Annotated in this window: 35 protein-coding genes and 2 pseudogenes; 19 read left to right on the top strand and 18 right to left on the bottom strand. The window is 62.4% G+C overall.

All coding sequences use genetic code 11. From position 1 onward, the window contains the following. Both AC1DLV_RS27405 and AC1DLV_RS27400 read left to right on the top strand, forming a co-directional pair. Nucleotides 1–137, top strand: a pseudogene (locus AC1DLV_RS27405) (lytic murein transglycosylase); the annotation flags it as partial. 484 nt (nucleotides 138–621) lie between these two features. Then, nucleotides 622–924, top strand: a complete 303-nt coding sequence (locus AC1DLV_RS27400; RefSeq protein WP_476803192.1) for a hypothetical protein — start codon at nucleotides 622–624, stop codon at nucleotides 922–924. 56 nt (nucleotides 925–980) lie between these two features. Here AC1DLV_RS27400 and AC1DLV_RS27395 read toward each other — a convergent pair whose 3' ends face one another. Both AC1DLV_RS27395 and AC1DLV_RS27390 read right to left on the bottom strand, forming a co-directional pair. After that, on the bottom strand, nucleotides 981–1,127 hold the full coding sequence (locus AC1DLV_RS27395) for a hypothetical protein (RefSeq protein ID WP_476803191.1): 147 nt from the start codon (nucleotides 1,125–1,127) through the stop codon (nucleotides 981–983). Nucleotides 1,128–1,795: 668 nt separating this feature from the next. Further along, nucleotides 1,796–3,127 (bottom strand): sensor histidine kinase, encoded by a 1,332-nt coding sequence (locus tag AC1DLV_RS27390; protein WP_476836301.1) that lies wholly within the window; start codon nucleotides 3,125–3,127, stop codon nucleotides 1,796–1,798. 337 nt (nucleotides 3,128–3,464) lie between these two features. On the opposite strand from AC1DLV_RS27390, the gene AC1DLV_RS27385 reads away from it, so the two are divergent. Both AC1DLV_RS27385 and AC1DLV_RS27380 read left to right on the top strand, forming a co-directional pair. Continuing rightward, nucleotides 3,465–4,418: a ring-cleaving dioxygenase gene (locus tag AC1DLV_RS27385; protein ID WP_476803189.1), complete on the top strand. Its 954-nt coding sequence runs from the start codon at nucleotides 3,465–3,467 to the stop codon at nucleotides 4,416–4,418. Between the two features lie 55 nt (nucleotides 4,419–4,473). Continuing rightward, entirely contained in the window at nucleotides 4,474–5,052 is a 579-nt protein-coding gene (locus AC1DLV_RS27380; RefSeq protein WP_476803188.1) for an NADPH-dependent FMN reductase, read from the top strand. A 12-nt stretch (nucleotides 5,053–5,064) separates the two neighbouring features. On the opposite strand, the gene AC1DLV_RS27375 is transcribed toward AC1DLV_RS27380, so the two are convergent. From AC1DLV_RS27375 to AC1DLV_RS27365, 3 genes are all read right to left on the bottom strand, one after another. After that, on the bottom strand, nucleotides 5,065–8,277 hold the full coding sequence (locus tag AC1DLV_RS27375) for an Ig-like domain-containing protein (protein WP_476803194.1): 3,213 nt from the start codon (nucleotides 8,275–8,277) through the stop codon (nucleotides 5,065–5,067). Between the two features lie 330 nt (nucleotides 8,278–8,607). Next, complete coding sequence (locus tag AC1DLV_RS27370; RefSeq protein ID WP_476803187.1) at nucleotides 8,608–8,922, bottom strand: MoaD/ThiS family protein; 315 nt, start codon at nucleotides 8,920–8,922, stop codon at nucleotides 8,608–8,610. A gap of 11 nt (nucleotides 8,923–8,933) precedes the next feature. Beyond that, nucleotides 8,934–10,016: an exo-alpha-sialidase gene (locus AC1DLV_RS27365; protein ID WP_476803186.1), complete on the bottom strand. Its 1,083-nt coding sequence runs from the start codon at nucleotides 10,014–10,016 to the stop codon at nucleotides 8,934–8,936. A 401-nt stretch (nucleotides 10,017–10,417) separates the two neighbouring features. Between AC1DLV_RS27365 and AC1DLV_RS27360 the strand changes: the two genes are divergently transcribed. Continuing rightward, nucleotides 10,418–11,737 carry an NAD(P)H-dependent oxidoreductase gene (locus tag AC1DLV_RS27360; RefSeq protein WP_476803185.1) on the top strand — a complete coding sequence of 440 codons (1,320 nt, stop codon included), beginning with the start codon at nucleotides 10,418–10,420 and terminating at the stop codon, nucleotides 11,735–11,737. A gap of 221 nt (nucleotides 11,738–11,958) precedes the next feature. Here the strand turns inward: AC1DLV_RS27360 and AC1DLV_RS27355 are convergent, their stop codons facing one another. Beyond that, on the bottom strand, nucleotides 11,959–13,098 hold the full coding sequence (locus AC1DLV_RS27355) for an HlyD family secretion protein (protein WP_476803184.1): 1,140 nt from the start codon (nucleotides 13,096–13,098) through the stop codon (nucleotides 11,959–11,961). Continuing rightward, nucleotides 13,098–13,490, bottom strand: coding sequence for a DUF3302 domain-containing protein (locus tag AC1DLV_RS27350; protein ID WP_476803183.1), 393 nt, complete (start codon nucleotides 13,488–13,490; stop codon nucleotides 13,098–13,100). Before AC1DLV_RS27350 ends, AC1DLV_RS27355 begins: the two co-directional genes overlap by 1 nt. A gap of 598 nt (nucleotides 13,491–14,088) precedes the next feature. Here AC1DLV_RS27350 and AC1DLV_RS27345 point away from each other — a divergent pair. Next, complete coding sequence (locus AC1DLV_RS27345; RefSeq protein WP_476803182.1) at nucleotides 14,089–15,486, top strand: MATE family efflux transporter; 1,398 nt, start codon at nucleotides 14,089–14,091, stop codon at nucleotides 15,484–15,486. Nucleotides 15,487–16,078: 592 nt separating this feature from the next. Then, nucleotides 16,079–18,583, top strand: coding sequence for an arylsulfatase (locus AC1DLV_RS27340; RefSeq protein WP_476803181.1), 2,505 nt, complete (start codon nucleotides 16,079–16,081; stop codon nucleotides 18,581–18,583). A gap of 80 nt (nucleotides 18,584–18,663) precedes the next feature. On the opposite strand, the gene AC1DLV_RS27335 is transcribed toward AC1DLV_RS27340, so the two are convergent. Both AC1DLV_RS27335 and AC1DLV_RS27330 read right to left on the bottom strand, forming a co-directional pair. Continuing rightward, entirely contained in the window at nucleotides 18,664–19,722 is a 1,059-nt protein-coding gene (locus AC1DLV_RS27335; protein WP_476836300.1) for a M14 family metallopeptidase, read from the bottom strand. Nucleotides 19,723–19,935: 213 nt separating this feature from the next. Further along, the gene (locus AC1DLV_RS27330; RefSeq protein WP_476803179.1) at nucleotides 19,936–21,036 is read right to left on the bottom strand and encodes an NADH:flavin oxidoreductase/NADH oxidase; all 1,101 of its coding nucleotides are present in this window, start codon (nucleotides 21,034–21,036) and stop codon (nucleotides 19,936–19,938) included. 127 nt (nucleotides 21,037–21,163) lie between these two features. Here AC1DLV_RS27330 and AC1DLV_RS27325 point away from each other — a divergent pair, with 127 nt between their 5' ends. From AC1DLV_RS27325 to AC1DLV_RS27305, 5 genes and pseudogenes are all read left to right on the top strand, one after another. Continuing rightward, complete coding sequence (locus AC1DLV_RS27325) at nucleotides 21,164–22,456, top strand: amidase (RefSeq protein WP_476803178.1); 1,293 nt, start codon at nucleotides 21,164–21,166, stop codon at nucleotides 22,454–22,456. A gap of 4 nt (nucleotides 22,457–22,460) precedes the next feature. Continuing rightward, a complete protein-coding gene (locus tag AC1DLV_RS27320; protein WP_476803177.1) occupies nucleotides 22,461–22,718 on the top strand; it encodes a DUF2087 domain-containing protein in 258 nt (85 codons plus the stop codon). A gap of 90 nt (nucleotides 22,719–22,808) precedes the next feature. Then, nucleotides 22,809–23,863, top strand: a pseudogene (locus AC1DLV_RS27315) (sugar phosphate isomerase/epimerase family protein). 30 nt (nucleotides 23,864–23,893) lie between these two features. Further along, on the top strand, nucleotides 23,894–25,066 hold the full coding sequence (locus AC1DLV_RS27310) for a Gfo/Idh/MocA family protein (RefSeq protein WP_476803176.1): 1,173 nt from the start codon (nucleotides 23,894–23,896) through the stop codon (nucleotides 25,064–25,066). 93 nt (nucleotides 25,067–25,159) lie between these two features. Continuing rightward, nucleotides 25,160–25,606, top strand: coding sequence for a universal stress protein (locus AC1DLV_RS27305; protein WP_476803175.1), 447 nt, complete (start codon nucleotides 25,160–25,162; stop codon nucleotides 25,604–25,606). A gap of 51 nt (nucleotides 25,607–25,657) precedes the next feature. Here the strand turns inward: AC1DLV_RS27305 and AC1DLV_RS27300 are convergent, their stop codons facing one another. From AC1DLV_RS27300 to AC1DLV_RS27270, 7 genes are all read right to left on the bottom strand, one after another. Beyond that, nucleotides 25,658–26,710: a sulfate/molybdate ABC transporter ATP-binding protein gene (locus AC1DLV_RS27300; protein ID WP_476836299.1), complete on the bottom strand. Its 1,053-nt coding sequence runs from the start codon at nucleotides 26,708–26,710 to the stop codon at nucleotides 25,658–25,660. Nucleotides 26,711–26,722: 12 nt separating this feature from the next. Further along, a complete protein-coding gene (cysW, locus tag AC1DLV_RS27295; protein ID WP_476803173.1) occupies nucleotides 26,723–27,607 on the bottom strand; it encodes a sulfate ABC transporter permease subunit CysW in 885 nt (294 codons plus the stop codon). Next, entirely contained in the window at nucleotides 27,600–28,451 is an 852-nt protein-coding gene (cysT, locus tag AC1DLV_RS27290; RefSeq protein WP_476803172.1) for a sulfate ABC transporter permease subunit CysT, read from the bottom strand. The genes cysW and cysT overlap by 8 nt, the downstream gene beginning before the upstream one ends. Nucleotides 28,452–28,469: 18 nt before the next feature. Further along, nucleotides 28,470–29,498 carry a sulfate ABC transporter substrate-binding protein gene (locus tag AC1DLV_RS27285; RefSeq protein WP_476803171.1) on the bottom strand — a complete coding sequence of 343 codons (1,029 nt, stop codon included), beginning with the start codon at nucleotides 29,496–29,498 and terminating at the stop codon, nucleotides 28,470–28,472. A 219-nt stretch (nucleotides 29,499–29,717) separates the two neighbouring features. Continuing rightward, entirely contained in the window at nucleotides 29,718–30,110 is a 393-nt protein-coding gene (locus AC1DLV_RS27280) for a DUF7674 family protein (RefSeq protein ID WP_476803170.1), read from the bottom strand. A gap of 5 nt (nucleotides 30,111–30,115) precedes the next feature. Then, complete coding sequence (gene pbpC / locus AC1DLV_RS27275) at nucleotides 30,116–32,209, bottom strand: penicillin-binding protein 1C (RefSeq protein WP_476803169.1); 2,094 nt, start codon at nucleotides 32,207–32,209, stop codon at nucleotides 30,116–30,118. Between the two features lie 165 nt (nucleotides 32,210–32,374). Then, on the bottom strand, nucleotides 32,375–37,846 hold the full coding sequence (locus AC1DLV_RS27270) for an alpha-2-macroglobulin family protein (RefSeq protein ID WP_476803168.1): 5,472 nt from the start codon (nucleotides 37,844–37,846) through the stop codon (nucleotides 32,375–32,377). 296 nt (nucleotides 37,847–38,142) lie between these two features. Between AC1DLV_RS27270 and AC1DLV_RS27265 the strand changes: the two genes are divergently transcribed. From AC1DLV_RS27265 to AC1DLV_RS27240, 6 genes are all read left to right on the top strand, one after another. After that, entirely contained in the window at nucleotides 38,143–40,062 is a 1,920-nt protein-coding gene (locus AC1DLV_RS27265) for an autotransporter assembly complex protein TamA (RefSeq protein WP_476836298.1), read from the top strand. An 11-nt stretch (nucleotides 40,063–40,073) separates the two neighbouring features. Next, nucleotides 40,074–44,240, top strand: coding sequence for a translocation/assembly module TamB domain-containing protein (locus tag AC1DLV_RS27260; RefSeq protein ID WP_476803166.1), 4,167 nt, complete (start codon nucleotides 40,074–40,076; stop codon nucleotides 44,238–44,240). Between the two features lie 267 nt (nucleotides 44,241–44,507). Then, entirely contained in the window at nucleotides 44,508–46,160 is a 1,653-nt protein-coding gene (locus AC1DLV_RS27255) for an ABC transporter substrate-binding protein (protein WP_476803165.1), read from the top strand. A 101-nt stretch (nucleotides 46,161–46,261) separates the two neighbouring features. Further along, nucleotides 46,262–47,296 (top strand): ABC transporter permease, encoded by a 1,035-nt coding sequence (locus AC1DLV_RS27250; protein ID WP_476803164.1) that lies wholly within the window; start codon nucleotides 46,262–46,264, stop codon nucleotides 47,294–47,296. A 12-nt stretch (nucleotides 47,297–47,308) separates the two neighbouring features. Continuing rightward, on the top strand, nucleotides 47,309–48,466 hold the full coding sequence (locus AC1DLV_RS27245; protein WP_476803163.1) for an ABC transporter permease: 1,158 nt from the start codon (nucleotides 47,309–47,311) through the stop codon (nucleotides 48,464–48,466). A gap of 11 nt (nucleotides 48,467–48,477) precedes the next feature. Next, the gene (locus tag AC1DLV_RS27240) at nucleotides 48,478–50,607 is read left to right on the top strand and encodes a dipeptide ABC transporter ATP-binding protein (RefSeq protein WP_476836297.1); all 2,130 of its coding nucleotides are present in this window, start codon (nucleotides 48,478–48,480) and stop codon (nucleotides 50,605–50,607) included. A 31-nt stretch (nucleotides 50,608–50,638) separates the two neighbouring features. Here the strand turns inward: AC1DLV_RS27240 and AC1DLV_RS27235 are convergent, their stop codons facing one another. Beyond that, nucleotides 50,639–51,463, bottom strand: coding sequence for an arginase family protein (locus AC1DLV_RS27235; RefSeq protein ID WP_476803193.1), 825 nt, complete (start codon nucleotides 51,461–51,463; stop codon nucleotides 50,639–50,641). A 232-nt stretch (nucleotides 51,464–51,695) separates the two neighbouring features. Continuing rightward, the gene (locus AC1DLV_RS27230; protein ID WP_476803161.1) at nucleotides 51,696–52,661 is read right to left on the bottom strand and encodes an aldo/keto reductase; all 966 of its coding nucleotides are present in this window, start codon (nucleotides 52,659–52,661) and stop codon (nucleotides 51,696–51,698) included. A 137-nt stretch (nucleotides 52,662–52,798) separates the two neighbouring features. On the opposite strand from AC1DLV_RS27230, the gene AC1DLV_RS27225 reads away from it, so the two are divergent. Then, nucleotides 52,799–53,683 (top strand): AraC family transcriptional regulator, encoded by an 885-nt coding sequence (locus tag AC1DLV_RS27225; protein ID WP_476803160.1) that lies wholly within the window; start codon nucleotides 52,799–52,801, stop codon nucleotides 53,681–53,683. Nucleotides 53,684–54,442 lie beyond the last annotated feature (759 nt).

Below are 54,442 nucleotides of genomic sequence, written 5' to 3'. Positions count from 1 at the left end.
CCAACTTCCTTAGGGCGCACGGTTGGCGGGCCGGCGGGGGTTATCAAGGAAACATGGGCGCCATCGCTGGCTGGAACTCCGCGAGTGTCTATCAGCAGGCAATCGCCCGCATCGGCGCCGCGATCGACGGCAGTTAGATAGTTAGGCCTCCTTCCAGCAAAAAAGCAGCCATTCGACGGCTCAATTTGCTGGTTCCAGTACAATCTATGGCCGCACGTCGCGAGCAGCGTATGCTGCTTTCGGGCACTCACTGGACGCCAATGATGGCTGCCTCCGGGCAGCCTTCGCGCTCTTCAAGACATTCAGCATCACCTGTCGCGCGACCTTGTATTTCGTCGGCGCTTTCAGCGCGTGACCAATCCCAGTGCTCGGCGGCAAGAGCTCTGATGTCCGCTTTTCGTGTTGGGCATCCTGGCAGCGGACGGTCGGCCATCAAGCACGTGGTCGCCGCTTTGGTCGTTGCCCCTGACGGCGCTCCAGAATGGGTTTTTGACCGCCAAAAGCTGTGGAACAGGGCCGAATTCGCGGAAGCAGGCTTAGAGCGCCGCGCTTCCCACCTATCCAACATCGCACGCGGCCTAGACCGTGAACCCGAACCCACCATGGGCGAACAGCGCCCTCATGCAGCGCGCAGCCGTCGCAGTGGTGATCGGCGCACAAAGCCTGTCAGCGTTACGCGCTGTTCGTTGCGGCAGATCGAATGGACGCCAAAAAGGTGCTCTGCAAAGCCGACATTCCGATGGAACGGGGCAGTTGAACCTCACCGCGCTCGAACAGTACGACGATGCTCTATCTGGCTCTTACAAGAATGATCCGCTTGTTTGGGTGGTCCCATTGAGCAGCTCTTCCATCAGTTTCTTCATAAACGAAGGGCAGTGCGGCAAGTTTGACATGATGCAAGAGTATCATGCCTACGGTGACTGAGGCCTACTCGCTGCGACGGAATATGGAGGGGGGTATCTACCCCTCCCTATTTGATATCAGCAGATTTTCGAAACCGCTTCCTCCGCAGGTCTCATAGCGTTTTCGGCTGCGGCAATCGCACTCGCCAAGGTTTCTTCGATACCGTATCCAAGAAGCGATGTTTCATGGCCGTCAGTCATATGGTCGTCGAGTACATCGATCATCCACAGCCACCGCGAAAAATGAGGGTCTCGGCACTTCTCCACCCTAGCCGCCATTGTTTCACCGTCTGCACTTGCGGTGTCTGCTTCAACACTCCAGTCTAACTAGATAACCTGCATGTCCATCTCCTGTTTGCTGTCGATCATCGCCGATCGATGCTCGCGAACCTGGAGGGCTCAAAGCTAAAAAGCAAGCTGGAAGAGTCGACAGCATCTCCGGCCAAACACATGATTTCACAAATTTATTCCGATTTTTTCGGGTAATTTTTAGCTCGAATCCTTGCCAAATAATCCGATTAGAAAATCGCATACTTGCCCGACAAGGAAGTCGGTCGAAAAGTAACGGGAAAAAGACTTTTAAGTGATTTGCAGACTATCGGAAAAAGATACCTCGCCCCAAATTGTTGACGCTTATGGGGCAGGGCAGTACACCCATTCGTGCACCAACTAGGGTGCACAATCGGGCCAACGCGATATCTCGCGTTCGCTAGTAGCTTAGCGAAATCAGTGTCTTAGGCGATAGATAGCAGAGGCTCCCTCCGGGCCCACCATAAGTATTTGATGCGCTTTGTGTGTGTAGGGTTTAAACTTGCCCCAGGCTCGCACGTTCCCCAAAAAAAAGGGCGACTCGCGCGCCTCATCTCAACAAGGCTGCAAGACTGGAGTCGGCGCTACAGCTCAGCGTTCCTGATCAATTCGATCGGCGCGTCGAGCGTCCAGGTGATACCGTTCGGCTCAAAGCTGAGACGGCCGACACCGTTGAGCGCCAAAGGCGTGACACGTTCGAGCACGATCTTGCCGAACCCGCTTCTGGATGCCTTGTCGACCGTTGGCCCGTCGCATTCCTTCCAGGTCAGGCGGAAGCGGTCGGATGCCGTCCAGCCGACCGAGACGGTTCCGGTGTCGGACGACAGCGCCCCGTGCTTGGCCGAATTGGTGGCAAGCTCGTGGAAGGCCATTCCGAGATTTTGGACAGCGATCGTCGACAGCATGATCGGCTCGCCTGAAATCTCGACGCGATGCTCGGCTGCGAAGGGCTTGATCTGGTTGTCGACAAGATCGCCAAGGTTGGCGCCGCGCCAGTCGCCGTCGACGAGCAAGTCCTGCGAGCGCGACAGCGCCATGATACGGTTGCGGATCTGGCGCTCGAACTCGCTGACGGTTGCGGTGTTTTTGCCGGTCTCGCGGATCATCGACAAGATCACGGCGAACTGGTTCTTCACCCGGTGATTGACCTCGCGCATCAGCATGCGGATACGGTTGTCGCTCTCCTTGCGCTGGGTGATGTCCCTGGCGATCTTCGATGCGCCGATGACCTTGCCGCTGGCGTTTCGCACGGGAGAGACAGTGAGCGAAATCGCCACGTGGCGGCCGTCCTTGCGCCTTCTGACGGTGTCGAAATGTTCGACGCGTTCGCCGTTTCGCACCTTGGAGATGATGAGGTCTTCCTCGTCTTGCCTGTCGGCCGGGATCAGCAGCTTGACGTGCTTGCCCAGAACCTCGTCCGCCGAATAGCCAAACAGCCTGGTTGCCCCCGCGTTCCAGCTCTGGATGATGCTGCCGAGGTCCTTGCTGATGATGGCATCGTCGGAGGATTCGACGATCGATGCCAGAAGGTGGGTTTTCTCTTCTGCCTGCTTTTGCGCCGACGTGTCGATCAGCAGGTTGATGGCGCCGGTGATCTTGCCGGAATCGTCACGCAAAGGTGCGGGATATGCCAGGAACGGGACGAGCGTGCCGTCGGGCCTTTCGGCAATCGCCGCCGCACCTCGGATCGCGCGACCTTCCTTGAGCGCTATCGCCATCGGGCAATCGCCATGTGCGAGGGGATCGCCTTCTGCGGTCCTGAGCCGCCACGAGCCGCACCACTCGTCTTTGCCGATTTCGGGGCGGTGTCCCCAAAGCTCAGCCGCCGCCTCGTTGAAATAGGTGATCCGTCCGTCGACATCGGTCGTGTAGACCGCAGCTTGCAGAGCGCCGAGCAAATTCTCGCGTTCGGTCATCAGCGCAGCCGCTCCATTGGCATCGATAGGCTTTAAACGCGAATGCGTCATAAGTCGTTCCTTCGACGTATTCCCGTCGCAGGCGTACTCAAACGATCGTGCCTTGCCCTCGCGTGGTATAGAGCATCACGCGGATTGCAGGTCCAGCAACAACTAACCTGCCTTGCCCTTAGTGCGCATATTCCCGCGCCGACCCGATGCGCGCCGCCCGGAAGTGGTCAGAAGTCTTGCCAATGTCCAACATCGAGAACACTGCGTCTCGAAAAACGCTCCTATTGGGCGCGACAATAACAACGATATGACTGCTGCAATCACATCAAACATGCAGGAGGCAAAAATGACACTGCAATTGACAGGCATCCACCATCTGACGGCCATCACCGCGGACGCTCCGGCAAATCTGCGGTTTTATACCAACACGCTCGGTCTCAGACTGGTCAAGAAGACGGTCAACCAGGACGACACCAGTGCCTATCATCTGTTTTATGCCGATGGCGAAGCGACGCCCGGCACGGACCTGACCTTCTTCGACTGGCCGGTCGGGCGCGAACGGCGCGGCACCCACAGCATAGCGCGCACCGGCTTGCGCGTTTCAGGCGAAAAGAGCCTGGCATGGTGGCGCGAGCATCTCCAGTCCTCGGGTGTGGCACATGGGGAGATCACTGAGATAGCCGGCCATCGCGCGCTTGAATTCGAAGACGCCGAAGGCCAGCGCTTCCGGCTGATCGACGATGGCGGCAAGGGCGATGCCCATCCGTGGAGCAAGAGCCCGGTTCCGGTCGAGCACCAGATCAGGGGGCTTGGGCCGATCACGCTCAGCGTTCCCGATCTTGCGCCGACCGAACTGGTGCTGACCAAGGTGATGAACATGCGCCAGGTGCGCGACCACGCGTCCGCCGACGGCAACGGGCATGTCCATGTCTTTGCCATGGGCGAGGGTGGTCCTGCGGCCGAACTGCATGTCGCCGTGCAGCCAAAGCTACCTGCGGCCCAGCAAGGTGCTGGTGCCGTGCATCACGTCGCCTTCCGCACGCCAGATATCGAGTCGATGCATGAATGGACCGAGCGGCTCAAAAGCGTGCGCCTGCCGTCGAGCGGCGAGGTCGAGCGCTATTATTTCCGCTCGCTCTATTTCCGCGAGCCCAACGGCATCCTGTTTGAGATCGCCACCGACGGCCCTGGCTTCACCGCCGACGAGCCGCTGGAAACACTTGGCGAGCGGCTGGCGCTGCCACCCTTCCTCGAGCCCAGGCGGGCCTCGATCGAAGCAGGCTTGAAGCCGCTCGTTTGATCGGTATCTGCCGGGAGGCTTGATCCTCCCGGCAGCCTAATTCGGAGTGATGCACATGACCAAACTTGTCGGCATATCGGGTAGCTTGAGACACGGTTCCTACAATGCCGCCTTGCTGCGGGCGGCGGTAGCGATGATGCCTGAAGGGGGCGAATTGCATGCCGCCTCGATCCGCGGAATTCCGCTGTATGACGCCGATGTCGAGGCGGCGGACGGCATTCCCGACGTGGTCGCCGAGCTCAAGGAGCTGGTTGCCGGCGCTGACGGCCTGATGCTGTTCACGCCCGAATACAACAACTCGATCCCCGGCGTATTCAAGAACGCCATCGACTGGATGAGCCGCCCCGCGGGCGACATCAAGCGGGTGTTCGGTGGCAAGCCTGTCGCGGTGGCGGGTGCTTCGGGCGGAGGTTTTGGCACGACGCTCAGCCAGAATGCATGGCTGCCGGTGCTGCGTACCCTGGGAACCAATCCGTGGTTTGGCGGACGCATGCTTGTTGCCCGTGCGCACACCGTCTTCGACGCCACAGGTGCGATCACCGACGATGGGGTGCGCCAGCAATTGCAGCAGTTCGTGCACGGCTTTGCCGAGTTCGCCGAACGGGCAAAGCAAGCACGCCAGGCAGGCGAATAGCGGCCGTCTTCCTCAAAAATTTTTTCCGACCTTGAGGCCAAGGGCGTGGCTCTGGCCGACACCGCCGACAGCCGTGCGGTAGTCGAACCTGGCCGTCCAGTCATTGTTCAGCGAAGCATCAAGCGATGCCCCCAGCGTGACATAGTCGCTGCCGCTGCTGTCGGTACTGTAGCCGTAGTGCAGGACATCGAGGTCGGCATAGCCGAGGCTGGCCTGGCTCGAACCTTCGAAATCATGGACATATTCGACACGCGCGCCGGGTTTCAGAACACCCCAGCCGGTTGCAATGGCGTATTCGAGCCGAAGCCCGGCAATGCCCGACAGCGTGTCGACGGTCTGGCTGCCATATTTCAGGAGGTAGGCGTCGCTGCCGCTTTCGGTGAAGCTTCCAAGCCACGACCTTGAGAAATCCAGCCTGCCATAGGGCGAAACGAGCCAGTCTTCGTTGCGCTTTTCGTAGCTGGCCGTGACCGAGCCGAAGATCTGGCGGCCATCGCGTTCACCTTGCGCGAAATTGCCGGTCGGCGTCTCGAAACGCGCGCTGGAGAAATCAAGCCAGCTGCCGCCAATGAGCGCGTCGATGAAGGTCGCCTTGAGCGGCGAATAGCTTGCATAGACAGCACCGCTATAGGCGTGCGCGCGGCTTTCGGTTCCATTCGAGCCGATGTCGGTCGCATCGCGGCCATAGCCGAAGCCGAAACCCGCCACCAGCGACTTCGACAAGCGGTAGTCAAAGCCGCCGCTGACACCCACAGTGGTGTAGTCCAGGCTCAGCTTGCCGTCGTCGCGCTTGCCGAAATTGACGTACCCGCCCGTCCATATGGCGAGCTTGCCGAGGTCGACGTCGATCGCCGGCTGCGCGGGTTGGTCGCCCTTCTTGTCCTCGGATGCGTAATTGTGCATCGCAAATCCGCTGCTGGCCTCGGTCGCTGGATTTTTGCCCAGTAGGTCCTCAAGCCGCTGCTCGGCCTCGTCCTTTCGATCGTTGCCGGAATAGCCCAGCCTGACCGCCATGGAGTTGCGGCGGCGGTCGCCCTCATCGTGCAACTGCTCGAGCCGCGAATTGAAGTTCTGCGTCTGGGTATCGGCAAAGCGCCTGGCGCTGTCGGCTTGCGCGGTCAGCAGGCCGGTGACTTCAGAGTCCTTGGACGGATCGGGACGGCCCTTGACATCGAAATAGATCGAGGTCTGGGCGGAAGTGGCAAAGGCATTGCTCAACGTGAAGACGACCGTCGCCGTGCCTTCGAATGTGATGTCGGGGGCGAAAGTGAGCTGGGTGCCGGAGATCGAGGCCGGGCCTGCGGTCGCAGGCGAAGCCGAGACAAGTGCTGCCGCTGTGAACGGACCGCCGGTCGCACCTTCGGTCAGGTCGACGACGACCTGCTTGCCAGCATCGACGCTGATGCGCCGCGAAATCGCGACGGGGGTCAGCGCGGCCACGGTCAAGCCATATGTCTTCATTACGGTCCTGGGGCTCCCAGCCGTGCTGTCGGTGGCCGAAACGACGATGGTGAAACTGCCGGCGGCGCTTGGCGTGCCGCTCACCGTCATGGAGTCTGGCGTTGTGGCAGTGATCGACAAGCCCGAAGGCAATCCGGTTGCCGCATAGCCGCTGTAGGGTGCGGTGCCGCCAGCGAATGTGAAGGTCTGGCTGTAGGCCGAGCCGACCGTGCCGCCGGCAATGGCAGCAGGATCAACGACAACAGCCGGTGTCGTCACGGTTACGGAGTAGGCTTGCGACGCGGTGAATTGCTGCCCGTCTTTCACCGTTACGGTGAAACTGAAGGAGCCGGACGCGCTCGGCGTGCCCGACAGGGTGCCGGTCGGGGCCAAGGTCAGCCCGGTGGGCAGGGAACCAGCGGTAACGCTGAACGTGTAGGGAGCTGTGCCACCCGTTGCGGTCAGCGTCTGCGAATAGGCCTTTCCAGCTGCGCCATCGGCAAGAGAGGCTGGCAGGGTTATGGGTGGGGCGCCGACCTCATAATTGTTCGAAATGATGGTCCCGGTGCCTGCGTTGCCGGCTAGGTCGGACAAGCCGGTCATATCCAAAGTGATCACGTTGTTTGCCTGCGATACACCGGATGCCGGGGTCAGGGTAGCAGTCCATGTTATGCCGCCGTCCGAAGTCGATATTCCTGACAAGGTGGTGTTCATGATCGTCAGGTCGGCGCCGGTAAATCCGGTCACCGCCTCCGAGAAGGTAATCGTCACCCGCGATGTGTCACCGGCGCTGAGCGACGTTTTCTCAACGACGACCGTTGCCGTCGGCCGCATGGTATCGATCGCAAAGTTGTTCGAATGGGTTGTTCCGCTACCGGTATTGCCGGCCGCGTTTGTTACGCCGGCATTGTCCAGCATGATCACATTGGTCAGGTCGGTAATATTGGCAGAAGGGGTGAATGTGGCTTTCCAAGTGATGCGGCCATCCGCGGTAGATACTCCCGACAGCGTGCCATTTGTGATGGTCAGGTCTGCATTGTCGAAGCCGTCCACCGCCTCCGAAAAGGTAATCGTCACCTCCGCTGTGTCGTCGATCATGAATGCGCTGCGGGCAATGATCACGGTTGCGGTCGGCCGCACCGTATCGATCGTGAAATTGGCCGAGCTCGTAGATCCTATTCCAGCATTGCCAGCGAGATCCGCTAAACCGGCCATATTCAGGCTGACCACATTGGTCGCATCCGAAACGCCGGACGTGGGCGTGAACGTTGCCGTCCAGGTGATGCCGCCGTCGGAACTGGATAACGCCGTAAAGGTGCCTTTCTCGACGGTCAGGTCGGCGGTGGTGAAGCCGGTCACAGCCTCCGAAAAGGTGAACGTCACCAGCGGTGCGTCGCCAGCTTTGAGGTTGGAGACGGGCATGACGATCACCGCGGTCGGCCGCTGGGAGTCCACAGCGAAGTAGTTGGAGGTGACGCTTCCAGCCCCCGCGCTGCCGGAAGAGGTGCCCGTTATGCCGGTCAGCATCAGGGCCACCACGTTGGCCGAGTGATCTAGGCCTGGAAGGGGCGTCACCATGGCCGTGAAGGTTGTGTTGTCCACAGTGGTCAGATTCGACACAGTGGCACCTGTGACGTTCAAGTTGCCCAGGTTCATGCCGGTTACGGCCTCTGAGAACGTGATCGTCACATCAGATGTCTGACCAATGCCAATCGCGGATTTTTCGACTACGACTCTTGCAGTCAGAGGATCGCTGAACGCCGCAGATGGCCAGAGCGCGCCCATGCAAAGCAGCAATAGAAGGCCGAACCACGTCCGGAAGCGCGCCATCGCCGTAGTCGCGACCGCGCGTTGCGTCGTCTGATGCTGCATTTTTGGCCCCCGCCAACCGCGTTCCAATGCCGGTACTCGGCAGGTTGCGGTTTCATCCCCAATCGCGATGAATCACCAGCAGAATTGGCGATTCGACCATGGGACTGAAATATTGCCTGCTGGGTCGGGTCAACAGAAGAATAAAGCCTGAATATACCAAATGTATGATCCAGATAGTGAGATGCATCTTGCTGTCGAATTGCTTGTTTCTAAAATACACCAATGGTTGCATTGGGCGTGGTTTCAACCGCCGCTGATCGCTGTCAGCACGAAGACCTCGACGCCGGGCCTGAGGGGCGTCTTCAGCGTGGCGCGCTCGCCTTCAACGAAAACGTTCATGTGCTTGCGGATGGCGGGGCGGGAATCGCAGATGCGGTCGCGCATTCCGGGCCAACGTTTGTCGAGTTCGTCGACCATCTGCCTGACCGTCGAGACCTTCATCTCCACTCGCCTGACAGCACCGGGGAACAGATCGACCAAAACGCCGGGCAACCGCACCACCACGGGGGCAGTTTCGGCCTCGTGCTGATTGGTCCGCGAAGGGGCATCGTCGAGCATTGGCCTCAACCTCAATCGTCGACAACCAGCGTTTCCACCGACAGGATCGCCGGCAGATGCTGGGTGACGTTGATCCAGCTCTCGCCTTCGTCGCGGCTTGCGAAAAGCGCGCCCGAACTTGTGCCGAAATAGACGCCGGCAGGCTCCAGCCGATCGGTCGCCATGGCTTGCCTGAGCACGCCGATATAGGCGTTTTCCTGCGGCAGGCCGTTGCGCATCGCCTGCCATTCGCGGCCGGCGTCGCGGGTGCGCCACACCGCTGCCTTGGCGTCGGGCACGTAACGGCCGGCGGAATCGCCATTCAGCGGCACCAGATACAGCGTCGCCGGATCGCGCGGATGGGTGGCGGCCGGGAAGCCGAAGGTCGAGGGCAGGCCCTTTTCGATGCTGACCCAGCGCTTGCCGCCATCGTCGGAACGGTACATGCCGCAATGGTTCTGCTGGTAGAGCCGGTCGGGCATGCCGGGCGCCATGACCAGATTGTGCACGCACTGGCCGAATTCGGGATAGTTCTCGCCCTCGGGCAGGAAGTCGGCGCGGGTGCCGAGATTGCGCGGCTCCCAGCTCTTGCCGCCATCGCTTGTGTAAAACACACCGGCCGCCGAAATGCCGATCCAGATGCGGTCATGGTCGTTGGGGTCGATCACCAGCGAATGCAGGATGAGGCCCGCGCCGCCGGGGTTCCAGTGCGGCCGGGACGGGTGCTTCTGCAACCCCTCGACATGCTGCCAGGACTGGCCGGCATCGTCGCTGCGGAACAGGCCCGCCGGCTGCACACCCGCATAGAGGCTGCCATTGGCCTTGGCCAGGCTCCACACCGCCTTGATCGGCTCTTCGCCCTCGGCATAAGCGAGACCCTCGCTCGAATGTGTCCAGCTTTGCCCAAGGTCGGTCGATTTCCACACGGCCGGGCCGAACCATTCGTTGCCGCCGGCGCCATAGATCGTGCCGGTCGCTTGATCGGCGACGATGTGGTTCATCGGCCAGGTTTCGCAAAACGGGCCGCGCAGCTTCCAAGACCGCCGCGCCGCGTCGCTTTCGGCGATGAAGGCGCCTTTCTTGGTGCCAAGCAAGACAAGGACTTTTTCTGCCATTGCTCTCCTCCACAGCGCTGATCTTCAGAAACTGAATCCGGAACAGCGTCTACCGCATTTCAAATGCTGCGTTTTCTAGGCTTGGCCAATCTGGGTGGCCGGTTCCACACGAAAACCTGCTGGTAAGGCGCAGCAACAATACTGCCAAAGCCGCGACGGGAACAACTTGGCGTTTGCGATCTCCTGACAAAGCGCCGGCCTGGCCGCTCGGGCCGACATTCGAGTTGACAGGCGGCCATAATTCAATACCCGTCGCGTTAGAACGCCGCGCATCTCTTTGGGACGCGCAAAGGACGCTCTAACGAATTTGGTCGACGCATCGTGCTTTTTCCGAAATCCATTCGGATTTTCGGGCCGATGCGTTAGTTATAAGTGCTTCGCTTCTTCGGGAGATCAATCAGATGACCATCAACGTCGCTCCGGTGGGCTTGACGCGCGATCTCGTCGAGCGCCAAAAGTCGGGCAAGCCGATCCGCATCGGCCTGATCGGTTGCGGCGAGATGGGCACCGACATCGTCACCCGCGTGGCGCATATGCCGGGCATCGAGGTCGGCGCCATATCCGAGCTCCACCCCGAAGCGGCGATGAAGGCGGCCCAGATCGCCTATCAGGAGCCGGGGCATTCCCGCGAGGTGTCGAACGCAGCGGCGCTGAACGACGCCATAGAAGCCGGCAAGATTGCAGTCACCAGCGATGCCGACCTGATCCTCAACAGCGGCCTGATCGACGTCGTCATCGACGCGACCGGCGTTCCGGCTGTCGGTGCGGAGATCGGGCTGCGCGCCATGGAGCACGGCAAGCATCTCGTCATGATGAATGTCGAGGCGGACGTCACCATCGGCGCCTATCTCAAATCCGAGGCCGACCGGCTCGGCGTCACCTATTCGCTCGGCGCCGGCGACGAACCGTCGTCGTGCATGGAACTGATCGAGTTCGTCTCGGCGATGGGCCACACCGTCGTTGCCGCCGGCAAGGGCAAGAACAACCCGCTCAACATCGACGCCATTCCCGACAACTATGTCGAGGAGGCAACGCGGCGGAACATGAATGTGCGCATGCTCGTCGAGTTTGTCGACGGCTCCAAGACCATGGTCGAGATGGCGGCGATCGCCAACGCTACGGGGCTCGTGCCCGACAAGGCCGGCATGCACGGCCCCTCGGCGACGCTCGACCAGCTGTCCAAAGTCCTCGTTCCTGAAAAGGACGGCGGCGTTTTGTCGAGGGTCGGCGTCGTCGACTATTCGATCGGCAAGGGTGTTGCGCCAGGCGTGTTCGTCATCGCCGACATGTCGCATCCCAGGATTTCCGAGCGCATGGAAGATTTGAAGATGGGCCATGGCCCGTACTTCACCTTCCACAGGCCCTATCACCTGACCTCGCTCGAGGTACCTTTGACCTGCGCGCGCGTGGTGCTGCACGGCAAGGCCGACATGGTGCCGCTGGCCAAGCCCGTCGCCGATGTCTGCGCGGTTGCCAAGAAGGACATGCAGCCGGGCGAAAAGCTCGATGCCATCGGCGAATATTGCTACCGCGCCTGGATCATGACCGCGCCCGAAGCGCGTGCCGCCAAGGCGATCCCGTGCGGCCTGCTGCAGCGCGGCACGGTGACCAAGCCGATCAAAAAAGGCGAACTGATCACCTACGCCAACGCCGCCGTCGAACCAGGCTCGAAGATCGCCGAACTCAGGGCGAGGCAGGACAGGCTGGTTTACGGGGAGTAGGCGAGCCGCGCGGTTGTCCTGACGACGGCGCAAGACTCAAACGCCGATCCCCAACGGTCATGTGCGACCCGGCAGGTTTCGGGCGGCTGGGTAAAGCTGCCCTTCGCCCAATCAGCGACCTTTGGAAGCTTCGGCAGGAAAAAGCGCCGCATGTCTGTCAGCAAGGCGACCCTGCCTCCGCCTTCGAGCGAATTCAACGTCGGATTTCGGTTCCGGCTCCCTCAGTGACCCTCAAGGAAGACATAGTTCTCCCAACTGCGAATGCGCAGGAGGATGCGCCGAAGCAGCCCGACGTGGTGCCAGTAGTGAGTGAGGATTGCTATTTCCGCGGTCGATCCGAGTGGGATCTGGTAGTCCTTGGTGCTGTCTAGGATCAAGATCTGCGCGAGTGCCCGGGCGTCTGCCGTCTGCACATTGAAATCTTGCAGCGAGCCGGTTGCCTGCAGTTGACCTGCGGCGATGGCATCCAGGACGCGCACGACCTTGCCCTTGAAAATCCTTCCCGGCACGGCGGTGAAGGCGATCTCGGCGTCGTCGCCGGCCTGGACGCGCTGCAGTGAATTCTGTTGGAAGGCTCCAACCAACGTCTCGTCGCCGACGCCTCTGTTGATGAACACCATGACCGGGCGCAGCGGAGCCGGAACGACATACATGCCCGGACGAAGCGCATTTTGGGTCACGAAACCGACGGTCGGAGCCCGCACTGTCGTCTGGTCGAGGTCGAACTCGGCGTCGTTCAACTGCGCTTGAAGTTGCGCGACCGACGTATTGACGCCTCCAATCTGGGACGAGTAAGCGAGCCGGGCACGCTCTTCCGCTGCCTTGGCGCCTGCGAGAGACTGCGTCGCCGCCTCGACATTGCGCTGAAAAGTATCGAGCGCCGCTTTTGCGATGACCTTCTCCTTGAACAGCGTGGCCTGCCGGTCGTAATCTTCCTGCGACAGCTGGACCTGCGCCTCCACCTTGTGCACCTCGGCGGCGGCCTGGTCGAGCGAAGCCTTCAGTTGTTCGACGTTCTGCTTTGCCTCAGCGAGCATCGCTTTCTTCTGATCCACCACATACTCGTAGGGCTTGGCATCGATGCGAAAGAGCACGTCCCCTTCTTTCAGGGGCGCGTTGGTCTCGACCGGAACCTCGGTAACACGTCCTCTCACGCCGGCAAGGATGGGCGTTGTCGTGTAGTAGATCCGTGCCTGCGCTGTGAAGGGATGATTGTAGTTCATGATCAGAAGAAGCAGGAAAATGCCCGCGACGCCGCCGAGAGCGGCTGTTGACAGTGTCCATTGATTGGTCGGGATGCGGAAGATCTTGAAGATCGCATAGCAAAACGCGACGTAGATCAGAACGAGCAACAGTTCCATCAGCGCTCTCCCGCCTTTGTCAATTCGGAAGCGTCTGGCTTGGCATCGCCCACGGCTGGAGGCTTTGGCTTCAATTGCTCTTCGAGTTGCGCCAAGCGCGCCCTAAGTTCGGTGATTTCTTCATGTAGCTCTTCGCCCGCCGATCCCTTGGTGAAGCCCCAGCCTCGATCCGGGCGATAAGCCATCGCCCAGATCCACAAGAATGGCCACAACACGTGAAGCGTAAACAGGCTGACCCACCCGGCGGCATGAATTGCGTCCTGATGCGGATGGTTGCGGGATTTGGCGATAAGGTGCGGGATGTCGTGAATGGCGATGATCCCGTAGAACAGAACGATGATCATGAAAATCAATATTCCCAGCGCAAAGTAGTTCAGGAATGGATCATCCATCTTCGCACTCTTTTCATCAAAGCCGTTTTGTCAGTTGCCGTCCTTTCGGTTATCGACGTTTGATAGCATAAACGCCGCCTCATGCTGCCAGCTACGAACTTGGGTCAGGGTCAGGCATTCATGATGTCGAACTGGCAGTCCGAGGCCATTGGCCCTGTTTTGCTGAGAATTATCACTCTTTCCCATCGGGGACGAGCCAAATGACTTGTTCTTCGCGGTCAGACTGTCAACCTGCGTCCGTGGGATATCGTGGTCAGCAAATGCAGCAACTTTGCGTCCGAAGAGTTGAACCTCTCGGCGATGCCGCGAACTGCACGTTGCACCGCGCATTGGACGGTGATTGCAGGGGATCCGCCGAACCTTAACCAGTGTCCGCCAAATATGCATAAGCTCAACTTATGCTCCTTGACAGTAGAACGCCCCGAAAATAGACACGCATCCAGGTCCACAGGGTGACCTGCCGCTCGCATGGCGTTATCGCCAGTGGTTAAGCCCCTGCATTAGACAAGCTGATCGCCATTTCCCCCTGGGGCAGTTGGAGCGATGGCAATGCGAGCCCCATCAAAATCATCCGACTTGCCCATGACGGGAGTTTTTGATGGGCGACCAATCGTCGTTGGCGGCTGAGCCGAAAAATTCATTCTTGCGGGGATCGATCCGATCCGTATTCATTCGAACCTGCCTGCCGATCATCGTCGTGACGACGATAAGTGGCCTGCTGACCGTGGCCGATGCCATGTTGCTAGGCGCATTCGTGGGGGCTGATGCCCTGAGCGCGGTGACGTTGGTGTTTCCAATCTCGATGTTGTTGGTGGCTGTCTCGACCATGGTCGGCATCGGCATGGCCAGCATTTTGGGTCGCCGACTAGGTGCCCAAGACACGGGTGGGGCAATCAATACCCTTGCTTCGGCACAGGGGCTTGCCGTTGCTGTCGCTGCCTTGGCAATGCTGACCTTTTTTGGACTGGGTGCCGATATTGTCAGTTTGGTGGCGGGCGGTAACGTCCACTTGGGTGAGATGGGGTGGACCTTCCTGGCCATTTCATTTGCTACCGCACCGGCAGGGTTTCTACTCTCTGTGCACGCCGACGCGCTGCGCATGGAGGGTCGGGTTGGCTTCATGGCGATGGCAGGCGTGTTGGTGACCCTGGCCAATATCGGGTTCAACGCATTGCTGATCGGTGTGTTTGATTTTGGAGTGGCTGGGTCAGCCTGGGGTACGGCCCTGGCGCAGGTGTTGGGGCTGGGTGTCGTGGTTGTCTATCGCATGGGCGGCAGGGCAGTTCTGCCGATGGTCGGTTTGAGATGCGGCCGTGAATGGCGAGAAATGCTGGCTCTTGGGGCACCGCGCAGCCTCAACTTCATCGGTATTTCGCTCAGCTCGGCGGCGGTGCTGTACGCCCTGCAACGGCTGGAGCTGCCGCAGTCCGACATGACTATCGCAGCGTATGGGGTGGTGATGCGCTTGATGACATTTGCCTTCCTGCCGCTGATGGGTATGAGCCTGGCCCTGCAGGCAATTGTCGGCAATACGGTAGGTGCTAGGCAGGATGAACGGGCAAAGCAGACGCTTTACTTTTCACTTGGCGTCAGCGTCGTTTATGGCCTGCTGGTGCAACTTCTGCTGATCGGCGGACGCGACTGGCTGGGCGGGCTTTTTGTGCCCGATCCCCTTGTCGGGCTGGAGGTGGCACGCATTGTTCCGCTGTATCTTGCAGCGTATTTCGCTTTCGGCCCGGTAATGATGGCCGCCAGCTATGCGCAAGCTATTGGCAGGGCGCGGCAAGCCGCCATCCTCTCGCTGGGGCGGGCGTATCTGTTCGCCATTCCACTGACCTTTGCCTTGCCCCACATTTGGGGTGAGACCGGTGTATGGGTCGCCGCTCCAATGGCCGATATCTTGATGCTGACGCTCAGCGTGCTGGTCTGGAGGCGTGCCGGCACTTATGCTTCGCGAAAGGCAGGTCACTTAGGATCAAACTCGCTCACTCCATAATGAGGTTTATGCGCCGGACGTCGCCAGACGTTCGCCAAGGAACTTCAAGCCGAGCATCTGGCAAGGCCCGTCATGCGGCTGCGCATGACGGGCCGACACGCGCGCCAACCACCTTCAAGCTGATGCTCTCGATTCATTCTCCGGTCGCGCGCTGGTACCCTTTTGTCAGACCCGCCCTATCTAACACTGCCGTTGCGGGACGAACCACCAGAGCGGCTCAGGGACATGAAACGGTAAGCCGCAGAAGGGAGCTCGAGCAAGTAAAGCCATCGCGCATTTCGATCGAAATAGGGGTGCCCAGGAGAGGGAGCATTTCTGCCAATTCGAATTGGTGATCTCAATCGAAGGAGCGTGCCATGACAGGCAAAACAGGAGGCGGCCGCAATAGCGAGGCAATTGACGTCGTCGGAAGAACGTCATGTGGCCTGAGCGGTTCCGCAGGATTTTCTCGTTCAATCCTACGCCCGAACATTGAAATCTTCACCGAGACGATCGCGCTGCGGTCGCTCGGCATAAATGCGGCTGGCCTTCTCATGGTCGGGTTGCCAGGGCGCTCAGGCCCCGCGCAGGCCGATAGTCGAAGGAGGCGAGCATGAGTACGGCACGGATCGTTTGGCTCGGGCTACTGGCGTCGGCTGCCGTCACGGCCATGTCGGTTCTGCCCGCGGCTGCACAACAGATCAGCGGAACGCCTGGCTCACCCAGCGCGACGATGACCATCGATGGAAGGTATCTCCCGCCGCCTCCGCCGAAGTTCGGCGGCGAGATCAACCTCCAGGCCAGCCAGTCGAAGCCGTATTGGCCGGCCCGCGTGGTGCCGCCGCAGGGCGCGCCCAACGTGCTCCTGATCATGACTGACGACCAGGGCTACGGAGTTTCCGGAACATTTGGCGGCGTCATCCCGACACCTGCGATGGATCGAATCGCGGAGATGGGGCTGCGCTACACCCAGTTCCACTCCACGGCACTTTGCTCGCCAACCCGGGCGGCGCTGATCACCGGGCGCAACCACCACTCGGTGGGCTTCGGCATCATCTCAGAGCAAGCGACCGGATATCCGGGTTACGACAGCATTCTCGGACCGGAGAACGCCACCATTGGCACGATCCTGAAACAGAGCGGCTATACCACGTCCTGGTTTGGCAAGAACCACAACACGCCGAGCTATCAGTACGGGACGGCGGGACCGTTCGATCAGTGGCCCATCGGCATGGGCTTCGACTATTTCTACGGTTTCATGGGCGGCGAGACCGACCAGTGGACGCCGTACCTGTTCCGGAACACGACGCAGATCTTTCCCTGGATCGGCAAGCCCGGCTACAATTTGACCACCGACCTGGCTGACGACGCGATCGCCCATATGCGACAGCTCAATGCGGCCGCGCCCGACCAGCCGTTCTTTGTCTACTACGTGCCCGGCGGCACTCATTCACCGCATCAGCCGACCAAGGAATGGATCGACAAGTTCAAGGGCAAGTTCGACATGGGCTGGAACGCCCTGCGCGAGCAGATTTTCGCCAATCAAAAGCGGCTTGGCGTCATTCCCGCGAACACGCAGCTCACGCCTTGGCCGGACGATCTGCAAAAGTGGGAGACTTTGACGGCCGACCAGAAGAGGCTGTTCGCACGGCAAGCGGAGGTGTACGCCGCTTATGTGGCCTACACCGACAACGAGATCGGCCGCGTGATCCAGGAAGTCCAGGACGAGGGCAAGCTCGACAACACGCTGGTCATCTATATCAGCGGTGACAATGGCACGAGTGCCGAAGGCACCACGGTCGGCACGCCGAACCAATACACGGCCTACAACGGCATATTGGAACTCCCGATTGCCGAGCAGTTGAAGGCCTATGACGCCTGGGGCTCGGCCGCCACATACCCGCACATGGCGGTGGCCTGGTCATGGGCCTTCGACACGCCGTTCAAGTGGACGAAGCAGGTCGCGTCGCACTTCGGCGGCACCCGGCAGGGCATGGCAATCGCTTGGCCGAAGCGCATCAAGGATCCCGGCGGCATCCGCACCCAGTTCCACCACATGATCGACATCGTGCCGACCATCCTTGAGGCAACTGGCATTCCCGCGCCGGTGACGGTCAACGGCATCGCGCAGAAGCCGATCGAAGGGGTGAGCATGGCGTACACCTTCGACAAGGCGAACGCCAACGCACCGTCCGCGCGAACGACGCAGTATTTCGAGATGTTTGCCAACCGCGCGATCTATCACGACGGTTGGATCGCGGCGACCACGCCGCCTGCGCCGCCGTGGCTCCTGGGCACGGCCAAACTGCCCGAGGATGTGGTCAATGGCTACAAGTGGGAACTCTACAACATCGCCGATGATTACTCGGAGAACAGCGACCTCGCGGCGAAAATGCCGGACAAGCTGCGCGAGATGCAGGAGTTGTTCATGGTGGAGGCGGCGAAGTACAACGTGTTTCCGCTCGATAACTCGGTCCTTTCGCGCATCATCACACCAAGGCCAAGCGCGAATGCAGGTAGAAACACCTTCACCTACTCGGGCGAGTTATCAGGCCTGCCCGAGAGCGATGCGCCCAGCATCCTGAACAGGTCCTATACGTTCACCGCGGAAATCGACATTCCGGGCGCGGGCGCTACCGTTGGTCGGACGGGTTCGCAGGATGCTAACGAAGGCATGATTGTCACTGAAGGGGGACGCTTCGGTGGCTATGGCCTGTATCTGCTCAAGGGAAAGCCAGTGTTCCTCTACAATTTCGTCGGCCTAGAACGGTACCGCTGGGAAGGCCAGGACGCGCTCACACCGGGCAAGCACAGCGTCGTGTTCGACTTCAAATATGATGGACCTGGCTTCGGCAAGGGCGGCACGGGCATCCTGAAGGTGGACGACAAGGAGGTCGCCAGAAGAGACATCCCGCACACCATTCCCTTCATCATTGCCATCGAAGAAACCTTCGACGTGGGTGTCGATACCCGCACCGGTGTTGAAGACAAGGACTATCAGGTGCCCTTCCGCTTCGGCGGCAAGCTTGACAAGCTCACGGTCAAGATCGGGCCGGAACAGCTCACCAGCGACGAGCATCAGGTCATTCAGCACGCCCGCGCTGGCGCGGATAACTGATACCACAGCAATCCGGCGGGCATCCGTTCCCGGAAGCTCGCCGGAGTTCGCGGCGCATGACGGCCTTTTCGTTCGCTGGCCTACGCCTCCAGCGCACCCGACCGCGCATCATCGCTGGCGCGTGTGCCGACAAGCTTGACCAGATCGTCGCCGGCACGCGTGGCGCGGTGCGAGCGGCGGGTCAGGATATAGCCGTCCTGCGGTGCAAAGACGTCCACCCGACCGCCGTCCTCGCCGGGCGCGCGCACGATGGTGGCGAGGTGCGCGCCCGCCTTGACCGTTTCACCCGGCTTGACGTGGTAGAGGATCGCGCCGGCGCAAGGGGCTGATACCATTTCGATATGGTCGATGGGGGCGACCACGCCCGCGAACGTCGTTTTGGTTTCGATCGAGGTGTCGGCGATCACGCCGCGCGCCACCAGAAGCCGGTAGAGCCCTTCGGCATCGGCCTCGGCAATGTCTGAATAGACGTCGGAAACGCCGCGATATTCGACCGTGGTGACGGCGCGGCTTTCGAGCCTGGCCTCCTTGTGCGGCATCTTGAGATAGGGGTGCAGCGAGGCTTCGTCGAAGGACGAGCCCGACTGCCCACCCCACAGGATGACCGCATCGACGCCCATATTGGCCGCGCAATCGGCCATCGCCGGCCACAGCTCCTCGGGGACGTAGAGATAGGCCACCCCCTCGTCGTCGCAGTGCAGGTCGAGCACGATGTCATGGCCGAGCGAAAGCTTGAGCAGGCGCGCCTTGAGCCGCTTGTCGGCCGTCATCGCAACATCGTCGCCGGGCAAAAGCGATGCGTCGGGGCGTTCGAGCAGCGGAAAATCGCGGTTGTAGTTGACGCGCGTGCCAAGGTCGAAGCGGCCTTGCGATGCACCAAACAAAAGCTGATTGGCACCGATCGGGTTGGCGCGCGGAACGATCGTCAGCTTGCCGCGCACGCGACCCTCGCTTTGAGCCTTGCGCAGCTTGGGCATCAGCGCATCGATGGCAACGACGCCCGGCAGCTCGTCGCCATGCAGCGCCGCTTGGATATAGGCGGATGGCGCTGCGGCCGACGACCCGTCGATGCGGTAGACCGGGAGTTCGTAGGCGATGCCTTCGCTGTCGCCACGGATCGTCTCAACGGTCTTTTTCATCACTTGTCCCTCGGTGTTTCCCCGGCAGCCCTAGCCGCTTGGCTTGGGATAAACCAGAGGGGCGGTGCCATTGTCGTGATTCAGCACGGTCAAGCTGCGGCACCAGTGCCACCTAGATTCCAGCCATAGCGCTGCCCCTCACCCTTACCCTCTCCCCGTTCTTACGGGGAGAAGGTCCGGCAGGGGATGAGGGGCAGAGCCGGCTCGAAATCTTCAGGCCGCCGAGCCCCACTGCTTCATCAGCGCCGCCGAGCGGGCAAGCTGGGGTGCCGTGTGGAATTCATGGCCCAGCTTGGCCGCGGCACGCCAGGGCCAGCGCGGATCGGCAAGCAATGCGCGCCCCAGCGCCACCATGTCGGCGCGGCCTTCCCGGATGATGCGGTCGGCTTGTTCCGGCTGGTCGATCATGCCGACAGCACGGACCGCAATGCCGGTCGCCTGTTTCACCGCTTCGGCCAGATGCACCTGGTAGCCGGGGCCGGTGCGCAGGCTCTGATGTGGCGAGTTGCCGCCGCTCGAACAGCAGATATAGGCGACGCCTGCATCGCGATAGGCCTTGGCGACCTCGATCGCCTCTTCGAGCGTGAAGCCGCCATCGACCCAGTCGGTCAGCGACATGCGCGCCCCGAGCATCAGGCTCGGCACGGCTTCGGCAACCCGGCGCGCGATCTCGAGGGGAAAACGCATGCGGTTTTCCAGCGTCCCGCCCCATTTGTCGGTGCGCTTGTTGGACAGCGGCGACAGGAACTGGTGCAGCAGGTAGCCATGCGCCGAATGCAGCTCGATGAAGTCGAAGCCGGCGCGCTCGGCGCGCTTCGCTGCTTGAACAAAGTGCCCGATGGTTTCTTCGATGCCTTGTTCGCTCAGCGCCTGTGGCACCTGCCAGCCATCGGCATAGGCGATGGCGGAAGCAGACACGACGGGCCAAGCGTCCTCGTCCGGGCCGAGGGGTCCCGAGCCTTCCCAGGGCCGGCGGTTGGAGGCCTTGCGGCCGGCATGCGCCAGCTGCGTGCCGAATTTCGCGCCGGGCGTTGCCACCCCCTTGGCGGCATCGAGCGCCCATTTGGCCGCCGCTTCGTTGGCGTCGGAATAAAGCCCGAGGCAGCCATGGCTGATGCGGCCGCGCCGCTCGACATCGGTCATCTCGACGGTGACCATGCCTGCACCCGACATCGCCAGGTTCATCCAATGCTGGAGATGCCATACCGAGGCCGAGCCGTCATTGGCCGAATACTGGCACATGGGGGCAACGGCTATGCGGTTGTGAAAGTCGAGTTGGCCAAGGGTGACAGGTGAAAACAAATGGGCGGTCATGGCTGCTCCTGGGGGCTGGATAAGGCGAATGTAAAGCGTTTGAAGCCGCCGGCAACCGTGTTGCATGAGGCCACGCCGTGCTAACAGTCGGCGCGATGAGTGCTGTTGCTGCGGCGAGGGGAAGTTCATGAAGTCAAGAGACAAGCTCGAAGCGATCCTGGCGCGGCTTGGCGCGCGCGCCAAGGACGAGCGGGTCTTTGCCAAGCTCTACGGCGAGGCCGCGCGGGCCGCGGCTGACGCTGCCGATGCCAGGGCAAGGGCAGGGCTGTCGCTTGGGCCGCTCGACGGGGTGATCGTTTCGATCAAGGACCTGTTCGATGTCGCCGGCGAACCGACCCTTGCCGGTTCGGTGCTGCGGCGCGTTGCAGTGCCTGCGGCGCAGGACGCCATGATCGTACGCCGCCTGCGCCGGGCAGGGGCGGTGATCATCGGCAAGACCCACATGACCGAATTCGCCTTCACCGCGCTCGGCCTCAATCCGCATTATGGCACACCGGGCAATGCCGCCGATCCGACGCTCATCCCCGGCGGCTCGTCGTCGGGCGCCGGCGTTTCGGCCGCCGAAGGCACCTCAGACATATCAATCGGCTCCGACACCGGCGGCTCGGTACGCATCCCAGCTGCCCTCAACGGCGTTGTCGGCTTCAAGCCAACGGCGCGGCGCGTGCCGCTTGACGGCGCATTCCCGCTGTCGCCATCGCTCGATTCCATCGGCCCGCTCGCCAAGACCGTCGCGCAGTGCATCGCCGCCGATGCCGTCATGGTGGGCCAAGAGTTTGGCGAACTGTCGCCGCTGTCGCTGTCTGGTCTGCGCATCGCTGTCCCACGCGGCCGCCTGCTCGACGGGGTTGAAGCGAGCGTCGCTTCGGCTTTCGAGCATGCGGTGAAACAGCTCGCCAAGGCAGGGGCGACGGTGACCGATTGCGTCATCGACGACCTGCTGGCCGAATACCGCGCGGCGACGCGCTCGGGATCGATAGCGGCCATCGAAGGGGCTGCGATCCACGCCGACTGGCTCATCAATGGCGCGTCGGTTCCCATTGATCCCAATGTCAGCGGTGCGCTCGGTCGGGCAATGAAGGTTCCGGCTGTCAGCTATATCCACACGATGAACCGGCGCAGGGAGCTTGCCGCCGAAATGGACGCGCGGCTGTCGGCCTATGACTTCATCGCCATGCCGACGACGCCGCTCACGGCCCAACCCATTGCCGAACTGCTAGCCGATGGCGACCATGCCGACCGGACCGAAGGGCTGTTGTTGCGCAACACCCAAGTCGCCAACCAGTTCGACCTGACCGCATTATCGCTGCCGATGCCCGACATGGCGCGACCCGCAGGGCTGGCACTGGTCACGCGTCATGGCCACGATCGCCGCCTGCTTTCGGCCGGGCTCGCGGTCGAGGCGATGTTGCTGGGGTAGAGGCATGGGTGCACTCATCACCGAAGACGGCGTTGTCACGCGCTGGCCGTCCAAGGCGGCCGACAAGGCACTCGTGCTCGATTTCCTGGCCACCAAGTTCGAGGCGGGGCGCGATTACGCCGAACTGGAGGTCAATGACATCCTCAAGCGGCACCACACTTTCGGCGACTGGGCGCTTTTGCGGCGTGAACTGATCGAAAGCGGACGACTGCAACGAGACGCCCGCGTGGGGCGGTATTGGCTGCCCGAGCCAAGCTCCTAGGCCGTTTGGGGGCACTTGCGGAGCCGGGTCAAATAGTGGTCACTTAGGAACGACCCGTGGCGGGCCGGAATCGTACGAGGAGAAAATCTGATGCCATCGACAATGAAGGGCCCTGCGATCTTCCTCGCTCAGTTCGCCGGCGACGCAGCACCATTCAATTCTTTGAAATCGATTACATCGTGGGCAGCAAGCCTCGGCTACAAGGGCGTGCAGATCCCGACGCCAGATGCGCGCCTGTTCGATCTGGAAAAGGCGGCGACGTCGAAAACCTATTGCGATGAGATCAAGGGCATCTGCGCCGATGCCGGCGTCGAGATCACCGAACTGTCGACGCATCTTCAGGGCCAGCTAGTTGCGGTGCACCCCGCATATGACGCCCAGTTCGACGCATTCGCACCGGCAGCCGTCCACGGCAATCCGGCAGCACGGCAAAAATGGGCGGTCGAGCAAATGAAGCTGGCTGCCCGCGCCTCGCAAAATCTCGGCCTTAAGGCTTGCGTATCATTCACCGGCGCCCTTGCTTTCCCTTATCTCTATCCCTGGCCGCAGCGGCCGGCGGGGCTGATCGAGGAGGCTTTCACCGAGCTTGGCAAGCGCTGGACGCCGATCCTCGATGCCTATGACGAGGCTGGTGTCGACCTCTGCTTCGAGCTTCATCCGGGTGAAGACGCCTTCGACGGCGCCACCTTCGAGATGTTCCTCGACGCCGTGGGCAGCCACAAGCGCTGCAACATCAACTACGATCCATCGCATTTCCTGTTGCAGCAGCTCGACTATCTCGCTTTCATCGACATCTACCACGAGCGCATCAGGCATTTCACGTCAAGGATGCCGAATTCAACCCGAGCGGTCGCCAGGGCGTTTATTCCGGCTATCAGGGCTGGCTTGGCCGTGCTGGCCGTTTCCGTTCGCTCGGCGATGGCCAAGTCGATTTCTCCGGCATCTTCTCGAAGCTCGCGCAATATGGCTACGACAGCTGGGCGGTATTGGAGTGGGAATGCTGTCTCAAGCACCCCGAAGACGGCGCCGCCGAAGGCGCGCCCTTCATCGAAAGCCACATCATCCGAGTGACCGACAAGGCCTTCGACGATTTCGCCGGCGGGACGAGCGATCGTGCGATGCTGAGGAAGATGATGGGGATTTGATCTAGGCTCGATCAACAGGGAGGGACAACAATGGTCGGTGCATCGAAATTGGAAAGCGGCAGCGGGCCGATCCGCTACGGCATGGTCGGGGGCGGGCAGGGCGCCTTCATCGGCGGCGTGCACCGGATTGCCGCGCGCATGGACGGCGATTTCCAGCTGGTGGCGGGCGCGCTGTCGTCCAATCCGGAACGGGCGAAAGCTTCCGCTGCCGAGATCGGGCTCGATCCGGCGCGCAGCTACACCTCGTTTTCCGAGATGGCCAAGGCCGAGGCCAAGCGCCCCGACGGCATCGAGGCGGTCGCCATCGTCACGCCCAACAACATCCATTTCCCCGCCGCCAAGGCGTTCCTCGAAGCCGGCATCCACGTCATCTGCGACAAGCCACTCACTGCGACCCTTGCCGAGGCCAAGAAACTCGCCGCCCTTGTCGAAAAGACCGGCAAGGTGTTTGTCCTCACCCACAACTACACCGCCTATCCGATGATCCGGCAGGCGCGCGAGATGGTCGCTAAGGGCCTGTTGGGCGACATCCGCGTCGTGCAGGCCGAGTATCCCCAGGACTGGCTGACCGAGGATCTCGCCGCCACGGGCCAGAAGCAGGCGTCGTGGCGCGCCGACCCGAAACAGTCGGGTGCAGGCGGAGCCACCGGCGACATCGGCACCCATGCCTACAATCTCGCCCGCTTCGTCACAGGGCTCGAACTCGACAGCCTTTCGGCCGACCTCGACGCCTTCGTGGCTGGCCGCGTGCTCGACGACAATCTCAACGTCATGCTGCGCTTCAAGGGCGGGGCCAAGGGCATGATCTGGGCGAGCCAGGTCGCGCCCGGCCATGAGAACGGGCTCAAGCTGCGCGTCTATGGCTCCAAGGGCGGCATTGAATGGGTGCAGGCCGATCCGAATTATCTCTGGTACACGCCTTTCGGCCAGCCCAAGCAGCTGATCACCCGTGGCGGCGTCGGTGCCGGGCCGGCCGCCGCGCGCGTCACCCGCGTGCCGTCGGGCCATCCGGAAGGCTATCTCGAAGGTTTCGCCAACATCTACCAGGAGGCGGCACGCGCCATCCGTGCTGCGCGCAAGAAGGGCGGCAAGCCAGCCAAGGACGTCATCTACCCGACCGTGCAGGACGGCGTCGAAGGCGTCGCTTTCGTCGAGGCCTGTGTGCGCTCGTCGAAGAAGAACGCCGCCTGGACCAAGCTTTAGTCATGTGGCCCGCACCATTGTTTGACCTAGGTCAAAACTTCTAGTGCGGTGCGTGCTACACTTTCCCCGACGTCATCGAGAAAGGGGAATTGGATGTACAGCCACGTTCTTATTGCGACAGATGGATCGATCATTGCCCAAAAGGGTGTCGAGCATGGCCTCAAGCTGGCCAAGAGTGTCGGCGGCAAGGCCACCATTGTCATCGTGACAAAGCCATATCCGTTGCAGGGCACAACTGTGACCGGCTGGGTGGCGGGCGACAACGATATCCGTCGTTACGACGCCAGCCAGAAGGAATTTGCCGACACGGTTCTGGGATCTGCCAAACAAGTCGCTGACAAGATTGGCATAGCCCCTGAGCTCCTTCAGGTCACGGCTGATTCAGCGGCGGAAGCCATTGTCGAACAGGCACAGGAGCTTGGATGCGACCTGGTCGTCATGGCCTCCCATGGTCGCCGTGGGGTTGGCCGGCTACTCCTGGGCAGCCAGACAGCCAAGGTTGTCCAATACGCCAAGACGCCGGTCCTCGTCGTGCGCTGATCGGCTCGGCATTTTGACCCTCCCCGCAAGGGGAGGGCTTCGATGCATCGCCTATTTCTGCTCAAGCGACTTCGGAAACACCTTCCAGCGCTTTGGCCTGAACGCGACCCGGCTTTTCTGGGCGGCGGGGTGGCCGACCGGCAGTTCAATCTCGACCCTTTCCCTTCCGCCGCCGATTTCGAGTTCGACGCGGCGGGTTCCGGCGACGCGGCGGCTGGCGGCGACGGTGCCGGCGATGCAGCCATTGCAGTCGTCGAGCAGTTCGATGTCGTGCGGGCGGAAGTAGAGTACAGCCTCGCCATCGGGCAGGTCGTGGGTGGCAAGCCCGATCGGCCGGTCTGATATCCAGACATGGCCGTCCTCGATCTTGACCGGTAGCGAGCTCGATTCGCCGATGAAGCCATAGACGAAGGGCGAGTTGGGGGTGTCGTAGACCTCGTCGGCGGTGCCGATCTGCTCGATGCGGCCCTGGCTCATCACCACCACGCGGTCGGCGAGTTCGAGCGCTTCTTCCTGGTCATGGGTGACAAAGATGGTGGTGTGGCCGGTGGCATCGTGGATCTCGCGCAGCCAGCGGCGGAGTTCGCGCCTGACCTGGGCGTCGAGCGCACCGAACGGTTCGTCGAGCAACAGCACCTTGGGTTCGATCGCCATGGCGCGCGCAAGCGCGACGCGCTGGCGCTGGCCGCCCGACAGCTGCGCCGGGTAGCGTTTTTCCAGCCCTGACAATTGCACCAGGTCAAGCAGTTCGGAGGCGCGGTTGCGGATCTCGGCCCGGGTCGGGCGCTTGGCTGCGGGCCTGACCTTGAGGCCAAAGCCGATATTGTCGGCGACCGTCATATGGCGAAACAGCGCGTAATGCTGGAAGACAAAGCCGACATTGCGCTCCTGGATGGTGCGGTTGGAGGCATCCTCGTCGCCAAAAAAGATGGTGCCGCGGGTCGGCCGCTCAAGCCCGGCAATGAGGCGCAACAGCGTGGTCTTGCCCGAGCCCGAGGGCCCAAGCAGGGCGATCAGCTCGCCCGACCTGATGTCGAGCGAAACATCGCGCAGTGCCGGAAACTTGGCGAATTCCTTGCGCACATTGGCAACGCGAACTTCCATGGTCGACCTCTGTCAGTGTCCGCGCGTGGCGGCGATCTCGGCACCGTAGCGGAGCTCGAGAAGGGTTTTGAGCACAAGCGTCACAAGCGCGAGGCCGGCGAGCACGGACGCCACGGCAAAGGCGCCGACGGCATTGTATTCGTTGTAGAGGATCTCGACATGCAGCGGCATGGTGTTGGTCAGCCCCCTGATATGGCCCGACACCACCGACACCGCGCCGAACTCGCCCATGGCGCGCGCGTTGCACAGCAAAACGCCGTAAAGCAGGCCCCATTTGATGTTGGGCAAGGTCACGTGCCAAAACGTCTGCCAGCCATTGGCGCCGAGCGACAAGGCCGCCTCCTCATCGCCGGTGCCTTGTTCCTGCATCAGCGGGATCAGCTCACGGGCAACGAAGGGGAAGGTGACAAAGACGGTGGCCAGCACGATGCCGGGCACGGCAAACAAAATGACGATGCCGTGCAGCTTGAGCCAGGGCCCAAGCAGGCTCGAGGCGCCAAATAAAAGCACATAGACCAGGCCTGAGATCACCGGCGACACCGAAAAGGGCAGGTCGATCAAGGTGGTGAGGAAGGCCTTGCCCTTGAACTCGAACTTGGCGATGGCCCAGGCGGCAGCAACGCCGAAGACCAGGTTGAGCGGCACCGAGATGACCGCGACGAGCAGCGTCAGCTTGATCGCCGAGATGGTGTCGGGATCGTTGATGGCAGCCAGGAACGGGGCGATGCCGCGTGAAAACGCCTGCTCGAACACCACCACCAGCGGCAAAAGCAAGAAGATGGCCAAGAAGGCGAAGGCGATCAACATCAGCGCCGCACGCGCCAAGGGCCGCTCGGTCACGGCGAGCGAGGCATGGGCGTGATAGGCGTCGGCGGGGTAAAGCTCGGGATCAGCCATAACGTTTGCGGGTCCGCGCCTGGATGAGGTTGATGATCAAAAGCATCAGGAACGACAGCGCCAGCATGATCGTGGCAATAGCGGTGGCCGCGGCATAATCGTATTCCTCAAGCCGGATGACGATCAAAAGGGGGGCGATCTCGGAGACATAAGGCAAATTGCCGGCAATGAAGATGACCGAGCCGTATTCGCCGACACCACGCGCGAAAGCGAGTGCAAAGCCGGTGATGACAGCCGGGGCGAGGCCAGGAAACAGCACCTTGGAAATGGTCTGGAAGCGGTTGGCGCCAAGGGTGGCTGCGGCTTCTTCGACCTCCTTGTCGATCTCTTCGATGATCGGCTGCACGGTGCGCACGACGAACGGCAGGCCGATGAAGACGAGTGCGATGACGATGCCAAGCGGCGTATAGGCGACCTTGATGCCGAGCGGCGCGAGCAGGCTGCCCATCCAGCCCTTCGGCGAATAAAGCGTGGTCAGCGCGATGCCCGCCACCGCCGTCGGCAGCGCGAAGGGCAGGTCGACCATGGCGTCGATGATGCGGCGGCCGGGAAAACGATAACGCACCAGCACCCAGGCAACGATGGTGCCGAACACGACGTTGATCGCGGCTGCGACAAAGGCGGTGCCGAAGCTGATCTCGAGCGCCTTGACGGTGCGCCGGTCAGTGGCGATGGCGAAGAAATCGGTCCAGCCCAGCGAGGCCGAACGCCAGACCAGCCCCGACAAGGGGATCAGGATGATGAGCGTGAGGTAGGCAAGCGAGAAGCCGAGCGTCAATCCGAAACCCGGAATGACACTCGGCTGTCTGAACCGCCACCCCGCTAAAGCGGGTGATGTGGTCATATCGTCCTGGTCTTTGCCTTACTGGGCCGGCTTGTAGATCTGGTCGAATATACCACCATCTCCGAAGTGATAGGGCTGCGCCTTTGCCCAGCCGCCGAAAATCGGATCGTCGATAGACACCAGCTTCAGCTTGTGCTGCTGCTGCAGGTCGGCGGCTGGCACCAGTTCGGGCTTGGACGGCCGGTAATGATGCTTGGCGGCGATCGTCTGGCCTTCCGCCGAGTAGAGATAGCTGAGGTAGGCTTCGGCGACCTTGCGGCTGCCCTTGGCGTCGACATTGGCGTCGACAACCGCCACCGGCGGCTCGGCCAGGATCGACTGCGGCGGGAAGACGATGTCGAATTTTTCGGCGCCGAATTCGTCGAGCGCCAGATAGGCCTCGTTTTCCCAGGCCAGCAGCACGTCGCCCTGTTCACGCTCGGCAAACGTCACCGTCGAGCCACGGGCGCCGGTGTCGAGGATCGGCACATGGGCGAAGAGATTGGCGATGTATTCCTTGATCTTGGCCTCGTCGCCACCGAACTGGCCGTTGGCCCAGGCCCAGGCGGCGAGATAGTTCCAGCGCGCACCGCCCGATGTCTTCGGGTTCGGCGTGATCACCTGGACGCCGTCCTTGATCAGGTCGCCCCAGTCATTGATGCCCTTGGGATTGCCCTTGCGCACCAGGAAGATGATTGTCGAAGTGTAGGGCGAGGCGTTGTTGGGCAGACGCGAGCGCCAGTCCGGATTGATCTTCTTCGACTTCTCGACGATCGCGGTGATGTCGCTTTCGAGCGCCAGTGTCACCACGTCTGCGTCGAGCCCGTCGATCACCGCGCGGGCCTGCTTGCCCGAACCGCCATGCGACTGCTGGATCGTCACCGTCTCGCCGCTCTCGGCCTTCCAGTGCTTGGCGAAGGCTTCGTTGTAGTCCTTGTAAAGTTCGCGGGTCGGGTCGTAGGACACGTTGAGGAGCGTGGTATCGGCGAAGGCAAAGCCCAGGCCACCGAGTTGGACCGCGCCGGCCAGAAGGGCCGAAAGCAGTATAGATCTGCGTGAAGTGGTCATTTCCGCCTCCGTTCGAATATGGTTCTACTCTATCGAACTGGTAGAAATTAGATGCACTGAATGTTCCGTATTTAGCCCCGCATGGGCAAAATACGGCCATGCTGAGTGCTTGTCAGAAATTTTTTTGCTCGCTTAAAAAGCCCCGCCCCGTCTGAGCGATTGAAACGTTCGACACGAACGATGACAGCCAGGGGAGTTAGTGGGGGAGGCAAGGGATGGTCAGGCCTTGGCAATTTGCCCCGACCAAAATCGTTCGACCTCGATCCATTGCGTTGCGCTGCGCGGGCCCAGCCACAGCTTCAACTGATCTGGCGATGTGGTTTTGTGAAGGTTCGGGTTTTGGAGTTCTTCCAGCAGCCCGATCGTCGTTGCTTCCTGCACGAACTCATCGCCATCGGCGAGCCAACGCTCGACGACTACGAATATATGCTGAAGATCACCGGTGTGACCGCTTTCGAGCTTGCCGACCACGTGTCGAGCGAGGTCCCCTAGGGCCAGGTACAGCGGCAGGTCGATCTGGTCGCGCCATTTGTCCAGAAACGCATCCCAAACCGGCTGGAATGTCGGGTCGACTTCCAGAAGCACGTCGAACATGTGCAGTCGCAAGATCAAATCATCTACTCCACGAACACCCTGACACTCGCCGCCCGCCCCGCTGCGTCGATGACGGTTAGTGTCGAGAAACCGGTGCCGTCGGGCTGCCAGGTCGCGGTGCGGCGGCGCTCGACCGAGGTCAGCGGCTTGCCGTTGGCGAGCCAGCGAAACGGCGCCCGCCCGCCTTGCAGCTTGAGCACCAACGGCGGCGCGCCGGCCGATGCCGCGCCCAGTTCGACACGCGCGCCGTCGGGCGGGAAGATGATCTGCGGCGCGGGTTCAGTGACTGCGGCGACGACCGGCAACTGTCCAGTCGAAGAAAAGCGTTCAAGCGTCACCGGCAGGTCGGCGCGGGCGGTGCGCAGCGTTCCCGCTGGCGGGCGCGGCAGGGCCATGGCGGGCAGGCCGGAACGCGAAAACGCCTCAAACAGGATGGGCGCTGCCGAGACATAACCCGACAGTCCGGGCACGGCACCGGCATCCGGCCGTCCGGCCCAGACGCCGAGCACGTAACGGCCGTCATAGCCGATCGACCAGGCGTCGCGGTAGCCGTAGGAGGTGCCGGTCTTGTAGGCGATGGTGCGCTTGGCAGCACCCTCCGGCGGCTTGACGCCCGACAGCATGTCGGCGATTTGCCAGGCTGCCTGCTCCTCCAGGATCGTGCCGTTGGCCAGCGGGGCAGGCACCTGGGCCTCCGCCCCGTCGCGCAAAATCTTGGCGCGGCCGCCATTGGCGAGCCCGGTATAGAGCTGGACAAGATCGCGCAGGGTCACACCGACGCCGCCGAGGCCGATGGCAAGGCCCGGCACTTCATTCGCAGGCAGCGACGGCGTCACGCCGGCCTGGCGGAAACGCGCGGTCAGCCGTTGCGGCCCGACCGCGTCGAGCAGCCGGATCGCGGGCACGTTGAGCGACAGCTGCAGCGCCTGGCGCACCGACACGTCGCCCTGGTAGCTCATGTCGAAATTCCTGGGCCGATAGCCGGCGAAATCGGCCGGCCGATCCTCGATCAGCGTCTCCTGCGCCACCAGCCCCTGTTCGAAGGCGAGACCGTAGATGAACGGTTTCAGCGTCGAGCCCGGTGAGCGCACCGTCCTGGTCATGTCGATCCAGCCGGAACGCGAGGCGTCGAAGAAATTGGCCGAACCGACTTCGCCGAGAATTTCGCCTGTCATTGCGTCGGCCAACACCATGGCGACCGAAATTCTGGGGCCGAGCCGGGTGGCTGCTTCGCGCGCCACGACTTCCAGGCCTTCCTGCACGCTTTTGCGCAATGTCAGCTGATGGCGGTCAATGCCGGGCTGGTTGCGCAAGGCGGTATCCGAGGCATGCGGTGCCAGTGTGGGGAGAGCCAGCCGCATGGCGGTCACGTCTTCAAGTGCCGCCCGCGCGGCCTCGTTTGCGCCGAGCAGGCCCGATGTCACCATGCGGCCGAGCACCCGGTCGCGCGCGGCCTGCGCATTCTCTGGGTTGCGGTCGGGCCGCCGCCTTTCCGGCAGCTGCGGCAGCGCGACCAGAAGGGCGGCTTCCGAAACGGTCAGCCGCTTGGGCTCCTTGCCGAAATAGGCGAGCGAAGCCGCGCGCACACCTTCGAGATTGCCGCCATAAGGCGCAAGCGTCAGGTAGCGTTCTAGGATTTCGCGCTTTGTCAGCCGCCGCTCGATCTGCAGCGCGCGTGCCAGCTGCCTGAGCTTGGAGCCAAAACTGCGCTCGCTCCGTGGCTCGATCAGCCGCGCCAACTGCATCGACAGGGTCGAGCCGCCCGAGACGATGCGGCCGTTGGTGACGAATTGCTGGGCTGCGCGCCCCAGCGCCAGCACATCGACGCCCTCATGGTCCCAGAAGCGCTTGTCCTCATAAGCCACCAGCATCTTCACCAGTTGCGGGTCGACCTGGTCGAGGTTGACGCCAAGCCGCCAATGCCCGCTCGGCGTGGCGAAGGCCCGCAACAGCTGGCCGTCGCGGTCGACAACTTCGGCGGAGACGATCAGCTTTTCGGGCAAGGGCGGCGGGAAGGAACGGTCGAGCGCAAACAGGCCGCCGAAGGAGATGGCTGCCAGGCTGGCTGCGCCAGTTGCCCAGAGGATGATCCTGCGCGCGGTTTTTGCGGAGAACATTGCGCCGCCCCTCACCCTTACCCTCTCCCCGTAAACGGGGCGAGGGGGGCGTCAGCGTTGCAGCTTGTCCCTTCTCCCCGTTCACGGGGAGAAGGTGCCGGCAGGCGGATGAGGGGCAGCGCGAACCCTCCCGCCGAAGTCGATGCTGAACTGAAAGCAGACATCTTATTCCGCCTTCACCTCCATCATGCCGGTGGCCGTACGTGCCGAAAACTGCGGCCGGTACATGTCCTCGACGCTCGCTGCCGGGTGCATGTAGACGCCAGGCGTCACCGCGCGCACGACATAGGCCAGCGTAAACTCCTGGTTGGAGCCCTCGCCGCTGTTCATGGCGGCGACGAAGCGGTCGTTGCGGAATTCGAGATGTGCCGCTTCCGTCTGTTCCAGCCAGGAGAAGTTCGACAAATTGGCGCTGTTGACCAGCCCTGGATTGTCGATCTCGAAGCCGGCCGGCAGCATGTCCGAGACCAGGATACGCGAGGCCCAGTCGTTGAACTCCCTGACCTTGAGTACGACGACGAAACGCTCGTTCTGCTGCGCCTCCGTCACGTTGGCCTCGCTACCGTCGAGACGGTAGTAAGTGCGGGCGATCTCAAAACCGTCACCACCAGCGGGCAAAGGTTGTGCAGGAGCAGCGACTGTCGTCACCACCGCCTGAAGCGCATCCTTGCCCTTGTTGGCGATGACGATCGGGTTGATCAGGAGATCGGCCCCTTCAACGCGCTCGGAATAGGCGCCACTGTGGGTGGCACCGTTGACGTCGAGCGAAATCGCCTCGTTGCCGGACTTGAGCGCGCGCGCTGCCAGCAGCATCCAGGCGTCGTCCTGGGTGCTGGTCCATTTGGTCGCAATGCGGTCCGCTGCCACCATCTTGACCAGTGCGGGCACCACCGAAGGCAACGGCTTGCTTTCAGCGGCGAGCGCCAGCATGGCCGCGCCATCGCGCAGGCGCGAGCCATAGTCCGAGCGGTACCAGTCGTGTTCGGGCGTCGCCTTGGCGAGTTGCAGGGCCGCTCCGAACAGGTTTTCCGAACGCTGGCCATCGCCATAGAGTGCGAGGCTCGCGCCGAGCTGCGCCACCGCCATCGGGCTGGTGAAGGCTTCGAGCTTGGTGTCGGCGAAGTAGCGCAGGTCGCCGACCGAGGCCTTCTTGTTGCGCGCCAGCACATAGAGGGAATAGGCGATTTCCGAGCCGCGATCCTCGACATCGACGTCGTAGCCGATGGCGTTCTGCAGGTTGTTGAGCGCCTGCATCATCGCGCCTTGCGGCACGTCGAAGCCCTTTTCGCGTGCCCTGGTCAGGAAGTCGGTGACATAGGCGTCAAGCCAGAGGTCGCCGGAACCGGGCGACCACAGCCCGAAGCTGCCCGAAGACGACTGATAGTTGAGCACGCGGTAGATCGCGCCCTGGATGCGCTCGCGCAGTTCAGGATCGTCGGCCATGCCGTTCTCGGCGCTGAGCTCGCTGACATAGAGTAGCGGGAGCGCCCGGCTGGTCGTCTGCTCCGCACAGCCATAGGGGTAGCGGTCGAGCGTCATCAAGAGCGACGGCACGTCGAAGGCAGACGCCAGCGATACGCCGACACTGACATGGGCATCGTCGAGCAGGCTTGCAGCCAGCAGCTCCTTGTCGATGCGCAGCGAAGCGTTGGGCTTGAGGTCCACCACCATGCGCGTGGTTACCGGCAATTGGCCGGGACGCACAGGGAAGGACAGTTCCTGTTCGACTTCGAGCCCATCGGCGTTGGCAAGACGGATGGTCAATCCGGCGGTTCCCGCCGTCAGCGGCATCAGCGGGATCTTGATCGTCTGCCGTTTGTCCGGCTCCAGCGTCACCTTTTCGGGCAGGGCGGCATCGCCGGTCGTGAGGTCCCCCGATGTCTCGACAGCGAGCGTATAGTCGCCAGCCGGGGCATCGGTGTTGGTGATGTCGAGCGTCATCTCGGCGAAGTCGCCCGGCCCCATGAAGCGCGGCATGCCGGCCGTCAACACGATCGGATCGCGCACGATCACGTCGCCTGTGGCGTGGCCGACAGCGTTCTTGGTCCAGGCCACGCTCATCACGCGCACGGTGCCGTTAAACTGCGGGATGTCGAAATCGACGGTCGCCTTGCCGTCGGCATCGAGCTCGACGATGCCGGAGAAGAAGGCGACAAGCTTTTCCTTGGGCGGGCTGCCTTGCGAGGTCAGTGCCGCGCCGTCACCGCCGGTGCGCAACTTGCCCATGGCGCCCAGCGAACCGTCGATCAGGCGGCCATAGAGGTCACGCAGTTCGAGCCCGAGCATGCGCTGGCCGAAATACCAGCCTTCAGGGTCCGGCGCCTTGTAGTTGGTCAGGTTGAGGATGCCGACATCGACGGCGGCAACCGTGACATAGGCCTTTTCGCCAGCCGCGGCCCCCGTCACCGAAACCGGGATCGACAGGGTCTGACGCGACACTGTCTTTTCGGGCAGCGTCAGCGCGACATTGAGCTTCTTGTCGGCGGGGTCGACGGCCAGCCATTTCAGGCCGATCGCACGGGCAGGCATGCGCGATTCCTGCGCCTCGCCTGGGCGATAGAGCGTGGCGGTCACATAGGCACCCGCGCCCCAGTCCTCGCCGACGGGAATGTCGACGGTCGCGCCGCCTTCGGGAATGCTTGCCGTAACAGTCTTCAGCAGCTTTTCAGCGCCGACAGTGACCAAAAGCTCGCCGGCAAAGCGTGGCGAAACTTGAAGCTTGGCCACTTCGCCTGCCTTGTAGGTCTCCTTGTCGAGCGCGACTTCGAGGCCGTCGGGCGTCTCGGTCGAGGTCGCCGAGACATACCAGCCGGCGTCGAACTCATAGCTCGTCGCCGGGCCTGCCGGATCGGCGGTCTCGACTTCCAGCCGGTAGCGGCCCCAGTCGACGGGCAGCGAAACGGTGGCTTCGCCTTCGGCGGTAAGGTCGACCTGGCCGGTGGCCACCGACTTGGTGAAGGTCACCGGCTCGTAATTCCAGCTGTTGCCCGAGCGGTACCATTGATAGTTGCGCTCGACTTTGACCAGCGACCATTGGGCGCCAGCGAGTGCCGCGCGCTTGCCGTCGGGCTCAGCCGCAATCAGGTTGAACTTGGCGGTACCACCTTGCGGCACTTCCTCGCCCGAGAAGTCGGGGCGGATGCCGATCACGGTGGCTTGCGGGCGGATGCCGATGTCGAGCTTTTCTTCGACGGCGCGACCGCCGGTTTCGCGCATGCGCACGGTCAGTGCCGCATTGACCAGGCGGGTCGTTGAGGGCAGCTGGCCGACCGAAACGGGGAAGGTCGCCTTGCCGTCATCGCCGACCACGGGCAGGTCGGTCAGCGGAATGCGCGTGGCTTCGCCTTCCTGCTCGTCGGCAAGACCGAAATAGTAGCCCTTGAAGGCATCCCATTCGCGCTTGGTCGACAGCGTCACTTCGCCTTCGAGCGCAAGCCCGGCAGCGGGTGCGCCATAGAGGAAGCGGCCGTCGACGGTGGCCGTGGCGGTTTCGCCCGCTGCGATCTCCTTGCGGTCGGCGGTCAGGGTGAACTCGATGCGGTCGGGCACGAAGTCCTCGACCAGGAACATCTGGCTGGCGACAGCCGGCTGCTTGGGGTCGGTGTGGATGGCAAGCGTCCAGGTGCCGCGCATGGCGGAGGTCGACAGCGAAAGGTCGACGGCGTGGCCGCCGGCATTGCCGCCCTGGCTGACGATGCGCCGGTCCTCGACGCCGTCGGGACGGGTGAAGATGAAGGTCAGCGGCAGATTGTCGACACCCTTGGCGGCGTCGTCGCGGGCAAGGGCTGCCGCATGCACGGTCTCGCCGACGCGGTAGATGCCGCGCTCGGTCCATGCATAGACGTCGAGCGCGCCAGGTGCCGCGCGGCCGGTGACGCCGCGGTCGGACAAGTCGAAGCCGGCGCGCGTCATGTCGAGGAAGACGAAATCGGTATCACCCTGCTTTGCCATCAAAACGGCCGGTGCCAGGCCGCCTTCGCCACGGGTCAGGCCCGGATTGAAGGTGGCGCGGCCCTCGGCGTCGGTCTTGGCGGTGCCGAGGATCTCGTTGTTGCGGGCAAGCAGCGTCAGTTCGGCATCAGTGATCGGCTTGGCTGAACCGAGCGAGCGGGCGAACACGTTGAGACCGTCCTGGCCGGTATAGGTCGAGAGGCCGATGTCGGAGACGACGAACCATTGTGTCGCCTTGGTCGCCCAGGTGTCGCTCTTGTCGTCGACGGGTTGCGCAGTCAGCACATAGACGCCGGGCTTGCGGTTGGGCAGCGCCTCATCGACCGGGAAGGAGGTTGTCACTTCCTTGTTGAGCTCGTTTACGATCGCAAGCTGGCCGGTCCACACCGGTTCACCCATCTGGTCGGCGATGTTCGAAAGATCATAGCCATCGAGCTGGCGCAGGAACTGGTAGCCGGACAGAAGCTGCGCCAGCGAGCGGTCGCCGACGCGATAGAGCTTCATGTCGGCCGCTTCCATGTTGACGGTGACGACTGGAATGCCCCGGCGGGCGGAAGAAGGCAGAACGAAGCTGTCGCCGGTGAAGCGGGCCGACTGGCCGCGGTCCTGGACATAGACCGAGAGCACGACGGGGGCTGCGAGCACCTCGCCAAGGGCCGCTGGCAGGCCGGAGCGGAAGGTCACGCGGTAATGCTGGCCGTGCTCGAGCCCTTCGACGCAGATCTGGTTGTCCTTGGCCTCGACGCTCTTGGGCGCCGCGTCGTCGACGGTGACGAAGGGGGCGTAGTCGACGCCCGTCTTGACCAGCGCCTCGGAGAACTGGGCGCAGACGCGCGGCGAGGTGGTGTCGGCATCGATCGTGTGTTCGACGACGCGGAAGCCTTTTCGCGCCTTCAGCTCCTCGTATTCGGCGCGGATCGCGGCCGAATTGTCGAGCGCCAGGCTCGCCTCATAGGCCTGCAGCGAGGGGCGGAACATGTCGCGCTTGTCGAGGCCACGCGCCAAGAGCGTCAGCGTCTCGGCGCGGCCAATGGCCGAGCGGGACAGCAGATAGGCGTTGTAGGCGGACGACGTCGAATCGCGCTGAAGCGATGCGGTTTCCTCGCCATTGATCGGCGGGACGGTAGATGTGGCGCGCGCCAGGCGGCTCCAGATCGCGGCGTCGTCAGGCAGGATGATGGCCGCGGCGCGGAACTTCTGCATGGCGGTACGACCGTCGCCCCCCTGAAACGCTGCCTCACCCGCATCGACCAGCCCGGCCAGGCCGAACGAGGGGTCGACGACATTGTTGTTGGTCAGTGCGTTGCGGTACTGGCGCGCCTCGTCGACCATCGATGCCGGGAAGAAGGTGAGCTCCGCCGGCGCGCCGATATCGGGCGCGCCGCTGACCGGCACGACCTTGCCGGCGACCGCGCCGGTGAAAGGCTTGATCGTGGCGAAGTCGGACTTGAGGAAGCACCATTTCGCCTTGGTGTTGTAGGTGAAGGCGCGGCAAGACTGGTCACCCAGGCAAGATGTCTGGCACTGGTCGAGCGTCACATTCTGCTCCGAACGCAGGTCGAAGCCGAAATAATCGCTGTTTTCAGTGGTCACGACGCGGCGTGCTTCGACTGCCGCAGCCCCTGATACCAAGGCCAAAAAGAGAAGAACGAATACCGGAAAAACCCGCGCCGCACGCATCGTCATATCCCTCCAACACCCTCATCGCCGCTCAAAGCGACATGTTCAAACTTGCCGTGGCACAGTCGATACGGCCAGCTTACAGGCTAAGCTTGCTTCTTAATACTTGTCTTGGACGCTGTGCATGGTATTGCCCCTGCCATGCGGATCGCCCCGATGAACACACCCGAATCCCTATCCCGGCTGTCATTCATTCGCCCAAGGAATTCTGACATATCGAATGTGGCTGCTTTACGAAAAGCCATAAACTTCATTCCAATTTTAGGATTGGGAGTTACCTTGGCTTGATGTTTTTGCGGCGTATGCGTGGATTCGACAGATCAGCCACCGCCCGCGCGCTTCCGCGCGCGGCGATGGCTGTGCTGTTGTCGACGACAATTCTCGCCGTTGAAACGCACAAGGCATCGGCCTTCGAGATCTTCGGCATCAGGCTGTGGGGCTCGGCCAAGGAAGAAGATACCGACATCGTCGACCCGCTCGACTATGCCGTCACTTTCGAGGTCATTGGCGCCGACGACGATTTGCGCTCCGCACTCGAAAAGGCCTCGCTGCTCAAGGGCGAGGAAGATCGTCCGGTTTCCGGCTCGCTCGGCCTGCTCGCCAAGGCGCGCAACGACCGCGAGCGCCTGGTCGCGGCCCTGTTTTCCAAGGCGCGCTATGACGGCGTGGTCAAGATCACCATTGCCGGCACGTCGCTCGACGACCTCGCACCTGATGCCGTCTTCAACGGTCCGCAGCCGATCCCGGTGACGGTCACCATCCAGCCTGGGTCGATGTTCACGCTCGGCGACGTCGTGCTCAAGGGGGATGCCGCCAATATCAGGGGCGCCGATTTCGGCCTGATCGCGGGCGGCAATGCCAGCTCGGACGCGATTTTGAAGGCGGAGGCTCAGATCGTCCGGGCGCTCAAGGAAGAGGGCCGGCCACTCGCAAAGGTGACGAGCCGCACCATCGTCGCCGACCATGCGACAACCACGCTCGACGTCACGCTCGATGTCGCCGCTGGCCCGATCGCGGGTTATGGCGCAACGACGGTCGAAGGCACCGAGGCCGTCGACCGCGACTTTACTGTTTACATGACCGGGCTCGAACGCGGCCGTCGCTATTCGCCCAAGGAGATCGACGACGCGCGCAGCAGGCTTTTGGCGCTCGAGGTGTTCAGCTCGGTGTCGATCAACGAAGCGCTTGCGCTCGACCCGACCGGCGAGATCCCCATCGACGTCCACGTCAGCGAACGCAAGATGCGTTATTTCGGCGCCGGCGCCACCTATTCCACCACCGAAGGCGCGGGTCTCGAAGGCTATTGGGGCCACCGCAACCTGTTTGGCCATGCCGAAAAGCTTAGGATCGGTGGCTCGATCGGTCGCATCGGCGACACTATGGAGCTCAGCAAGCTCAACTACAATGCCGGCATCATGTTCGAAAAGCCCGGTGTCATCGGGCCGGCCTCGAAGTTCTTCTCCGCCGCCAAGGTGTCGTTCGAACATCCCGACGCCTACAATATCTTTTCAGTCAAGGGCAACGCCGGCGTTGCTTACGAGCTGACCAAGCAGCAGTCGGTTTCGGCCGAGCTGGCCGTCGAATATTCCGACATCGAAGACGCACTCAATCCCGAGGGCAAGCGTTACCTGCTGATCTCGACGCCGCTGCAATATGCCTATGACAATCGCGACGACAAGCTGAACCCGACGCGCGGCTTCCGCGCGCTGGCTTATGCCGAGCCGACCTACGATGCGCTCAACAGCAATGCCTTCGTCAAGCTCAGGGCCGAGGGCTCGACCTATTATGGGCTGGGCGCCAACAACCGCTTTATACTCGCTGGCCGCGTCGCTCTCGGATCGATCCTCGGTGCTGCACTCGACGACGTTCCTGCCAACCGGCGCTTCTATGCAGGCGGCGGCGGCTCGGTGCGCGGTTACTCCTATCAGGGCATAGGCCCGCATCTCAACGGCCAGCCCACCGGCGGCCTGTCATATGCCGAGACCTCGGTCGAAATCCGCTACGCGCTCAACGACAAGATCGGCATCGTGCCGTTCGTCGACGCGGGCACCGTCTCGACCGACCAAATCCCTGACTTCTCCAACATGCAGGTGGGTGCTGGCATCGGCGTCCGCTACCTCACGCCCTTCGGCCCGCTGCGCGTCGACGTGGCAGTGCCGCTCAATCCCGAACCTGGCGATCCGAACTACGGCATCTATGCCGGCATCGGCCAGGCGTTCTGACAGCGATGGTCATGCTGAAGAAAATCCTGCGCATCCTCCGCATCGCGGTCCTGGTGGTTTTGGCCTTCGTCGTCGGTGCCACCGCCGTCTTCACGCTGACGTCCAAGGGCCGCGAAAATCTTGCCGGGCTGATTTCGTCAGTTGCCTCCACCGACGATCAGAAGATCAAGTTGAGCGGGTTGAACGGCATCTGGTCGGGCAATCTCAGGCTCGACAATGTGGTGATCGAAGACCGCCAGGGCGCATGGCTCGCCTTGCGTGGCGTTTCGATCGACTGGTCGCCTTTGGCGCTGTTTTCGCGCACCTTCCGCGCCGACAGGGTCGCGGTCGATCGCATCGAGGTCGCGCGGCTGCCTGCCGGGGGCGCCAAGAAGCAGAGCAGCAGCAGCGGTTTTTCGCTGCCGGTCTCAGTTGACGTCAAACAAATCGACCTGCCCGAAATCGCGCTTGGCGAGGCGCTCGCGGGTACCGGCATCGCCGAACTTGCCGCCAAGGGCATGTTGCGCGCCGACCGTTCGCCGCTCGGCATCGAAACCAAGCTCAACATCCAGCGCAACGACGGCAAGGAAGGTGTTGTCGATGCCGACATCGCGTTTGCCCCGGCCGACAATCGCATCGCGCTGAACATCCGTGCCGCCGAGCCTGCGGGTGGCATCATCGCCAACATCCTGAAGCTGCCAAACCAACCTGCCGTCGAGCTGGTGGTGTCGGGCGAGGGGCCCGCCGCCAACTGGAGCGGCAACGGCACGTTTGCCGTCGACGGCAAGGTCGTCACCCGCATTTCCGGCACGCATCAGCTGACCGACCAAGGCAACGTCATATCAGCCAAGGGCGACGGGGCTTTCGAGGATTTCGTTCCGGCGATGCTCAAGCCGCTTTTGGCCGGCAACACCACCTTCGACGTCGCCGGTACCAGGACGACCACGGGCGGCATCGACATCGAACGCGCGACGGTTGCCAGTAGCGCCTTGACCGCAACTGCCGCCGGCTCGCTCAACCCTGAAGGGGCCGCCGATCTGTCGCTCGACGTCAAGGCCAACAGCGCGCCCATCGTGCTCAGCCTCGGCAGCGACGCCCAGCCAGTCACTGTCGCCATCAATGCCGCCAGCTTGCGTGCACTAGGCGACGGCAAGGCCCCAGCCGTCGATTTCAGCGCTTCGCTGGTCTCGGTCATCGCCGGCAACACCGAGCTGCGCGACATCGTGGCATCAGCTCATTCCGATGCCTTCGACATCGCCGGGCGCAGCGGCCCGGTGGCGATCAAGCTGGGCGTGGCAGAACTCAAGACCGATGTCGCGACACTCGCGCCACTGGTCGCCGGCGGGGTGACGGTCGACATGGCGGGTTCGATCAGCAAGACCCAAATCGTCGTCGACGAGGGCACCATCCGCAGCGATGCGCTCAACGGCCAGATGAGCGCCAAGGTCAATCTGGCCGATCTCGCGCTGGAACTCGGGCTCAAGGCCGACGTGCTGTCGAGCGCGCTGCCGGCTGGGGTGCGCATTGCACTCGCCGAGCGGACGCAGTTTTCGGCAACCGCAAGCCGCGACGCTGAAGGCGCGTTCGCCGCCAATGCCATCGAACTCACCTCAGGCGCGTTGAAGGCGCAAGGGACGGCGCGCGTGAAGGGCAGCGAGATCGACGCCGATCTCAAGGGCTCCTTCGCCGACGTCTCGTTGCTGTCCAAGCAAGCCAAGGGCGCCATCGATTTCGCGCTTACCGCCAAGGGCGCGCGCACCGCGCCTGACGTGTCGCTTACCGTCACCAGCGACCGCATCGAAGCGGCGGCGCGCGAGATCACCGGGCTCAACCTGACAGCAACCGGCAAGGTCGATCCGGCAAATCCGGCTGCCAATGTCGCGCTCACCGGCAACGTCGCGGGCCAGCCGTTGCAGGGCAATGCCGTACTGCGGACGGCCGACGGGACGCGCGAGATCAAGGGCCTGTCGCTGTCGCTGGGTCAAAACAAGCTTTCCGGCGATCTCGTCCTCGACCAGGGTTTCGTGCCGCTCGGCACGATCACCATCGACATGCCCGACATCGGCCCGCTTGCGGCATTGGCGCTCGAAACCGCCGAAGGCGACGTACGCGGCGAGATCAATTTCACCCGCAGCGGCGACGTGCCCCAGGTCACCGTCAACGCGACCACCGGCTCGCTCAAGCGCGGCGATCTCGCCGCCAATGACGTCGCGATCAACGCCGACATCCTGAACTATCTCAAGGCACCGGCGATCTCTGGCACGATCAAGGCCAAGTCGGTAACCTCCGGCAAGACCGTCATCTCGGGCATCGCTGTCGATCTCAAGCGCGACGGCGAGTGGACGGGCTTCTCCGGTGGCGCCACCGTTGCCGACATTCCGGCAAAGGCCGCCGGCCGCGTCAAGCTGGCGGGCGGTGTGACGACCATCGAGCTTGCCTCGGGTGAGGCGACGATGCGCGGAATTCGCGCTGCGCTCGCCCGGCCGACCACGGTTTCGATTGCGGGCGGCACAACGACGCTCGACCGACTGGCGCTGAATCTCGGCGGCGGCACCGCAACCATTTCCGGCACCGCCGGTTCGACCCTCAACCTCGACGCGACGCTTGCCAATGTGCCGGCATCGCTCGCCAACTCGTTCTCGCCAGGTCTCGGCGCCGCCGGTTCGATCTCGGGCACGGTCAAGGTCTCGGGTGCGGCGGCGAACCCGACTGTCGGCTACGACCTCAACGTTGCGGGCGCTGCAACCTCGCAGACCACCGGGGCTGGTTTCGGCCCCATGAATATCGGCTCCACCGGCACCTTTGCCGGCGGCCGGCTCACCTTCCAGTCGACCATCGGCGACGGATCGGGCCTGGCGCTCAAGGGCGGCGGCACAGTCGTCACCAATGCACCGGTCACACTCGATCTCAATTTCGCTGGTCCAGTGCCGTTTTCCTTCCTCACCCGCACGCTTGCGGCCCAGGGCATGGCGCTGACCGGCTCAGCCGACGTCAACGTCCAGGTGCGCGGCCCCGCCACAGCGCCTGTCATCGGCGGCAGCGTGCGTGCATCCGGCTCGCGGCTTTTGATGGCGCAGTCGGGCATTGCCATCAACGACATCAATCTCGACGTCGGCATCGCCGCCGGCGTTGCCCGCATCAACAGGCTCACCGGGACCCTTTCCACGGGCGGCCAGCTTACGGCCAGCGGTACGGTCGGCACCGACGCTGCCAAGGGCTTTCCGGCCGATGTCACCATCAAGCTGACCGACGGACGTTATACCGATGGTCGCGTGGTCACCGCCAATCTTGGCGGCGACATCGCCATCAGGGGACCGCTGACCTCGGCCCCTGTGCTTTCAGGCACCATCAATCTTGCACGAACGGTCATCAGCATTCCCGAAAAGTTCCCGGGTTCGCTGACCGCCGTCGACGTCAAGCACAAGAACGCTCCCAAGGCCGTTGTGGCGCAGCAAGAAGCGATGCGTCCGCCGACCCAGGCCAGCGGCGGCACCGGAGCCTTGACGCTCGACGTCACGATCAATGCGCCCAGCCAGATATTCGTCCAGGGCCGTGGCCTCGACGCCGAACTCGGCGGCACGCTGCGCCTGTCGGGTTCGTCCGCCGCTCCACAGGCCGTCGGTGAGTTCACGCTTAAGCGTGGCCGGCTTTCCATCCTGGGCAAGCGGCTCAACTTCACCAGAGGTTCAGTCGGATTCTCCGGTTCGCTGGTACCGACGATCAATTTCGCCGCCGAGACCACCGCCGGCGACGCGACCGTCACCATCACCGTCTCCGGTGAGGCCAACAACCCGAAATTTTCCTTCTCTTCGGTGCCAGCCCTGCCGGAAGACGAAGTGCTGGCGCGACTGATCTTTGGCCGTTCGATGTCGAACCTGTCGCCCCTGCAGATCGCCCAGCTGGCCGACGCGGCTGCCCAGATGGCCGGGATCGGCGGCTCCACCTCGCTGCTGTCGAGCCTGCGCGCGACACTTGGCGTCGATGATCTCGACATCAGGACCAACGACAAGGGCGACACTTCAGTTGCAGTCGGCAAGTATCTGAACGACCGCACCTATTTGTCACTCGAGGCCGGCGACAAGCCGGGTTCGGGCAAGGCCACCATCGACCTCAATGTCGGCCGTGGCGTCAAACTGCGTGGCCAGGCCACCGACACCGGCGAAGCCAAGGGCGGCATCTTCTACGAACGCGAATATTGAGCCGGCTGGCAGCCGGTTCTGACATCGTCAGCAAAGTGTCGTGGCACTGTCGTTGATTGTTGGAACGCCGGTAAATTAGCAAAGACGAAGATTCCAGCGAATCCGGCGCGCATTACCATTTTTGCGCCAACTTTGTCGCTATCGCGCGAACTGCACCCCTCCCAAAATTGCAGACTTGGTTACGGGAACGACGACATCCAACCGTTTTGACAACGGGAAATGGATGCGGAATGGTAACGTTACAGGCCACTTCAATGGGAGACGGAAATGACATTCTACAAGAGCAACTCAGATCTTGTTCCCAGCCACATCCGTGAGCTGGCGAGTGCTGTCGTCGATGGCAAGATGGACCGTCGCGAGTTCCTCGCGATGGCAACCACCTTCGGCGCTTCCGCCGCCATGGCCTATGGTATGATCGGGCTTTCCATGCCGACCGAGGCGCTGGCGCAGGAAACGCCGACCAAGGGCGGCATCCTGAAAGTCGCGCAGTGGATCAAGGATCCCAAGGATCCGCGCAAAGCGGACTGGTCCGAAATCGCCAACGCCCAGCGCCAGGCCATCGAGCCGCTGGTCAAATACACCGACAAATACACCTTCGAGCCCTATCTGCTCGCCAGCTGGGAAGTGAACGACGACGCCACCGAATATGTCCTGCACGTCCGTCCCGGCGTGACCTGGAGCAATGGCGATCCGTTCAACGCCGACGATGTGATCTTCAATTTCACCCGCTGGGGCGACAAGAGTGCCGAGGGCAATTCGATGCCCGGCCGCCTCGGCTCGCTGATGGACGAAAAGACCGGCAAGCTGCGCGAAGGCTCGGTCGAGAAGGTCGACGACATGACGGTCAAGCTCAAGCTGACCTCGTCTGATATCGCCATCATCCCGAACCTGACCGATTATCCCGGTCTCATCGTGCACAAGTCCTTCGACGAGAAGGGCGGCGACTTCAAAGCCTGCCCGATCGGTACCGGCCCGTTCGAGCTCGTTTCCTACGATGTCGGCCAGAAGGTGGTCTACAAGCGCCGCGAAGACAACAAGTGGTGGAATGGCGAGGTCTATCTCGACGGTGTCGAGCTGATCGACTACGGCACCGATCCAGCCGCCATGGTCAGCGCCTTCGAGGCCAACGAAGTCCACACCAACTTCGAAACCTCGGCCGACTATGTCTCGATCCTCGATGGCCTTGGCCTGGTGAAGTCGGAAGTCGTCACCGCAGCAACCATCGTTGCGCGCACCAACGTTGCCAACAAGCCTTACGACAATCAGAAGGTGCGTCAGGCACTGCACAAGGCTGTCGACAACGCGGTGGTGCTGCAGCTTGGCTATGGCAATGCCGGCACACCGGCCGAAAACCACCACGTCGCGCCGATCCATCCGGAATATTTCGAGCTGCCCAAGCAGGTCCGCGACATTGCCGCTGCCAAGGCTATGATGGCCGAAGCCGGCCAGGCCGACTTCGAACACGAGCTGATCACCGTCGATGAGGACTGGCACAAGAACACCGGCGATGCGATCGCCGCTCAGCTGCGCGAGGCCGGCATCAAGGTCAAGCGCACCGTTCTGCCGGGTTCGACCTTCTGGAACGACTGGACCAAGTACCCGTTCTCGATGACCAACTGGAACATGCGTCCGCTCGGCGTGCAGGTTCTGGCACTTGCCTACCGCACCGGCGAGGCATGGAACGAGAGCGCATGGTCCAACCCTGAGTGGGACAAGAAGCTCAACGCCGCGCTTGCCGTTGCCGACGTCGAAAAGCGCAAGGAAATGATGAAGGACATCGAGCAGATCCTGCAGGATGCCGGCATCATCATCCAACCCTACTGGCGCAAGCTCTACAACCACTCGGTCGCTGCCGTCCAAGGTGGGGGCATGCACCCGACCTTCGAACACGACTACGGCAAGGTCTGGCTCAAGGCGTGAGCCTGGGCTGCAAATCGGGGAGGGGCGCTGTGCGCCTCTCCCACCTTTCGCAAGAGGGTTGATCGCCACGGACCCCAAACCCACAAAGGCAGGGGACGCCAATGCTATCTTTCATAACGCGCCGTCTCGGCACCATGGCACTAACCATGCTGTGCCTGACACTTGTGGTGTTCTTCCTCATCAATCTCGAGCCTAACCTGAGGAAGCTGGCGATCAGCCAGACCGAGATGCGCACCACGTCCGACCAGCTCGAAAGCTGGCTCCAGCGCAACGGCTACCGCCAGAATTTCTTCATCCGATACGGCCAGTGGCTCGGCGTTGTCCAAAAGCAACCCAACATCGATCCGGCCACCGGCCAGGCTGTACCGCGCTTCCGATTCTGCAACGAGGCCGCCGTGCCGACCTATTCCGGCATCCTGCAGGGCGATTTCGGCTGTTCGACCAAGTTCAAGACGCCCGTCGCGACAAAGCTGTTTCCCGCACTCGGCGCCACCGGCATCCTGATGTTCTGGGTGCTCGTAACCATGGTGCCGATAGCATTGCTCATTGGCATCCTCGCCGGCATGCGCGAGGGCTCGCGCACTGACCGGACCTTGTCCATCGCCTCGATCGCAACGACCGCCACGCCTGAATATGTCTCCGGCGTCATCTTCACCGTTATCTTCGCCTCGTGGCTCGGCTGGTTGAACGGCTCGGCGGCTTCCGCCAGCCAGGGCATCACCTTCTACAACTTCACGCTGCCCGTCATGACGCTCGCCATCTACGGCATCGGCTACATCGCCCGCATGACACGCGCCTCGATGGTCGAGGTGATGACCCAGCAATATATCCGCACCGCACGGCTCAAGGGCCTGAGTTTCGGCAGTGTGGTGGTCAAGCACGCGCTGCGCAACGCGCTCATCGCACCGTTCACAGTCATCATGCTGCAGTTCCCGTGGCTGCTCACCGGTGTCGTCATCGTCGAGGTGATGTTCCGCTACCAGGGCTTCGGCTACACGCTGGTCGAAGCCGCCGGCAATAACGACATCGACCTTCTGCTTGGCTGTTCGCTGGTCTCCGTCTTCATCGTGCTGATCACCCAGCTGATCTCCGATGTCGGCTACGCCTACCTCAATCCACGCATCCGCGTTCAGTAGGGAGACGGCCGCATGCAGATCGAATATATCGGCGCCTTCCAGACGTTCCTTGGCGTGCTCGCCCGCTTCTGGCCGGTGTGGCTGGCCATGGCCATCGTGCTGATCACAAGCTTCAAATTCCGCAAGCATCTCGGTCTATACGGACAGCTCTACGATTCCGGCGTCGGCATAGCAGGCGTCGCGATCTGCTTTTTCTGGCTGTTCACCGCGATCTTCGCGGCCAAGGTCGCGCCGTTTGATCCGCTCGCCCAGATCCCGATCATGAAAGACGCGCTGCCCGGCGCCATCGAGCCGGCGTCCAGGCAGATCTACCTGTTTGGCGGCGACAAGCTAGCTCGCGACGTCTTCTCGCGCATGGTCTTCGGCAGCCAGATCGTGCTGATCATCGCGCCGGCGGCCACCGCCTTTGCGCTGATGGTCGGCATCACGCTCGGCCTGCCGGCGGGCTATTACGGCGGGCGCATCGACTCCTTCCTGTCGTTCCTCGCCAATCTCGTGCTCGCCTTCCCGGTGATCCTTCTGTTCTACCTGCTGGTCACTCCCGGCATCATGGACACGCCGATCCCCTACGCCATGGCGGGCGTGTTCTTCCTGTTTCCGATCATCTTCTTTTCGGTGCTGTTTTACACCCGCTTCAAGAGCCGGCCCGAGCGCATCTACCTGCTGCTTGGGCTGACGCTTCTGATCGGCGGCTGGGTCTATGCCGGGCTGGTCTTCAATGCCGATCCGCTCGGCATCATCCACATCGACCCCAACCAGCTCAACATCTTCGTCGCCGTCGTCTTCGCCTCCAGCCCTGGTGTGTTCCGCATCGTTCGCGGGCTCACCATGGACATCAAGACCCGCGACTATGTCGCCGCCGCCCAGACGCGCGGCGAGACACCCTGGTACATCATGTTGTGGGAGATCCTGCCCAATGCGCGCGGACCGCTCATCGTCGATGCCTGCCTGCGCATTGGCTACACCACCATCCTGCTCGGCACGCTCGGCTATTTCGGCCTGGGCCTCGCGCCGGAGAGCCCCGACTGGGGCACCGCGATCAAGGACGCCAGCCGCCTGCTGCGCTCCTTCATCCACCCGGCACTGCCGCCGACAATCGCGCTGATGTCCTTCGTGCTCGGCCTCAACCTTCTCGCCGATGCGCTGCGCGAACAATCGATGAAGGACTGAGGGAGATCGTCATGAACGAAGCCGTCAGAACTCCTGCCGAACCCATCCTCGAGATCGAGAACCTCTCTATCTCCTTCTTCACCCGGCGCGGCGAAATCCCCGCGGTGATGGACTTCTCCTGCACCGTCATGCCCGGAGAGGCGATGGGCATCGTCGGCGAAAGCGGCTGCGGCAAGTCGACCGTTTCGCTTGGCATCATGCGCGACCTCTCCAACATCGGCAGGATCGTCGGCGGGCGCATCAAGTTCCAGGGCAAGGACATGGGCGACATGTCCGAGGAGGAGCTGCGCTCCATCCGCGGCAACAAGATCGCCATGATCTACCAGGAGCCGATGGCCAGCCTCAATCCGGCGATGAAGGTCGGCCAGCAGCTGATGGAAGTGCCGATGATCCACGACAAGGTGTCGAAGGACGAGGCCTATAAGCGCGCGCTCGAAATGGTCCACGCCGTCAAGCTGCCGGACCCCGAGCGCATGATGCGCTCCTTCCCGCACCAGCTTTCCGGCGGCCAGCAGCAGCGCATCGTCATCGCCATGGCGTTGCTGTCCAAGCCGGCACTGCTGCTGCTCGACGAGCCGACGACCGCGCTCGACGTCACGGTCGAGGCCGGCATCGTCCAGCTGGTCAAGGGGCTGGGCAAGCAGTTTGGCACCTCGATGATCTTCGTGTCGCACAACCTTGGCCTGATTCTCGAGACCTGCGACCGCATCACGGTGATGTATTCTGGCGAGGCGGTCGAAACCGGCTCGATCAAGGATGTCTTCGACCGTATGCGCCACCCCTATACCCAAGGGCTGTTCCGCTCGATCCCGCTGCCGGGAGCGGACAAGAATTCGCGTCCGCTGGTCGCCATCCCCGGCCAGCTGCCGCTGCCGCATCAGCGCCCCAAGGGCTGCAATTTCGGCCCGCGCTGCCACCACTTCGTCGAAGGCCTGTGCAACGCCGACGAAATCCCGATGATCCCGGTCACTGGCCATGCAGGCCATTTCAGCCGCTGCGTGCGCTTTAACGAGATCGACTGGGCGGCCATGCCGCCAGGTGCCGGCAAAAAGCACGAGAAGGTCGAGCCGGGTGCGCCGGTGCTCAGGATCGACGACCTGAAAAAATACTACCGCGTCGGCGGCAGCGAGGTCTTCGGCTCCAGTGAGGGCAGGGTCGTCAAGGCCAACGAGACCATCAGCTTCCAGGCACGTGAATCCGAAACCGTTGCCATCGTCGGCGAATCCGGCTGTGGAAAGTCGACGCTGGCCAAGGTGCTGCTCGGGCTCGAAACGGCAAGCTCCGGCAAGGTGCTGCTCGGTAACAAGGAAATCCAGTCGACCGGTATCGAGGACCGCGACGTTGCGACGGTGTCTGCTATCCAGATGGTGTTCCAGAACCCGTTCGACACGCTTAATCCGAGCCACTCGGTCGGCTCGCAGATCATCCGCACGCTGGAAAAATTCAAGATCGGCAAGACGGCCGCCGACCGCAAGCAGCGCATGCTGGAGCTTCTCGACCTCGTCAAGCTTCCACGCGCTTTCGCCGAACGCATGCCGCGCCAGCTCTCGGGCGGTCAGAAGCAGCGCATCGGCGTGGCGCGTGCCTTTGCCGGCGAGGCCAAGGTGGTGGTGGCCGACGAGCCGGTGTCGGCACTCGACGTGTCGGTGCAGGCTGCAGTCACCGAGCTTTTGATGGACATCCAGCGCAAGTCGAAGACAACGATGCTGTTCATCAGCCACGATTTGTCGGTGGTGCGCTACATCGCCGACCGCGTGGTGGTCATGTATCTCGGTCATGTCGTGGAACAGGGCACCACCGACCAGATTTTCTCCCCTCCCTACCACCCCTATACGGAAGCGCTGCTCTCAGCGATTCCGATTGCCGATACGTCGGTGGTGAAAAAACACATCGTGCTGGAAGGCGACATTCCCTCGGCGATGAACCCGCCGTCCGGTTGCCCGTTCCAGACGCGCTGCCGCTACAAGTCCCAGGTGCCGGGCAATCTGTGCGAAACCCAGGTGCCGCCGGTGCGCGAGTTTGGCAACGGCCACCAGATCAAGTGCCACCTGCCGCCGAGTGCCTTCGACGCCATGGAGCCGGTCATCAGCATGGGCAAGGGCGCGGCACCAGGGGCGCACGATGTGACGCCGGAGGCGTGAGGGCGGAATTCCGCCCTCGACAGTGTCGGCTTCAACGTCCGGACAGGATCGATCCCAGGGCATCGAGCAGCGGTTCGGGCGAGACGGGCTCACCGCCTGCTGTCCAGGAATTCTGGAACTCGGCAATTTCGATGCCGACGAGCTCATGCTCAGCGAGCACCTTGCAGCAATCCCTCAGGTCATCGAGCGACAATCCGCCCTCATGGACGTAGTCGGTGGGCACGATGCCCGGGTTCAGGACATCGCAATCGAGATGCACGTAGACCGGGCGACCGGCGATCGCCGCGCGCAGACGCGCCGCGAGATCGTCCTTGGGCTTGATGTGCGGGATGCCGTAGTGCTCGATCAGGTCCTGCTCGAAGGGATCGATGTCGCGTTGGCCGACAAGAACGATCTGGTCGAGCCCAAAACCCGCACCGAGACCTGAGTTCCAGAGGCCCGCAGGGGCTGCCAGCGCGAGGCCGCCAAGATAGCCCGTCGCCGAGGCTTCGGGCGTGTTCAGGTCGGCGTGGGAATCGAACCAGACGATGCAGCTAGACGGATGGTGCCTTGCCACCGCCGGCAGCGTTGCGAGTGAAACCGCGCAGCGGCTGGTCGCCGCGATGGAGACGGCGCCGCTTGAAAACACTTCGTTGAGCCGAGCCTGCATCGCCTGCAGTGTAGGCATGGCCGCATCCAGTTCTTCGCGCCAGCCGACGTTCAGAGCGGGTTCCTGTCTGCCGATGATGACAGGTGAGACGCCAGTGCGCTTTGTCAGTGCGTCGCCGATCGCCTTCGCACCGGGCACGGCCAGATCGTTGTGGTCGCCGGCGCGCCCCTGAAACACCGTGTATGCCGTGTTTGTCGCCAAGCCCATCTCCTTGCTGCGGCGCACTGGTGCACCGCCGTCTCGCGGCCCCTGATCTACATTTTCGACCGGGATCGCAAGTTGCAGATGGCCGGATCAATCAAGCCAGCGCCGGCTTCGTGTTTATTGGTAGCGTGGAGAAGTCCTCCACGCCGGTCGCCATTTTGCGCCACGCATCTCGTTGGCACTTCGCGGCGGCACAGAACTTGATCCATCCGTGCCGCCAAGGTGGTCGATTGGCTTACTTCCACTCAGGGATCATGCTGGCGAGGGCATAGCGAGCGCCTGCGGCCCCAGTGGGCAGGATTTCGACGATGCGTGCCAGATCCTCCGATGTAAGCTTGAGCTCAGCTGCGGCGACGTTTTCCTGGAGGCGCTCCTTGCGACGGGTACCGGGGATCGGGACGATGTCGTCGCCCTGCGCCAGCAGCCAGGCGAGCGCCAGCTGCGAGACGGTGGCATTCTTGGACTTCGCCAGCTCGGTCAACTGCGCGACTGCTGCCTTGTTCTTTTCGAAAATGCCGGGCTGCCAGCGCGGGTCGCTGCACCGCATGTCATTTTCGGGATATTCGGCTGCCGGCTTGACTTCGCCGGTCAGGAAACCACGACCGAGGGGGCTGTAGGGGACGAAGCCGATGCCCAGTTCGCGCAGCGTCGGGAAGAGGATCTCGACCTCACGCTCGAACACCGAGTATTCGGTCTGCAGGACGGTGACCGGCTGGACGGCATGGGCACGTCGAATGGTCTCGGGACCGGCCTCGCTCATGCCGAAATACTTGATCTTGCCTTCGGCGATCAGGTCCTTGATGGTGCCGGCGACATCCTCGATCGGCACGTTCGGGTCGACGCGGTGCTGGTACATGATGTCGATCTGCTCGACACCGAGGTAGCGCAGGCTGTTGTCGGTCACTTCGCGAATATGATCCGGGCGGCTGTCGACCCCGTAGTCATGGGTGAAGCCGAACTTGGTCGCGATGACGATCTCGTCGCGGAACCCTTTTACGGCGCGCCCGACGATCTTCTCATTCTCGCCCCAGCCATACAATTCCGCCGTGTCGAAGAAGGTCACGCCCTGGTCGAATGCGTAGCGGATCGTCTCGATGCTCTGCGTCTCATCGCTGTTGCCGTATGCGATGGAAACGCCCATGGCGCCGTAGCCGATTTCCGAAACTTCCGGGCCATTCAGGCCCAATTTGCGCTTCTGCATAGTCGTAAAATTCCTTTCAATCTGGACACGGCTTACCTAAGCGCCGACGTCCGATCCCGCGTGCCGGAAACTCTCGGATTCTTGCCCAATCCTCTTGATGTGTTGCGCCGCGTCCACGCCAGGAGTATCCGATCCGCATGAGCATGATCGATGACCTGAAGCTGCTTGCGTATCCGCACGCCCACGAGCCGAAAACGAGCACGCCGATCGCGCGCTTCGAAATCATGAGGCTGGAGCAGCCGACAGCGCTGCAGCCGGTGCTCTATGACCCCGTCGTCTGCAAGGTCCTTCAGGGTGGCAAGCGGGCCGTCATCGGCAATCGGGTTCTCAATTATGGCGCTGGCGACTACTTCGTGGCCGCAGCCGAGGTGGCAGCCATGGGCCAGATCACCGAGGCGACCCCCGATCGCCCGTTTTTGGCAATCAACCTGTTGCTGGATCCGCACGTCATCGCCGGGGTGCTGCTCGACGCGCCGAAAGGAAAAGAGCCTGCGACACCTGCCGGTTTCGTGGCCACCAGCGCGGACAACCAGATGCTGGATGCATGGCGGCGCATGGTAAGCGTGCTGGACCGCCCGGACGAGATCGCGGTTCTTTCTCCGATGATCGAACGAGAAATCCTGTTCCGCTTGCTTCTGGGGCCGAGCGGGTTCCTTCTCCGGCAGATGACCGGGAGCGAGAACCGCTTGGCCAGCATACGGAAGGCGATGCTGTGGATTCGGTCGCATTTCGCCGAACAAATCCGCGTCGAGGAACTCGCAGCGATCGCAGGCATGAGCCCGTCGGTCTTCCACAAGCACTTCAAGGCGGTGACCGCGTTGTCGCCGATCCAGTATCAAAAGCAGATCAGGTTGCATGAAGCCCGGTCCCGTCTGGCTCAGGCGCCGGTAGACGCTGCTGGCGTGGCGTTTTCGATTGGCTATGAAAGCGCTTCGCAGTTCAGTCGCGAGTACAAACGCCTGTTCGGATCCTCGCCAGCCCAGGACGCCAGGCAGCTGCAGGCCTTGAATTCTCAGGCATAACCGCCCGTTCCAAAACGGGTATGTGCGAAACTTCGACGTTCAACCTGCGCTGAGAGAGCAGCCAGGGGCCGGGGCCACGAGCCGCTCCAATCTGACGGCCTTTGAATGGAACATCATCAAGCCGCTCCTTCGAGGCGATGGCCGGTAGGCCAGAAGGGGCCGAAGGATCGTGGTAGTTGCGATTTTTCCTTCACCGTCAGCTAGGCAGGACGGTCACGGCATGGATCCCGTCGCTGCGCGACCCCCGCACGTCGCTTCGCTCCTGCTCCGCCCGAGGATGACGAAGGCACATAGGCTTTCGGCTAATCTCCAAGGTTGACTGCTGGCAGGCTTTTAGGTTGGCACTGGCAGGAAGTTCTGGGCAACTGCAGAGCAATACGGAAACAAGAGCCGGAAGCTTTCTGCCAATCGCTGACGTCGACGATGAGCTGCGAGCCCCATGCCTTCGTCATCCTCGGGCGGAGCAGGAGCGAAGCGACGTGCGGGGGTCGCGCAACGACGGGATCCATGCCGTGACGTGGCAACTGCCGCAGCGGTCCAGAACCCGCGAGCAGCTACGCCCAGTTGTCACCATCTGTCAGCAACCACCGTGGATAGCCGCGCCTGTTTCTCCACGCCCTGAAAACCTGCCGTATCATTATCTCGCGATCTTCCACGGGACCCCGGTGCGCACCGGGCTCGGGGGGAAGCGCCGGTGCCGGGCTGGTGGGAGGTCGGTTCTCCTGCTGGGTGATGAGCCCCCAAGCCCGGGCCTTGCGG

The sequence above is a fragment of the Aminobacter sp. 01T433 genome (assembly GCF_056398585.1).
The sequence above is the reverse complement of the archived record's forward strand: the minus strand, read 5'-3'. Positions and strand labels throughout refer to the sequence as shown.

Coding starts and splice junctions, on each gene's coding strand:
- AC1DLV_RS27400 (WP_476803192.1), top strand. CDS start 622: ATGCAGCGCGCAGCCGTCGCAGTGGTGATCGGCGCACAAAGCCTGTCA.
- AC1DLV_RS27395 (WP_476803191.1), bottom strand. CDS start 1,127: ATGATCGATGTACTCGACGACCATATGACTGACGGCCATGAAACATCG.
- AC1DLV_RS27390 (WP_476836301.1), bottom strand. CDS start 3,127: ATGACCGAACGCGAGAATTTGCTCGGCGCTCTGCAAGCTGCGGTCTAC.
- AC1DLV_RS27385 (WP_476803189.1), top strand. CDS start 3,465: ATGACACTGCAATTGACAGGCATCCACCATCTGACGGCCATCACCGCG.
- AC1DLV_RS27380 (WP_476803188.1), top strand. CDS start 4,474: ATGACCAAACTTGTCGGCATATCGGGTAGCTTGAGACACGGTTCCTAC.
- AC1DLV_RS27375 (WP_476803194.1), bottom strand. CDS start 8,277: ATGGGCGCGCTCTGGCCATCTGCGGCGTTCAGCGATCCTCTGACTGCA.
- AC1DLV_RS27370 (WP_476803187.1), bottom strand. CDS start 8,922: ATGCTCGACGATGCCCCTTCGCGGACCAATCAGCACGAGGCCGAAACT.
- AC1DLV_RS27365 (WP_476803186.1), bottom strand. CDS start 10,016: ATGGCAGAAAAAGTCCTTGTCTTGCTTGGCACCAAGAAAGGCGCCTTC.
- AC1DLV_RS27360 (WP_476803185.1), top strand. CDS start 10,418: ATGACCATCAACGTCGCTCCGGTGGGCTTGACGCGCGATCTCGTCGAG.
- AC1DLV_RS27355 (WP_476803184.1), bottom strand. CDS start 13,098: ATGGAACTGTTGCTCGTTCTGATCTACGTCGCGTTTTGCTATGCGATC.
- AC1DLV_RS27350 (WP_476803183.1), bottom strand. CDS start 13,490: ATGGATGATCCATTCCTGAACTACTTTGCGCTGGGAATATTGATTTTC.
- AC1DLV_RS27345 (WP_476803182.1), top strand. CDS start 14,089: ATGGGCGACCAATCGTCGTTGGCGGCTGAGCCGAAAAATTCATTCTTG.
- AC1DLV_RS27340 (WP_476803181.1), top strand. CDS start 16,079: ATGAGTACGGCACGGATCGTTTGGCTCGGGCTACTGGCGTCGGCTGCC.
- AC1DLV_RS27335 (WP_476836300.1), bottom strand. CDS start 19,722: ATGAAAAAGACCGTTGAGACGATCCGTGGCGACAGCGAAGGCATCGCC.
- AC1DLV_RS27330 (WP_476803179.1), bottom strand. CDS start 21,036: ATGACCGCCCATTTGTTTTCACCTGTCACCCTTGGCCAACTCGACTTT.
- AC1DLV_RS27325 (WP_476803178.1), top strand. CDS start 21,164: ATGAAGTCAAGAGACAAGCTCGAAGCGATCCTGGCGCGGCTTGGCGCG.
- AC1DLV_RS27320 (WP_476803177.1), top strand. CDS start 22,461: ATGGGTGCACTCATCACCGAAGACGGCGTTGTCACGCGCTGGCCGTCC.
- AC1DLV_RS27310 (WP_476803176.1), top strand. CDS start 23,894: ATGGTCGGTGCATCGAAATTGGAAAGCGGCAGCGGGCCGATCCGCTAC.
- AC1DLV_RS27305 (WP_476803175.1), top strand. CDS start 25,160: ATGTACAGCCACGTTCTTATTGCGACAGATGGATCGATCATTGCCCAA.
- AC1DLV_RS27300 (WP_476836299.1), bottom strand. CDS start 26,710: ATGGAAGTTCGCGTTGCCAATGTGCGCAAGGAATTCGCCAAGTTTCCG.
- cysW (WP_476803173.1), bottom strand. CDS start 27,607: ATGGCTGATCCCGAGCTTTACCCCGCCGACGCCTATCACGCCCATGCC.
- cysT (WP_476803172.1), bottom strand. CDS start 28,451: ATGACCACATCACCCGCTTTAGCGGGGTGGCGGTTCAGACAGCCGAGT.
- AC1DLV_RS27285 (WP_476803171.1), bottom strand. CDS start 29,498: ATGACCACTTCACGCAGATCTATACTGCTTTCGGCCCTTCTGGCCGGC.
- pbpC (WP_476803169.1), bottom strand. CDS start 32,209: ATGTTCTCCGCAAAAACCGCGCGCAGGATCATCCTCTGGGCAACTGGC.
- AC1DLV_RS27270 (WP_476803168.1), bottom strand. CDS start 37,846: ATGACGATGCGTGCGGCGCGGGTTTTTCCGGTATTCGTTCTTCTCTTT.
- AC1DLV_RS27265 (WP_476836298.1), top strand. CDS start 38,143: ATGCGTGGATTCGACAGATCAGCCACCGCCCGCGCGCTTCCGCGCGCG.
- AC1DLV_RS27260 (WP_476803166.1), top strand. CDS start 40,074: ATGCTGAAGAAAATCCTGCGCATCCTCCGCATCGCGGTCCTGGTGGTT.
- AC1DLV_RS27255 (WP_476803165.1), top strand. CDS start 44,508: ATGACATTCTACAAGAGCAACTCAGATCTTGTTCCCAGCCACATCCGT.
- AC1DLV_RS27250 (WP_476803164.1), top strand. CDS start 46,262: ATGCTATCTTTCATAACGCGCCGTCTCGGCACCATGGCACTAACCATG.
- AC1DLV_RS27245 (WP_476803163.1), top strand. CDS start 47,309: ATGCAGATCGAATATATCGGCGCCTTCCAGACGTTCCTTGGCGTGCTC.
- AC1DLV_RS27240 (WP_476836297.1), top strand. CDS start 48,478: ATGAACGAAGCCGTCAGAACTCCTGCCGAACCCATCCTCGAGATCGAG.
- AC1DLV_RS27235 (WP_476803193.1), bottom strand. CDS start 51,463: ATGGGCTTGGCGACAAACACGGCATACACGGTGTTTCAGGGGCGCGCC.
- AC1DLV_RS27230 (WP_476803161.1), bottom strand. CDS start 52,661: ATGCAGAAGCGCAAATTGGGCCTGAATGGCCCGGAAGTTTCGGAAATC.
- AC1DLV_RS27225 (WP_476803160.1), top strand. CDS start 52,799: ATGAGCATGATCGATGACCTGAAGCTGCTTGCGTATCCGCACGCCCAC.